The organism is Aeromonas sp. 95A, assembly GCF_051919235.1.
Classification (GTDB): Bacteria; Pseudomonadota; Gammaproteobacteria; order Enterobacterales; family Aeromonadaceae; genus Aeromonas; species Aeromonas veronii.
The window spans coordinates 1,948,572-2,005,517 of record NZ_JBQBFC010000001.1 but is presented as its reverse complement, the minus strand read 5'-3'; the positions used below and the strand labels follow the sequence as shown (position 1 = coordinate 2,005,517).

The 56,946-nt window shown below is 60.1% G+C and carries 52 protein-coding genes and 7 tRNA genes (2 of these 59 running past the window's edge); 40 read left to right on the top strand and 19 right to left on the bottom strand.

The features are described 5' to 3' along the window. Window positions 1–514, top strand: partial view of a glutamate 5-kinase gene (gene proB, locus ACTG2U_RS08905; protein WP_201973445.1) — the end only. 590 nt of this gene lie to the left of the window's left edge; the window shows 514 of its 1,104 coding nt (coding positions 591–1,104); the start codon falls outside the window, past its left edge; its stop codon occupies window positions 512–514. Then, window positions 514–1,803: a glutamate-5-semialdehyde dehydrogenase gene (locus ACTG2U_RS08900; RefSeq protein WP_439975117.1), complete on the top strand. Its 1,290-nt coding sequence runs from the start codon at window positions 514–516 to the stop codon at window positions 1,801–1,803. The genes proB and ACTG2U_RS08900 overlap by 1 nt, the downstream gene beginning before the upstream one ends. A gap of 85 nt (window positions 1,804–1,888) precedes the next feature. On the opposite strand, the gene ACTG2U_RS08895 is transcribed toward ACTG2U_RS08900, so the two are convergent. Genes ACTG2U_RS08895 through rsgA form a run of 5 tightly spaced genes read right to left on the bottom strand, consistent with a single transcriptional unit; the run spans window position 1,889 to window position 4,723 of the window. Continuing rightward, window positions 1,889–2,278, bottom strand: coding sequence for a hypothetical protein (locus ACTG2U_RS08895; RefSeq protein WP_439974370.1), 390 nt, complete (start codon window positions 2,276–2,278; stop codon window positions 1,889–1,891). A 2-nt stretch (window positions 2,279–2,280) separates the two neighbouring features. Further along, the gene (locus ACTG2U_RS08890; protein ID WP_005338984.1) at window positions 2,281–2,532 is read right to left on the bottom strand and encodes a DUF2960 domain-containing protein; all 252 of its coding nucleotides are present in this window, start codon (window positions 2,530–2,532) and stop codon (window positions 2,281–2,283) included. Continuing rightward, window positions 2,522–2,791: a VF530 family DNA-binding protein gene (locus ACTG2U_RS08885; protein WP_005338981.1), complete on the bottom strand. Its 270-nt coding sequence runs from the start codon at window positions 2,789–2,791 to the stop codon at window positions 2,522–2,524. The genes ACTG2U_RS08890 and ACTG2U_RS08885 overlap by 11 nt, the downstream gene beginning before the upstream one ends. Then, on the bottom strand, window positions 2,788–3,660 hold the full coding sequence (asd, locus tag ACTG2U_RS08880) for an archaetidylserine decarboxylase (protein ID WP_439974369.1): 873 nt from the start codon (window positions 3,658–3,660) through the stop codon (window positions 2,788–2,790). The genes ACTG2U_RS08885 and asd overlap by 4 nt, the downstream gene beginning before the upstream one ends. Before the next feature lie 28 nt (window positions 3,661–3,688). Then, window positions 3,689–4,723 (bottom strand): small ribosomal subunit biogenesis GTPase RsgA, encoded by a 1,035-nt coding sequence (gene rsgA, locus ACTG2U_RS08875; protein ID WP_205125261.1) that lies wholly within the window; start codon window positions 4,721–4,723, stop codon window positions 3,689–3,691. 91 nt (window positions 4,724–4,814) lie between these two features. Between rsgA and orn the strand changes: the two genes are divergently transcribed. The 8 genes from orn (at window position 4,815) to ACTG2U_RS08835 (ending at window position 6,237) form a co-directional block, all read left to right on the top strand. Further along, complete coding sequence (gene orn / locus ACTG2U_RS08870; RefSeq protein ID WP_111900716.1) at window positions 4,815–5,360, top strand: oligoribonuclease; 546 nt, start codon at window positions 4,815–4,817, stop codon at window positions 5,358–5,360. Window positions 5,361–5,538: 178 nt separating this feature from the next. Then, window positions 5,539–5,614 (top strand) — tRNA-Gly (locus ACTG2U_RS08865). Between the two features lie 37 nt (window positions 5,615–5,651). Next, a tRNA-Gly gene (locus tag ACTG2U_RS08860) sits at window positions 5,652–5,727 on the top strand. Between the two features lie 33 nt (window positions 5,728–5,760). Continuing rightward, window positions 5,761–5,836 (top strand) — tRNA-Gly (locus ACTG2U_RS08855). A gap of 25 nt (window positions 5,837–5,861) precedes the next feature. Continuing rightward, window positions 5,862–5,937: transfer RNA gene (locus ACTG2U_RS08850), tRNA-Gly, on the top strand. Between the two features lie 24 nt (window positions 5,938–5,961). Then, window positions 5,962–6,037: transfer RNA gene (locus ACTG2U_RS08845), tRNA-Gly, on the top strand. Window positions 6,038–6,061: 24 nt separating this feature from the next. Next, window positions 6,062–6,137, top strand: a tRNA-Gly gene (locus ACTG2U_RS08840). A gap of 24 nt (window positions 6,138–6,161) precedes the next feature. Continuing rightward, window positions 6,162–6,237, top strand: a tRNA-Gly gene (locus tag ACTG2U_RS08835). 231 nt (window positions 6,238–6,468) lie between these two features. Here ACTG2U_RS08835 and ACTG2U_RS08830 read toward each other — a convergent pair. The 3 genes from ACTG2U_RS08830 to ACTG2U_RS08820 all read right to left on the bottom strand — a co-directional run bounded on the left by ACTG2U_RS08830 (window position 6,469) and on the right by ACTG2U_RS08820 (window position 9,823). Then, a complete protein-coding gene (locus tag ACTG2U_RS08830; RefSeq protein ID WP_005338972.1) occupies window positions 6,469–6,678 on the bottom strand; it encodes a cold-shock protein in 210 nt (69 codons plus the stop codon). 274 nt (window positions 6,679–6,952) lie between these two features. Beyond that, window positions 6,953–7,621 (bottom strand): LysM-like peptidoglycan-binding domain-containing protein, encoded by a 669-nt coding sequence (locus ACTG2U_RS08825; protein ID WP_103250429.1) that lies wholly within the window; start codon window positions 7,619–7,621, stop codon window positions 6,953–6,955. Between the two features lie 99 nt (window positions 7,622–7,720). Further along, entirely contained in the window at window positions 7,721–9,823 is a 2,103-nt protein-coding gene (locus ACTG2U_RS08820) for a methyl-accepting chemotaxis protein (RefSeq protein ID WP_236356733.1), read from the bottom strand. Window positions 9,824–10,097: 274 nt separating this feature from the next. On the opposite strand from ACTG2U_RS08820, the gene gltX reads away from it, so the two are divergent. After that, a complete protein-coding gene (gltX, locus tag ACTG2U_RS08815) occupies window positions 10,098–11,513 on the top strand; it encodes a glutamate--tRNA ligase (RefSeq protein ID WP_439974368.1) in 1,416 nt (471 codons plus the stop codon). 144 nt (window positions 11,514–11,657) lie between these two features. On the opposite strand, the gene ACTG2U_RS08810 is transcribed toward gltX, so the two are convergent. Then, window positions 11,658–12,908 (bottom strand): methyl-accepting chemotaxis protein, encoded by a 1,251-nt coding sequence (locus ACTG2U_RS08810; protein WP_005362726.1) that lies wholly within the window; start codon window positions 12,906–12,908, stop codon window positions 11,658–11,660. A 101-nt stretch (window positions 12,909–13,009) separates the two neighbouring features. On the opposite strand from ACTG2U_RS08810, the gene ACTG2U_RS08805 reads away from it, so the two are divergent. From ACTG2U_RS08805 to ACTG2U_RS08755, 11 genes are all read left to right on the top strand, one after another. After that, on the top strand, window positions 13,010–13,762 hold the full coding sequence (locus ACTG2U_RS08805) for a potassium channel family protein (RefSeq protein ID WP_005354446.1): 753 nt from the start codon (window positions 13,010–13,012) through the stop codon (window positions 13,760–13,762). A gap of 146 nt (window positions 13,763–13,908) precedes the next feature. Continuing rightward, on the top strand, window positions 13,909–14,514 hold the full coding sequence (locus ACTG2U_RS08800; RefSeq protein WP_439974367.1) for a TIGR04211 family SH3 domain-containing protein: 606 nt from the start codon (window positions 13,909–13,911) through the stop codon (window positions 14,512–14,514). Between the two features lie 334 nt (window positions 14,515–14,848). Next, window positions 14,849–18,013, top strand: coding sequence for a bifunctional proline dehydrogenase/L-glutamate gamma-semialdehyde dehydrogenase PutA (putA, locus tag ACTG2U_RS08795; RefSeq protein WP_439974366.1), 3,165 nt, complete (start codon window positions 14,849–14,851; stop codon window positions 18,011–18,013). A gap of 221 nt (window positions 18,014–18,234) precedes the next feature. After that, the gene (nudC, locus tag ACTG2U_RS08790) at window positions 18,235–19,014 is read left to right on the top strand and encodes an NAD(+) diphosphatase (protein WP_252657179.1); all 780 of its coding nucleotides are present in this window, start codon (window positions 18,235–18,237) and stop codon (window positions 19,012–19,014) included. Window positions 19,015–19,196: 182 nt separating this feature from the next. Further along, the gene (gene hemE, locus ACTG2U_RS08785) at window positions 19,197–20,264 is read left to right on the top strand and encodes a uroporphyrinogen decarboxylase (RefSeq protein WP_252657178.1); all 1,068 of its coding nucleotides are present in this window, start codon (window positions 19,197–19,199) and stop codon (window positions 20,262–20,264) included. 111 nt (window positions 20,265–20,375) lie between these two features. Then, entirely contained in the window at window positions 20,376–21,305 is a 930-nt protein-coding gene (locus tag ACTG2U_RS08780; RefSeq protein ID WP_252657177.1) for an ROK family protein, read from the top strand. A gap of 60 nt (window positions 21,306–21,365) precedes the next feature. Continuing rightward, window positions 21,366–22,376, top strand: a complete 1,011-nt coding sequence (gene epd / locus ACTG2U_RS08775; protein WP_005335438.1) for an erythrose-4-phosphate dehydrogenase — start codon at window positions 21,366–21,368, stop codon at window positions 22,374–22,376. Between the two features lie 61 nt (window positions 22,377–22,437). Beyond that, window positions 22,438–23,601 carry a phosphoglycerate kinase gene (locus tag ACTG2U_RS08770; RefSeq protein WP_005335436.1) on the top strand — a complete coding sequence of 388 codons (1,164 nt, stop codon included), beginning with the start codon at window positions 22,438–22,440 and terminating at the stop codon, window positions 23,599–23,601. Window positions 23,602–23,716: 115 nt separating this feature from the next. After that, a complete protein-coding gene (fbaA, locus tag ACTG2U_RS08765) occupies window positions 23,717–24,796 on the top strand; it encodes a class II fructose-bisphosphate aldolase (protein ID WP_005340963.1) in 1,080 nt (359 codons plus the stop codon). 159 nt (window positions 24,797–24,955) lie between these two features. Beyond that, a complete protein-coding gene (locus ACTG2U_RS08760; protein WP_252657176.1) occupies window positions 24,956–26,260 on the top strand; it encodes an NAD(P)/FAD-dependent oxidoreductase in 1,305 nt (434 codons plus the stop codon). A gap of 388 nt (window positions 26,261–26,648) precedes the next feature. Next, window positions 26,649–27,044 (top strand): hypothetical protein, encoded by a 396-nt coding sequence (locus tag ACTG2U_RS08755; protein WP_429013778.1) that lies wholly within the window; start codon window positions 26,649–26,651, stop codon window positions 27,042–27,044. Window positions 27,045–27,093: 49 nt separating this feature from the next. Here ACTG2U_RS08755 and ACTG2U_RS08750 read toward each other — a convergent pair whose 3' ends face one another. From ACTG2U_RS08750 to cutA, 4 genes are all read right to left on the bottom strand, one after another. After that, window positions 27,094–27,507 (bottom strand): hypothetical protein, encoded by a 414-nt coding sequence (locus ACTG2U_RS08750; protein ID WP_201972835.1) that lies wholly within the window; start codon window positions 27,505–27,507, stop codon window positions 27,094–27,096. A gap of 70 nt (window positions 27,508–27,577) precedes the next feature. Beyond that, window positions 27,578–28,069 (bottom strand): GNAT family N-acetyltransferase, encoded by a 492-nt coding sequence (locus ACTG2U_RS08745; RefSeq protein WP_201972836.1) that lies wholly within the window; start codon window positions 28,067–28,069, stop codon window positions 27,578–27,580. Then, on the bottom strand, window positions 28,059–29,858 hold the full coding sequence (locus ACTG2U_RS08740) for a protein-disulfide reductase DsbD (protein WP_439974365.1): 1,800 nt from the start codon (window positions 29,856–29,858) through the stop codon (window positions 28,059–28,061). Before ACTG2U_RS08740 ends, ACTG2U_RS08745 begins: the two co-directional genes overlap by 11 nt. After that, a complete protein-coding gene (gene cutA / locus ACTG2U_RS08735) occupies window positions 29,855–30,172 on the bottom strand; it encodes a divalent-cation tolerance protein CutA (protein WP_439974364.1) in 318 nt (105 codons plus the stop codon). Before cutA ends, ACTG2U_RS08740 begins: the two co-directional genes overlap by 4 nt. A gap of 244 nt (window positions 30,173–30,416) precedes the next feature. Here cutA and ACTG2U_RS08730 point away from each other — a divergent pair, with 244 nt between their 5' ends. Beyond that, complete coding sequence (locus ACTG2U_RS08730; RefSeq protein WP_005362699.1) at window positions 30,417–30,773, top strand: hypothetical protein; 357 nt, start codon at window positions 30,417–30,419, stop codon at window positions 30,771–30,773. A 162-nt stretch (window positions 30,774–30,935) separates the two neighbouring features. Here ACTG2U_RS08730 and ACTG2U_RS08725 read toward each other — a convergent pair whose 3' ends face one another. Then, window positions 30,936–31,382 carry a PACE efflux transporter gene (locus tag ACTG2U_RS08725; protein ID WP_047436069.1) on the bottom strand — a complete coding sequence of 149 codons (447 nt, stop codon included), beginning with the start codon at window positions 31,380–31,382 and terminating at the stop codon, window positions 30,936–30,938. Window positions 31,383–31,507: 125 nt separating this feature from the next. On the opposite strand from ACTG2U_RS08725, the gene ACTG2U_RS08720 reads away from it, so the two are divergent. Beyond that, window positions 31,508–32,389: a LysR family transcriptional regulator gene (locus ACTG2U_RS08720; protein ID WP_139493879.1), complete on the top strand. Its 882-nt coding sequence runs from the start codon at window positions 31,508–31,510 to the stop codon at window positions 32,387–32,389. A gap of 6 nt (window positions 32,390–32,395) precedes the next feature. On the opposite strand, the gene ygfZ is transcribed toward ACTG2U_RS08720, so the two are convergent. Beyond that, window positions 32,396–33,304, bottom strand: a complete 909-nt coding sequence (gene ygfZ, locus ACTG2U_RS08715) for a tRNA-modifying protein YgfZ (protein ID WP_439974363.1) — start codon at window positions 33,302–33,304, stop codon at window positions 32,396–32,398. A 111-nt stretch (window positions 33,305–33,415) separates the two neighbouring features. On the opposite strand from ygfZ, the gene ACTG2U_RS08710 reads away from it, so the two are divergent. Continuing rightward, window positions 33,416–33,685: an FAD assembly factor SdhE gene (locus tag ACTG2U_RS08710; RefSeq protein WP_005335417.1), complete on the top strand. Its 270-nt coding sequence runs from the start codon at window positions 33,416–33,418 to the stop codon at window positions 33,683–33,685. A gap of 19 nt (window positions 33,686–33,704) precedes the next feature. Then, the gene (locus tag ACTG2U_RS08705) at window positions 33,705–34,097 is read left to right on the top strand and encodes a protein YgfX (RefSeq protein ID WP_439974362.1); all 393 of its coding nucleotides are present in this window, start codon (window positions 33,705–33,707) and stop codon (window positions 34,095–34,097) included. A gap of 164 nt (window positions 34,098–34,261) precedes the next feature. Here the strand turns inward: ACTG2U_RS08705 and nadB are convergent, their stop codons facing one another. Next, window positions 34,262–35,869, bottom strand: a complete 1,608-nt coding sequence (gene nadB / locus ACTG2U_RS08700; RefSeq protein WP_439974361.1) for an L-aspartate oxidase — start codon at window positions 35,867–35,869, stop codon at window positions 34,262–34,264. Between the two features lie 182 nt (window positions 35,870–36,051). Here nadB and rpoE point away from each other — a divergent pair, with 182 nt between their 5' ends. The 11 genes from rpoE to cysQ all read left to right on the top strand — a co-directional run bounded on the left by rpoE (window position 36,052) and on the right by cysQ (window position 45,712). Further along, window positions 36,052–36,633 carry an RNA polymerase sigma factor RpoE gene (rpoE, locus tag ACTG2U_RS08695; protein WP_439974360.1) on the top strand — a complete coding sequence of 194 codons (582 nt, stop codon included), beginning with the start codon at window positions 36,052–36,054 and terminating at the stop codon, window positions 36,631–36,633. Window positions 36,634–36,655: 22 nt separating this feature from the next. Further along, complete coding sequence (locus tag ACTG2U_RS08690) at window positions 36,656–37,258, top strand: sigma-E factor negative regulatory protein (RefSeq protein ID WP_421271381.1); 603 nt, start codon at window positions 36,656–36,658, stop codon at window positions 37,256–37,258. Between the two features lie 21 nt (window positions 37,259–37,279). Further along, the gene (locus tag ACTG2U_RS08685) at window positions 37,280–38,260 is read left to right on the top strand and encodes a MucB/RseB C-terminal domain-containing protein (RefSeq protein ID WP_005335407.1); all 981 of its coding nucleotides are present in this window, start codon (window positions 37,280–37,282) and stop codon (window positions 38,258–38,260) included. 93 nt (window positions 38,261–38,353) lie between these two features. Further along, the gene (locus ACTG2U_RS08680) at window positions 38,354–38,815 is read left to right on the top strand and encodes a SoxR reducing system RseC family protein (protein ID WP_439975116.1); all 462 of its coding nucleotides are present in this window, start codon (window positions 38,354–38,356) and stop codon (window positions 38,813–38,815) included. Window positions 38,816–38,931: 116 nt separating this feature from the next. Further along, window positions 38,932–40,725 (top strand): translation elongation factor 4, encoded by a 1,794-nt coding sequence (lepA, locus tag ACTG2U_RS08675; RefSeq protein ID WP_005335396.1) that lies wholly within the window; start codon window positions 38,932–38,934, stop codon window positions 40,723–40,725. Window positions 40,726–40,728: 3 nt separating this feature from the next. Further along, window positions 40,729–41,652 carry a signal peptidase I gene (gene lepB, locus ACTG2U_RS08670; protein WP_005335395.1) on the top strand — a complete coding sequence of 308 codons (924 nt, stop codon included), beginning with the start codon at window positions 40,729–40,731 and terminating at the stop codon, window positions 41,650–41,652. Then, a complete protein-coding gene (gene rnc, locus ACTG2U_RS08665) occupies window positions 41,653–42,324 on the top strand; it encodes a ribonuclease III (protein WP_005335394.1) in 672 nt (223 codons plus the stop codon). Further along, complete coding sequence (era, locus tag ACTG2U_RS08660; RefSeq protein ID WP_042053921.1) at window positions 42,321–43,220, top strand: GTPase Era; 900 nt, start codon at window positions 42,321–42,323, stop codon at window positions 43,218–43,220. Before rnc ends, era begins: the two co-directional genes overlap by 4 nt. After that, window positions 43,221–43,931, top strand: a complete 711-nt coding sequence (gene recO / locus ACTG2U_RS08655) for a DNA repair protein RecO (protein ID WP_005335391.1) — start codon at window positions 43,221–43,223, stop codon at window positions 43,929–43,931. 84 nt (window positions 43,932–44,015) lie between these two features. Continuing rightward, complete coding sequence (gene pdxJ, locus ACTG2U_RS08650) at window positions 44,016–44,753, top strand: pyridoxine 5'-phosphate synthase (protein WP_005335389.1); 738 nt, start codon at window positions 44,016–44,018, stop codon at window positions 44,751–44,753. 191 nt (window positions 44,754–44,944) lie between these two features. Next, the gene (gene cysQ, locus ACTG2U_RS08645) at window positions 44,945–45,712 is read left to right on the top strand and encodes a 3'(2'),5'-bisphosphate nucleotidase CysQ (RefSeq protein ID WP_439974359.1); all 768 of its coding nucleotides are present in this window, start codon (window positions 44,945–44,947) and stop codon (window positions 45,710–45,712) included. A gap of 80 nt (window positions 45,713–45,792) precedes the next feature. Here cysQ and ACTG2U_RS08640 read toward each other — a convergent pair whose 3' ends face one another. The 3 genes from ACTG2U_RS08640 to ACTG2U_RS08630 all read right to left on the bottom strand — a co-directional run bounded on the left by ACTG2U_RS08640 (window position 45,793) and on the right by ACTG2U_RS08630 (window position 48,291). Continuing rightward, window positions 45,793–46,089 carry a YciI family protein gene (locus tag ACTG2U_RS08640; RefSeq protein WP_368152575.1) on the bottom strand — a complete coding sequence of 99 codons (297 nt, stop codon included), beginning with the start codon at window positions 46,087–46,089 and terminating at the stop codon, window positions 45,793–45,795. Between the two features lie 24 nt (window positions 46,090–46,113). Continuing rightward, on the bottom strand, window positions 46,114–46,677 hold the full coding sequence (locus tag ACTG2U_RS08635; RefSeq protein WP_439974358.1) for a septation protein A: 564 nt from the start codon (window positions 46,675–46,677) through the stop codon (window positions 46,114–46,116). Window positions 46,678–46,767: 90 nt separating this feature from the next. Further along, window positions 46,768–48,291, bottom strand: a complete 1,524-nt coding sequence (locus ACTG2U_RS08630; RefSeq protein WP_439974357.1) for an aminotransferase class V-fold PLP-dependent enzyme — start codon at window positions 48,289–48,291, stop codon at window positions 46,768–46,770. Between the two features lie 175 nt (window positions 48,292–48,466). On the opposite strand from ACTG2U_RS08630, the gene trhA reads away from it, so the two are divergent. From trhA to ACTG2U_RS08615, 3 genes are all read left to right on the top strand, one after another. Continuing rightward, window positions 48,467–49,102, top strand: a complete 636-nt coding sequence (gene trhA / locus ACTG2U_RS08625) for a PAQR family membrane homeostasis protein TrhA (protein ID WP_042080056.1) — start codon at window positions 48,467–48,469, stop codon at window positions 49,100–49,102. A 127-nt stretch (window positions 49,103–49,229) separates the two neighbouring features. Then, a complete protein-coding gene (locus ACTG2U_RS08620) occupies window positions 49,230–50,891 on the top strand; it encodes a putative transporter (protein WP_005335335.1) in 1,662 nt (553 codons plus the stop codon). A gap of 231 nt (window positions 50,892–51,122) precedes the next feature. After that, a protein-coding gene (locus tag ACTG2U_RS08615; protein ID WP_439974356.1) for an Ig-like domain-containing protein crosses the window boundary here: on the top strand, window positions 51,123–56,946 show its start. It continues 10,577 nt past the right edge of the window; only the first 5,824 of its 16,401 coding nucleotides appear in the window; the start codon lies at window positions 51,123–51,125; its stop codon lies off the right edge, out of view.

The window sequence follows — 56,946 nt, the reverse complement described above, 5'->3', positions numbered from 1 at the left end:
GCGCTCGTTGGCGGGTGACAGTGTCAGCGGCCTTGGCACCGGCGGCATGGCTACCAAGCTGCAGGCCGCCGATGTGGCCCGTCGAGCTGGCGTCAACGTGGTGATCGCGACCGGCCAGATGCCGGAGGTGATCGGCCGTCTCGCCAAGGGCGAGCGTATTGGTACCCTGTTCCCGGCGCTGGCGTCCCCATTGGAAGGACGCAAGAGCTGGATCCTGGCAGGCCCACCTCCTCACGGCGAAGTGCATGTGGATCAGGGCGCAGTGGCCGCCATGAAGGATAAAGGCTCCAGCCTGCTGCCCAAGGGGATCGTCGCGGTCAGGGGCGATTTTATTCGGGGCGATGTGGTGCGCATTCTTGATCCCAAAGGCGCCGAACTGGCCCGCGGCATCTGCCGTTACGACCATCTGGAGCTGGATAAGCTGCGCGGCGTCCACTCGGATCAGATTGAGCAGGTACTAGGCTATGGATATGGTTCAGTAGCCATCCATCGAGACGATATGGTGCTGCTCTAATCAGGGCGGCACGGCATGAACAAAAGGGAACCGAGATGAGTCTGGAGAAAATGGGGCTGGCGGCCCGTGAAGCCGCCTATCAGCTGGCCACCATCAGCACGGCGCAGAAGAACCGGGCGCTGGCCGCCATCGCCGACGAGCTGGAGGCGCGCAGTGAACAGATCCTCGCTGCCAACGCGAAAGATATCGCCGCCGGCCGTGAGGCGGGCCTGTCAGAAGCCATGCTGGATCGCCTGCTGCTCAATCCGGCCCGGCTGGCCGGGATTGTGGCGGATGTGCGCAAGGTGATCACGCTGGATGATCCGGTCGGTGCCGAAATGGATAGCCGGGTGCTGGAAAATGGCCTGCGGCTCTCTCGTCGTCGGGTGCCCATCGGGGTTATCGGTGTCATCTACGAGGCGCGCCCGAACGTCACCATCGACATCGCCAGCCTCTGCCTCAAGACCGGCAACGCCAGCATACTCCGCGGCGGGCGCGAGACCTTCCACTCCAATCTGGAGCTGGTGCGGGTGATCCAGCATGCCTTGGCGGCCTCCGGTCTGCCCGAGGCGGCGGTGCAGTACATCGACAACCCGGATCGGGCGCTGGTCGGCGAGTTGCTGCGCCTAGACCGCTATGTGGACATGATCATCCCCCGTGGTGGCGCGGGCCTGCACAAGATGTGCAAGGAGAACAGCTCCATCCCGGTCATCATCGGCGGGTTCGGTATCAGCCATATTTTCGTCGACGAGAGTGCCGATCTGGTGCGCTCTCTGGCGGTCATCGACAACGCCAAGGTGCAACGCCCCTCCGCCTGCAATGCCCTCGATACCCTGCTGGTACACGAGAAAGTCGCTTCGGCTTTCCTGTCGCACCTGGTGACGCTGATGAACGAGCGCAAGGTGACGCTGGTGGCCGCGCCCAACGCCATGACGCAGTTGGCGGGTGCCGACAATCTGTGCGAGGCGGGGCCGGAGGATTTCGATACCGAGTGGCTCGGGCTGACCCTGGGGGTCAAGTTAGTGGCGGATGTGAACGAGGCGCTGGCCCATATGCGCGAGCACAACGCCGGCCACTCCGATGCCATCCTGACCAACGATCTGGCCAACGCCGAGCGTTTCGTCAATGGCGCCGGTTCGGCGGCTGTCTATGTCAACGCCTCGACCCGTTTCACCGATGGTGGCCAGTTTGGTCTGGGCGCTGAAGTGGCGGTCTCGACCCAGATGCTGCATGCCCGTGGCCCCATGGGGTTGACCGAGCTCACCAGCTACAAGTGGGTAGGGCAGGCCGATTACCTCAGCCGCGCCTGATAACCGGTTGTGTCAGATACAAAAATGCCGACTCTTGGGTCGGCATTTTATTTGGTGGATATCGCGAAGATATCAGGTGATCGGGTTATTCCCCGTGATAGAGCGCCTTGTCACCGTGCTTGAGCACATAACCCTTCCAGATAAAGAGGGTGTAGCCGCTGCCCTGCCACGACCAGTTACCCTCCGCACCTTGACGGGTCAGCAGGTGCTGCTCGCCGCTTGGCAGATGCAATTCGGCCTGCGTCTGGTCGGCATTGAACATCACGAAGGCGCTGCTGGTCTGGCTGGCATCGGTCGGATTGAGCCGGATACCCTCTTCAAACAGGCGCACACATTTGCCAGTCAGCGCTGACCACTGATAGCCCGCACTGCCGATACAGCCGTGGCTGTCGTGATCGCCGCCCACCAGATGTTGTTCCGGTGTACTGCATGCCGCCAGCAGCAGAGAGGCGGCCATCAGGGTCAAGGTGCGCATGGTTACTCCTGAAGATCCCGTTCGATGACGATGTTGGAGAATCCCAACTCTTTGAAGTAGTTCTCCTGATAATCCTTCACGCTTTTCTTGTCGCGGCGACAAACCTGAGCCAGCTGGGCCTCCATGGCGTGAAAACTGGTGAGATCCAGCCCTTCGGCAGCTGCGATGGCGTCGTAGATGCTGCGGAACTTGTCGTTCGCGTAGCCGATCTCTTTGGCCTGTTTTTTATAGGTGTAGGTAATCTTAAAGGCCATCTTGCCCTTCCTTCTTCGATTTGGCTTGCTTGCGCTGGACGTAGAGGTAGAGGCTTTCGACCTTCTCCCGAGCCCAGGGGGTCTTGCGCAAGAACTTCAGGCTGGACTTGATGCTGGGATTATCGGTGAAGCAGCGGATATTGATCTGCTGCCCCAGCTCTTCCCAGCCGTAGTATTCGACCAGCGCGGTGACGATGGCTTCCAGCGTCAGCCCGTGCAGCGGGTTGTTCTTCTGCGAGGCGTTCGGTTGCTCGCTCATGCCTGCTCCGCCAGCTTGGCAAAGGGCTGACCCATGCGGGTGGTGACACCGTTGGCCAAGTGAGGTTCGAAACCGGCCAGCATACCCGGGCCAAACAGGCAGACCACGGTGCTGCCCAGCTTGAACAGGCCCATTTCGGCGCCTTTCTGCAGGGTAATGGCCTCGTCGCCGCTGTAGTCCCAGCGCACCACCTTCTTCTCTTTGGTCGGCGCAATACTGCCGGCCCAGATGGTCTCGATGCTGGCCACGATAGTGGCACCGACCAGCACCAGCGCCATGGGGCCGTGCGGGGTGCGGAAGGTTGCCACCACCCGCTCGTTGCGGGCAAACAGGTTGGGCACGTTCTCGGCGGTGAGCGGGTTGACGGAGAAGAGATCCCCCGGCACGAACACCATGCTCTCCAGCACGCCGTCCAGCGGCATGTGGATGCGGTGGTAATCCTTGGGCGCCAGATAGATGGTGGCGAAGTCGCCATCCTTGAACGGCGCCACCAGATCCTCATAGCCGCCCAGCAGCTCGCGAGCGCTGTAGTCGTGGCCCTTGGCCTGAATGATGCGACCTTGCTGGATGGGGCCGAGCTGGCTGACGGTGCCATCGACCGGCAGCGCCAGGGTCATGGCATCTTCTACCAGGGGGCGGATACCGGGCTTGAGCTCGCGGGTGAAGAACTCGTTGAAGCTCTTATAGTGGGCCGGACTCTCGTGCAGCGCCTCGCTCATGTCGACCTGATACTGCTTGATAAAAGCCTCGATCACCCTGGTGGTGATGTTGCCCGCTTCGGCGGCGGCAAACTTGCCGATCAGACGGGAGAGGGCGTGCTTGGGCAGACAGTATTGACCGGCAATTTTCAGGTTGTCAGTAATGCTCATGTTCATCATCAACGTAGGTTTATTAGGGTCACAGGCGCGCTTGCTGGCGACCGTGACGGGCTTCCTGCATGGTTTCCAGGATGCGGTGATAGTTGTGGAAGCGATCGGCGCTGATGGCGCCCGCGTCGACCGCGGCGCGCAGGGCACAGCCGGGATCGTCCTTGTGGGTACAGTCGCGGAACTTGCAGCCACCCAGGTAGTCTCGAAACTCAACGAAGCACCAGGTGATGCGGTCGGCCTCCAGATGCCAGAGGGCGAACTCGCGGATCCCGGGGGAGTCGATGAGATCGCCACCGCTCGGGAAGTGGTAGAGCCGCGCCGTGGTGGTGGTGTGCTGGCCGAGCCCCGAGTTCTCGGAGATCTCACCGGTGAGCACATCCAGCCCCGGCATCAGGGAGTTGGTGAGCGACGACTTGCCCACTCCGGACTGGCCAACGAAGATGCTGATCTTGTCGGTCAGGGCGGCTTTCAGCTCATCGAGCCCTTCGCCGCTCTCACAGCTCACCAGCAACACCTCGTAGCCGAGCTTGCGATAGGTTTCGAGCTGGCTTTCGATGCGCGCTCTGGCGGCATCATCCAGCATATCGACCTTGTTCAGCACGATGAGGGGGCGGATCTCCACATCCTCGGCGGCCACCAGGTAGCGGTCGACGATGTTGGTGGAGAACTCGGGCATCACCGCCGAGACGATGATGATCTGGTCGATGTTGGCGGCGATGGGTTTGACCCCGTCGTAGAAGTCCGGCCGGGTCAGTACCGAGTGGCGCGGATGCACCGCCTCGATGACGCCCGCTGTCGCGGCATTGAGGCCGGGACGCCACACCACCTTGTCGCCACAGACCAGACTGCTGATGCTGCTGCGCCGCAGGTTGCTGCGGTGGATGGTGCCATCGACCGCTTCCACGTCTGCGTGCTGACCAAAACGGCTGATCACCACCCCTTCGATGGCGGGGCCAAACAGGGTGTCATCCACCACTGTGGTGTGATCTTTTTGCAGCCGCCGTTCGCGGTTGGCCTGGACGCGCCTTTGTTGACCCAGATTGAGTTTTGCTTTCTTTGCCACTCGATTCGCCAGTTTATGAACAGATCCAAAGCCAGTATGATACATGCAAATTGGCAAAATTCCGCCATTCCTCCCAATAGAGAGAGCAATCATGACAGTCAGCGCGCAGAACCTGGTATGGATCGACATGGAGATGACGGGTCTCGACCCCGAAGAGAACGTGGTACTGGAGATTGCCACCATAGTCACCGACAAGGATCTGAACGTACTGGCCGAAGGGCCGGTCATCGCCATTCATCAGAGTGATGAAGAGCTGGCCAAGATGGACGACTGGAACGTCAACACCCATACCAAGAGCGGTCTGGTGGCCCGGGTCAAGGCGAGTCAGCACGACGAGGCGAAAGCCATTGCCGAGACCCTCGCGTTTATTCGCCAGTGGGTGCCGGAGCGCACCAGCCCGCTGTGCGGCAACAGCATCGGTCAGGATCGCCGCTTCATGGTCAAGCACATGGCCGAGCTGGAAGCCTTCTTCCACTACCGCAATGTCGACGTCAGCACCATCAAGGAGTTGGTACGCCGCTGGCAGCCGGAACTGCTGGATCAGTTCAAGAAGAGCGGCACCCACCAGGCGCTGGACGATATCCGCGAATCCATCGCCGAGCTGCAGTTCTATCGCAGCCACGTCTTCAAGATCTGATTCCCCGGCAAGGGTTTGTCATGCGCTGGCTGCTAAAATCGACAGTTCGGCCAGCTTTTGAGCGAACGCGCGCAACCAGACAAAAAAGCCCTTGCAATTGGAATGACTGCTCTTATAATTCGGCTCCCGTACAGTAGCGCAAGCAACCAAATGCTGTACGGCCTGTTTTAAGGTAGTTGCGGGAATAGCTCAGTTGGTAGAGCACGACCTTGCCAAGGTCGGGGTCGCGAGTTCGAGTCTCGTTTCCCGCTCCAAAAATCTGATGATGATACTGGTGCAAACCAGCCCGATGCGGGAATAGCTCAGTTGGTAGAGCACGACCTTGCCAAGGTCGGGGTCGCGAGTTCGAGTCTCGTTTCCCGCTCCAATCATCAGCCAGCCTCAAGACAACCAAATTGTTGCGGGAATAGCTCAGTTGGTAGAGCACGACCTTGCCAAGGTCGGGGTCGCGAGTTCGAGTCTCGTTTCCCGCTCCAAAAAATTTGTAAGTGATATTCCGATGCGGGAATAGCTCAGTTGGTAGAGCACGACCTTGCCAAGGTCGGGGTCGCGAGTTCGAGTCTCGTTTCCCGCTCCAATCACTTGCAGATGACATTCTGTTGCGGGAATAGCTCAGTTGGTAGAGCACGACCTTGCCAAGGTCGGGGTCGCGAGTTCGAGTCTCGTTTCCCGCTCCAAACATTTGTAAGTGACATTCCGTTGCGGGAATAGCTCAGTTGGTAGAGCACGACCTTGCCAAGGTCGGGGTCGCGAGTTCGAGTCTCGTTTCCCGCTCCAATCACTTGTAAATGACATTCTGTTGCGGGAATAGCTCAGTTGGTAGAGCACGACCTTGCCAAGGTCGGGGTCGCGAGTTCGAGTCTCGTTTCCCGCTCCAATCTCTCTCCGAATTACACTAATTCATCTTAGAAATTGCCCATTACATCGCGCTGCGATGCTTTGTCGTATCTGGCGTTTACTCAGCGTGTCTCTGCCGCCTTCTGCAAACAGGGGGGGGACTCTGTGGGCTGATCGAGGCAAGCGGTTGTGACAGGTGGTGGGAGGCGAGAATGGCGGACAAAAAAGAGGAGGGGCCTTGGCTCCTCCTGCATGATTCACTGGCGCGGGCTTAGACCAGAGTAACGTTCTCAGCCTGAGGGCCTTTTTTGCCCTGGGTCACAGTGAACTGGACTTTTTGACCTTCAGCCAGGGTTTTGAAACCGGTGCTCTGGATGGAGGAGAAGTGAACGAATACGTCCGGACCCTGGGATTGTTCAATAAAGCCAAAACCCTTGGTTTCGTTGAACCATTTTACCTGGCCGGTGCGAATGTCAGACATGTGCTAAATCCTATCAATAACAAAATTAAACTAAGCCCGTGCTGGGCTGCATTTGCCTTGCAAGCAGGGGTTGGCTCATGACTGACCACGTCTCTTTGTCCCAGTAGCACGCAGAACAATCCCTGTCTAAAGCACAAACGATTGTACGTTAGCGCCGATCCTTGTCAATTTGACCCCTTTCGTTTTTTGAACAAGCTAAAAATATTGTGAAGTCAGTAGCTTATTTGAAGATATTTGACTGAAAAAAACGGGAGGCCAGCGCCTCCCGTTTTTGTTATTCCTTGAGGGCGAACCCTTCACCCTGCCGGTCGTAGCGATAAACCGCCTGACCGTAGGAGCGGATCTCCACCCGCTGGATGCGGCGGGTGTCGTCCACCAGGATGAAGATAGAACGGCCAGATTGCAGGCGGGTCAGGGGGCGATCCGGTCCCTCGATGGCGATCAGGCGGCTCAGCTCGGCACCCGGCAACTCGAATTTACGCCAGATGGAGTAGAGGGTCTCACCCGCCTGCACATCGTGTTGCAGCCAGGTACCGTTGACCTTCTCTTCGACCGGCTTGGCTGCCGCGGGGGCACTGCCTGCCGCGCCATTACCGACAGTTAGAGCTTGAGCAGGTACGGCCAGCGGCACTTCCAGCGAGCCGGAAGGGGCTGCTTTGGGAGCGGATGGTGCCGGCTCCCAGGCCAGTACCAGCAACCAGAGCGGGATCAGGATCAGCAGACCTATGGTGTTTTTGCGGGGCAGCGGGCTGGACAGCTTGAATTTGCCTGCTTTGGCATCCTGGCGGCGTTGGCCGAGGTTGCTCATCCCTTGGCCAAAACGTTGGCGCAGGGACAGGGTCGCGGCATTGATGCGATGGAGCAGGGATCCTTGTGATTCGTCTTGGCGACGCTGCTGGGCTCGTCTGTTATGGCCTCGTGGGCGACGGTCCGGGGTGGGCACGGCATTTACCTCTCACTACATTGCCTGCCATCAGGCAAATTCGTCGCCTATGGTAAACGGACTCGCCCCCGAGGGGGAGAGTCCTGATGCGGAAAATTATCAGCTGAGACGAAATTGACCCAATAATTGCTGCAATTTGTCGGCAGCCTGACGCAAAGCCTGACTGGCTTTGGCCGTTTCGGTCGCATCCTGAGCAATGTCGTTGGCCAGTGCGTTGGTTTTTGACAGGTTGCCGGAGACGGTTTCTGAGACCGAGCTCTGCTCTTCGGCGGCGGAGGCGATCTGATAGGTCATGTCGTTGATGGTGGAGATGGCCTGGTAGATGCTGCCGAGCGCCTCTTCCGCCAGATCCGCCTCGCCCACCGCCTGATGGGTCAGCTGCTGGCTCTGGGTGATGGCGTTGACTGCATTGGTGGAGCTGAGGCGGATCTTCTCTATCAACTCCTGGGTATTCTGCACCGCCTGCTGGGTATTGCCCGCCAGTTTGCGCACCTCGTCGGCCACCACCGCAAAGCCGCGGCCCTGTTCGCCAGCCCGGGCAGCCTCGATGGCGGCGTTGAGGGCCAGCAGGTTGGTCTGGTCGGCAATCCCCTGAATGACGGTGAGGATGCTGGTGATCTGTGCGCTGTCGTGAGCCAGCCCTTCCACCACTTCTGCCCCTTTACCGGCTTCTGCTGCGACCTTGTGCATCGACTGGATCACCTGCTGGAAGCGCTCCTTGCCCTGATCGGCTGCGCCTTGCGCCTGTTTGGCCGAGTCGGCGGTATTGTTGGCGTGGGTCGCGACCTCCTGACTGACGTAGGACATCTCCTGCACCGCGGTCAGCATCTGCTCCATCTCCGCCTGATGGTGCTGCAGGTTGTTGTCGGTCTGACCGGCGATGCGGTCTGTGTCACCGGCATAACGGTTCACCTCGCTGGCAGTCTTGAGCACATCCCCGAGCAGCCCTTGCAGCTTGTCGATAAAGCGGTTGATCCCCTTGGCGAGATCCCCCAGCTCGTCCACCGAGCGGGTTGCGAGGCGCTTGGTGAGATCCCCTTCACCATCGGCGATGTCATCCACCAGGCTGACCATCTGGCGGATGGGACCAGTGATGCTGCGGGCAATCACCAGCATGGTGGCCAGCGCCAGCACCAGTACGATAACGGCGCCCACCAATTGCTGGGTCATGGCTGCCTGGTTCATGTCGCTCAGCTGGCTCTCCAGCTGATCGGCCCCCGCCAGTACCACCTTGTAGGGCAGGGTGACGATGATGGCCCAGTTGCGGCTCATTCCCGGCACCATGATGGGGACGGAAATACGGAATGACTCGTCCAGCTCCTGACGCTGAACTTCCGGTTTCAGGTACTGCTGCCACTGGTTGCCCAGCACCTTACTTGCGCTGCTGCCGAGCAGGCTGGCATCGCCGCTGGTGCCGGTGATGACACCGGCTGCGCTGACGATCAGGGTTTCGCCCTTGCCGTCATAGATATTGCTGTTGAGGCTCTTGGCCTGACGGCTGATGGAATCCACCGCCAGATCGAGGGCTGCGATGCCGCGGAACTGGCCATTCACCATGATGGGGGTGGTGATGGTGCTCACCAGCACCTGCTGACCGTTGATATCCACCTTGAAGGGATCGATCAGACAAGAGCGTCCTTCCCGTTTCGGGCAGGCGTAGTAGTCGTTGGCGGGATTGCCGAATTCGTCCGGGTCGGTTTTTTCGATGGAGAGCAGCAGATCGGTGCCGATTTGATCCTTGTCGCGATAGAAGTAGGGCACGAAGCGCCCCTTGTCATCACTGCCCAGCGCACTCTGGCCAGCAAAGCTGGCATCCTGACCGTCGAAACCGTTGGGCTCGAAGCCGGCAAAGGCGCCATAGAGCTGGGGCTCCAACGCCAATTGTGCCTTGAGCAGGTCGGTGGCCTGCTGGCGATCCAGCGGCAGTTTGCCCTGTTGTTGCAGGGCGAGGGCGCTGGCCATCTGCTGGGTGTAGGAGAGCCCTTTTTGCAGCAGCTGGGTGATGGTTGCCGCCTCGGCGCGGGCATTGGCGCTGACCTTCTGCCATGCCTCCTGCTGCAGCGCTTCACGGCTGGAGCTGATGGTGAGTTGTTGGGTCTGTTGGCCGGAGTATTGGTTGAGCAGGATCAGGATGACCAGGGCTGCGGTCATGGCGATCCCGGCCATCACTAGAATGCGATTCTGGATAGAACGGAACTGCATCGTCTCTTCCTTGTTCGTGAGAAGTGTGGTGAGCGTTATTTGGGTATCGACCGGAGGAGGCAGCTCTCCAGCATTGTGCATAGCAAATCGGAAACGGGGCTTCTGTTTTGCGATCCTCTTCAAATATCGGGCTACAGATGCAAATGGCGACAGATTTAATCCCCTACTTTAGCCCGCCATGGCGTCATGGTTTTCCCATCCGTGATTGTCGGTGCTAAAATGCGACGGTTTTTTCTAACGAATTGGCCCAAGGCCCTCTACACAAGGCTTAAAGATGAAAGTCAAAACCCGTTTTGCTCCCAGCCCGACCGGCTTTTTGCATGTCGGCGGTGCCCGTACCGCACTCTATTCCTGGTTGTTTGCAAAGAACCAGGGCGGTGAGTTCGTGCTGCGTATTGAGGATACCGATCTGGAACGTTCCACTCAGGAGGCGATCGACGCCATCATTGAGGGCATGGAATGGCTGGAGCTGAACTGGGATGAGGGCCCCTACTACCAGACCAAGCGCTTCGATCGCTACAACGGTCTGATCGACGAGATGCTGGCCGATGGCCGCGCCTACAAGTGCTACTGCTCCAAAGAGCGTCTGGAAGCGCTGCGTGAAGGCCAAATGGCCAACGGCGAGAAGCCCCGTTATGACGGCAAGTGCCGCGACCACGCCCACGATCACCCTGCCGATGCGCCGCACGTGATCCGCTTCCGCAACCCGACCGAAGGTTCCGTGGTGTTCGATGACCACGTCCGTGGCCGCATCGAGTTCGCCAACACCGAGCTAGACGATCTGATCATCCGCCGTACCGACGGTGCGCCGACCTACAACTTCTGCGTAGTGGTCGATGACTGGGATATGGAGATCACCCACGTGGTGCGTGGTGAAGACCACATCAACAACACCCCGCGCCAGATCAACATCTACAAGGCGCTGAACGCGCCGGTGCCGGAATTTGCCCACGTCTCCATGATCCTGGGTGACGACGGCGCCAAACTCTCCAAGCGCCACGGTGCTGTCTCCGTGATGCAGTACCGCGACGACGGCTACCTGCCGGAAGCGCTGCTGAACTATCTGGTACGTCTGGGCTGGTCCCACGGCGATCAGGAGATCTTCACCCTGGAAGAGATGATCAAGCTGTTCAGCCTGGATGCCATCTCCAAGTCCGCTTCTGCCTTCAACACCGACAAGCTGCTGTGGCTGAACAACCACTACATGCGCAGCCTGGATCCGGCTTATGTGGCCAAGCATCTGGCATGGCACATGGAAAACCAGAAGATCGACACCAGCAATGGCCCGGCTCTGGCCGAGGTAGTCACCCTGCTGGCCGAGCGCTGCAACACCCTGGTTGAGATGGCTGCCCAGAGCCGCTATCTGTTCGAAGATTTTGAGGCGATTGACGAGGCGGCCGCCAAGAAGCACCTGCGTGGCGTCGCTGCCGAGCCGCTCACCTTGGCCAAAACCAAGCTGGCTGCACTGGATAGCTGGACCACCGAAGCGCTGCACGAACTGATTGAAGCGACCGCCGCCGAACTGGGTCAGGGTATGGGCAAGGTTGGTATGCCGCTGCGTGTGGCCGTCACCGGTCTGGGCCAATCCCCCGCCATCGATGCCGTGATGGCGCTGGTCGGCAAAGAGCGCGTACTTGCTCGTATCGACCGCGCACTGGCTTACATCGAAGCCCGCATGGCTGCCGAGTAAGTGCTGCCGATATGGCAGGCGAGGGGATAACTCCGCTCTGCCACATGCTGAATAGCAAAAATCCGAAACCACAGGTTTCGGATTTTTTTATGGTCAGAGAGGCGGCTAGGCATAATGGCGGTCATGCCCGACCGAGGAAAGCGGTCACGCGAGCTTGAAAGACTGGATCTGGCTGTCGAGCTCCTTGCTGTGCTGCTCGACCAGCTCGGAGGCCTCTTGCAGTTCACGCAGCACCACGACGGAGCCTTCGGCGATCTGCTTGACCTGCTCCAGATTGCCGCGCATCTCTTCGGCGACCGAGCTCTGCTGCTCGGAGGCGGCGGCGATGTGGCGGTTCATGTCGGCGACACCCTGTACCCGCTGCACTATGGTGGCGAGCTGGGTACCGGCCTGGGTCACCTGTTCCACCCCCTTGTCGGCCTGCTGTACGCTTTGGGCCATCAGCTCGCCAGCCTGATGGGCATTGCCCTGCAGCTGTTCGATCATCTTCTGGATCTCGACGGTGGCGGCCTGAGCCCGGTTGGCCAGCTCGCGAACTTCGGAGGCCACCACGGCAAAGCCGCGACCCGCTTCACCGGCGCGGGCCGCCTCGATGGCCGCGTTAAGTGCCAGCAGGTTGGTCTGTTCCGAGATGCCGCGAATGGTGTCGACTACCGAGCCAATGCGCTCGACCCCCTGCTCCACCTCGTTGACCACGGTGGCGGAGCGTTGGATGTTGCCGGAGAGGGTGTCGATGGTGCTGACGGTGTCGGCGACGCAGCGGCTCCCCTCTTCCGCCAGCTGGCTGGTTTCGGCGGTGGCGTGAGAGGCCTGATCCGCATGGGCGGCCACTTCGCGAATGGCGCCGACCATCTGGCTCATGGCGCTGGCCAGCTGTTCGATCTGGGTGAACTCTTCGTTGATCGCTTCGTTGGCCTCTTCCATGCAAAGGGTCACCTGGGAGGCGATGTCGTTGAGCTCCTTGCAGGCAGCGCGCTGATTGCCAAACACCTCTTTGAGATTCTCTTGCGAGTGGGAGACCGCCTTGGCGATGTCACCGAATTCGTCACGAGACTTGAGCAGTACCTTGTGGCTGAGGTCCCGCTTGGCGAAGCGTTCCAGCAGGCCCACCAGATAGTGCACCTGCTTGACCATCAGGCGGGAGCCGGTGAGCAGCAGGATCACGAACAGCAGCCCCATGATGGCGGTCTCCATCAGACCGGTCCAGAGCAGGCGATTGGAGATCGCATCCGCCTTGGCGGGATCGAGCCCTTCGCTGAGCAGGGTCGCTTCCAGATTGTTGGCGTCAAACCAGAGTTTTGTCAGTAGCAGGAGGGTACTGAACACCATCAGCAGCACCACTTTGGGTACCAACCGGATGTTGCTCATTCTTTTCTCCAGCAGGTTCAGCTGCATTGTCATTCTCCTTTTAAAAGCCGTTTTTTCCTTTGCCCTCAGGACTATCGGCATTATCTTCTCTTTTATTAATTTGCACTGTGCTTAAAGTTGGAAAATGTATGCGACATCACTTAACTCATCTGCGGGCGATGGATCTGCTGATGGCATTTCTGTCGATAATCTCGGTTGTGCTGGTGACGGCCCGCTGGTGGGGCCATGAGAGCCTGACACCACAGACCCTGCAGCTCTTCTATGACCTCGACAGCCTGATCTGCTACTTCTTCCTCGCGCACTTTGCTTATGGCTGGATCCGGGCCTCCGATCGCAAGGCCTATTTCAAGGCCAACTGGATCTATCTGCCGGGTAGCCTGCCGATGGCGGAGCAGTTGCGCTGGGCGCGGTTGATCCAGCTGTGGCGGGTCTATCAGCTGTTTAAGGAACACCCGGATCTCTGGGCTATGTTCCGTCGCGAGCGCAACGAGACCACCCTCTCGGGCATCCTGTTTCTGTTCTTCCTGCTGCTGGGGGTGGGCTCCGGCGTCATGTACTGGATTGAGTCAGGCCAGCCCGGCAGCCAGATTGAGACACCCTATGACGCGTTCTGGTGGACGCTGGTGACCCTCTCGACAGTGGGTTACGGCGATCTGGTGCCCAAGACCGAGGAGGGGCGGTTTGTCGCCAGCCTGCTGATCCTGTTCGGGGTCGGTCTGTTCGGTGCCATAAGCGGTTTCATGGCCAGCCTGTTTTTGCAGCCCAACAAAGGGGATGGCGAGACCGACAAGTGGCGTCATCACTACAACAACCAGCAAGAGGAGCTGCTGCGGGAGATCCGCGCCCTGCGCAGCGAGGTGCAGGAGCTGAAAAACAAGTGAGGCCGCAGACGGGCAAGTTGCGAGGTGACTCGCAACTCTGCGCGTATTATCCCGGGGGAGGTGCTTTTTCTTTGCTTGTCCTTTAACCTGCTGGCGGCTTAACATTCAACCTCTTGTCCAAACCTGAAAAAGAGAATCGATCGACCATGCGCGCCCTTCTCGGGATTTTGATCTGCTTGTGTGCCCAACAGACACTGGCCGATACCCGTTATGTTTCAGACAACATCTTTACCTATATCCACAATGGCCCGGGTACCCAGTACCGGATCCTTGGCAGCGTCAAGGCTGGTGAACCGCTGGAGGTAAAGGCGGTGAACAGCGAGGCCGGTTTCACCCAGGTGGTGGACGGTCGTGGCCGCGAGGGGTGGATCAAGAACAGCGAACTGCAGAGCCAGATCAGCCTGCGCGAGCGTCTGCCCCAGGTGGAAAAAGAGCGCGATGAGCTTAAAGATCGCCTGCAGAACCTTAACGGTGACAACGAGAAACGCTTCACCGAGAAGGATGGCCAGATCGCTGCCCAGAGCAAGGAGATCGCCGCTCTCAAGGCTCAGCTGGTCAGTCAGGGTGAGGAGATGAGCAATCTCAAAGAGCAGAATGATGCCCTGACCCAAAGCTACGACAACCAGGAGCACGACATGCAGATGGACTGGTTTATCCGTGGTGGTGCCATGGTGGGTGCCGGTATCCTGCTTGGTATCCTGCTGCCCATGCTGCCTCGTCGTCGCAGCCGTGGCGATCGCTGGATGAACTGACAGCCTCTGGCTGAATGAATTGCTGAGAAGGGTCGCCGTGGCGGCCCTTCTTTTTTTGGGGCGCATTGGGGACATCCGGTATTGGGCGGAATGCGTGGTTGCTTTGCGACAGGGCGGGCGGTGGCAGATCGTATACAAAATGAAGTCAGATGACCCTCACGCTTGCTGGCGTATTGGCTTCAAAATGGAATTCATGGGGGGAATGAGCGATCTTTGTTAAAGAGTGGCAACAAATTAATTTCATATAAGGTGCAACATTGTATACATTATCGGCGTTTCGGCGGCGCGTCCGCCTTTGTCGATATCAGCCCTAGGGCGTACAGGAAGACCCCATATGTTCAAAGCTACTCAAGTGCTTGCCGCTGACTATATCCCCTCTGATCTGGCCGCCCTGCGCGAAGCCATCACCCAGAACTACGTGGTGGATGAAAATGCCTATCTGGCCGAACTGTCGGCCATGCTGCCGGGGGATGGCGCCTCGCTGGAGCAGGTGACCCAGCGTGCCCGTACTCTGGTGACCAAGGTGCGCAAGGAGAGCGGCTCCGGTGACGGTATCGACGCCTTCCTGCAGGAGTACAGCCTCGATACCCAGGAGGGGATCATCCTGATGTGTCTGGCCGAGGCGCTGCTGCGCATTCCCGATGCCGAGACCGCCGATGCCCTGATCAAGGACAAGCTCTCCGGCGCCAACTGGTCATCCCATTTCCGCAAGAGCGACTCCACTCTGGTCAACGCCTCCACCTGGGGGCTGATGCTGACCGGCAAGATTATCAAGCTCGACAAAAAGCTCGACGGCAACCCGGCCAACCTGCTGGGGCGCATGGTCAACAAGCTGGGGGAGCCGGTGGTGCGCTCTGCCATGTACGCCGCCATGAAGATCATGGGCAAGCAGTTCGTGCTGGGGCGCGACATGAAGGAGGCACTCAAGGCGAGCCGCAAATCCCGCGAGCTGGGCTACACCCACACCTACGACATGCTGGGTGAATCAGCACTGACCATGCAGGATGCCGACAAGTATCTGACCGATTACCGCAACGCCATCGAGGCGGTGGGCAACGAGCGGATCAGCGACGGCGGCCCGGCCCCCTCCATCTCCATCAAGCTCTCGGCACTCCATCCACGCTATGACGTGGCCAACCGCGAACGGGTGCTTGGCGAGATGTGCGAGCGGCTGGTGGGACTGGTACGACTGGCCCGCGACAAGGATGTGGCCATCAGTATCGATGCCGAGGAGATGGACCGCCTCGAGCTGTCGCTGGACTTGTTCGAGCAGCTCTATCGCTCCGACGCCAACCGTGGCTGGGGCAAACTCGGCATGGTGGTGCAGGCCTACTCCAAGCGCGCCCTGCCGGTACTCTGCTGGCTCACCGCACTGGCCCGCGAGCAGGGTGACCTCATTCCGGTTCGCTTGGTAAAAGGCGCCTACTGGGACAGCGAACTGAAATATGCCCAGCAGGCGGGCCTGCCCGGCTACCCGCTGTTTACCCGCAAGGCGGGTACCGATATCTCCTACCTCGCCTGCGCCCGCTACCTGCTGAGCGAGCCGACTCGCGGCTTTATCGCTCCCCAGTTCGCCACCCACAACGCCAATACTGTGGTCAGCATTCTGGAGATGGCTGGCGATCGCCAGTTTGAATTCCAGCGCCTGCACGGTATGGGGGAGGAGCTGCACAACGCCGTGCTAAACGACAATCCCGGCCTGCACTGCCGCATCTATGCGCCGGTCGGCGCGCACAAGGATCTACTGCCCTATCTGGTGCGCCGCCTGCTGGAGAACGGGGCCAACACCTCCTTCGTTCACAAGCTGGTGGACCCCAACACCCCGGTGGATTCGCTGGCCGAGCATCCGCTGCGCACCCTCAAGCGCTACTCCGGCTTTGCCAACGACCGCATTCCGCAGCCGGTGAACCTCTTCACCGACCGCAAGAACTCCAGCGGCGTCAACATGAACATCCTCTCCATCCAGCGCCCCTTCTTCGCCCGCTTGAAAGAGCTGGAGAGCAAGCAGTGGCTGGCAGGCCCCATCGTCGATGGCGAGACCCTCAAGCGCAGCGAGGCGCGCACCGTGCTGAGCCCGCAGGATGTGAGCCTCACCGTCGGCAAGATCCACTGGGCCGACGAGCAGGCGGTGGAGCAGGCCTTGGCATCTGCCCACGCTGCCTTCCCGCGCTGGCGTGAAACCCCGGTGAGCGAGCGTGCTGCCGCGCTGGAGAAGCTGGCGGATCTGCTGGAAGCGAACCGCGAGCAGTTTGTCTCCCTCTGTACCCGCGAGGCGGGCAAGCTGCTGCAAGATGGCATCGACGAGGTGCGTGAAGCGGTGGATTTCTGCCGCTACTACGCGGTGCAGGCCCGCAGCCTGATGGGGCTGGCGACCCTGCTGCCTGGTTACACCGGCGAGCAGAACGAGCTGTTCCTGCAGGGGCGTGGGGTGTTTGTCTGCATCAGCCCGTGGAACTTTCCGCTGGCGATTTTCCTCGGCCAAATCGCCGCGGCGCTGGCCACCGGCAATACCGTTATCGCCAAACCGGCGGAGCAGACCGGCCTTATCGCCCATCTGGCGGTGACACTGGCCCATCAGGCCGGTATTCCGGGCGACGTGCTGCAACTGCTGCCCGGTGATGGTGCTACCGTCGGCGCCAAGCTGACTGCGGACTCGCGCATCGGCGGCGTCTGCTTCACCGGCTCCACCGAGACCGCCAAGCTGATCAACATGACCCTGGCCCAGCGCGATGGCGCCATCTTGCCGCTCATCGCCGAGACCGGCGGCCAGAACGCCATGATCGTCGACTCCACCGCCCTGCCGGAGCAGGTGGTACGCGATGTGGTGAGCGCCGCCTTCCAGAGCGCCGGTCAACGCTGCTCGGCCCTGCGGGTGCTCTACCTGCAGGAGGAGATCGCCGATCGGGTGCTGGAGATCCTCACCGGCGCCATGCAGGAGCTGAAAGTGGGCAACCCGGCCGAGCACAACACCGACGTCGGCCCGGTTATCGATGCTGATGCCAAGGCCGGTCTCGATGCTCACCTCGCCTACATGATCCCGCGTGCTCGCCTGATTGCGCAGGCGCCGATGCCCGCCGCGACCATGGAGGGACACTTCGTCCAGCCGACCGCGCTGGAGATCGGCTCCATCCGCGAGCTGGTGAAGGAGCAGTTCGGCCCCATCCTGCACGTGGTGCGCTACGCCACCCGGGATCTGGACAAGGTGATCAGCGACATCAACGGCACCGGCTACGGCCTGACGCTCGGGATCCACAGCCGCAACGAATCCCACGCCGAAGAGCTGGCGAGCCGCATCAACGTCGGTAACATCTACATCAACCGCAACCAGATCGGCGCCATGGTCGGGGTGCAGCCGTTCGGCGGGCAGGGGCTCTCCGGCACCGGCCCCAAGGCGGGTGGTCCCCACTACCTGAGCCGCTTCGTTACCGAGAAGACCCGCACCATCAACACCACGGCGGTGGGGGGCAACGCCTCCCTGCTGGCGATGGGCGATGCCTGATCCGCGTCGATAGAGGCCGGATACGGGATACCGGATAACAGCGGGCCGCCTTCGGGCGGCCTCTTTATTTACATCATCCGTTTTTTACGAATGGGACAATCGGCCACGGTGGGGTCGTCAGCGACCCGTGCTGGTCGTAAGATGGGAGCCATTCGCGTGGCGTTTGCCCCTTGCTCGGCCAGCCGTAGCCAAGGTTTTGTTTTAACGAGAGTGTTTATCTGATGTCATTAACCGAACAAGCCCGCTGGTTCGTGCTGGGGGGCGATCATCTGGTACTGCTCGATCAGCAGGGAGAGGTGCCACAAGGAAGTAAAGCGTGCCTGCCCGCAGCGCTGGCTGACGCCCCTTTCGAGCGTTTTGATGAGCGGCAGGGGCTGCCCTGCTATCTGCTCGATCTGGGTGATGAGGCCGACACGAGCGCTATGAGCCCGCTGCGCCAGCTGATGGTGGCGGGGGATGAAGAGGGGTTTCGTCTCGCTGGCCGCGCCTGGCAGCTCGTCACCTTTCGGCGTACCCACTGCTTCTGCGGCGAGTGCGGCGCCCCCATGACCCCGAAGGCGGGGGAGTGGGCGCAGGTGTGCCACCACGGCCACACGGCCTATCCGCGCATTTCACCCTGCATTATCGTGGCGGTGCGCAAGGGGCCGGAGATCCTCTTGGCGGCCCATCGCCGTCACTATCAGGCGGACGATCCTATGTATACCGTGCTGGCCGGGTTTGTGGAGGCGGGGGAGAATCTCGAGCAGTGCGTGGCGCGGGAGGTGTTCGAGGAGAGCGGCATCCGGGTGCGCAATGTGCGCTATGTGGCGAGCCAGCCCTGGCCCTTCCCCCACAGCCTGATGATGGGCTTTACCGCCGACTACGAGAGCGGCGAAATCCGGGTGCAAGATGACGAACTGGTGGCCGCCGATTTCTTTGCCGCCGACCGGCTGCCGCGTTTGCCGCCCCACGGCACCATTGCCCGGCGGCTGATCGAGTTGTCACTGGCTGGCGAGGGGTAACGAGGCGCTTATCTTTTCGCCAATCTTTTTGCACTTCTTGTTACAAGCGGGGCGGTCAGGTTTGCGCCCCTTCACATCTTTGCAACCGCGCGTCCATTTGCCACGTTTTGGGCAGTCCGATCCGGTGGGCAAAGTGGTATTATGGCCGCCATTTTATGCGTGATACGAACTCAGGAACTGGGATGAAAGAGCTGAAGAACGATCGATACCTGCGCGCTTTGCTGCGTCAGGACGTGGATATGACCCCGGTATGGATGATGCGCCAGGCTGGCCGTTATCTGCCGGAATACAAGGCGACTCGCGCCAAGGCGGGGGATTTCATGTCTCTGTGCCGCAACGCCGAACTGGCCTGTGAAGTCACCCTGCAGCCGCTGCGCCGCTACCCGCTCGATGCCGCCATCCTCTTCTCCGACATCCTCACCGTGCCTGATGCCATGGGGCTGGGTCTCTACTTCGAGCAGGGCGAAGGCCCGCGCTTCGAGCGCCCGATCACCTCCATGGCCGACGTGCAGGCGCTGCCCATTCCGGATCCGGAAGATGAGCTGGGCTACGTGATGAACGCGGTGCGCACCATCCGCCGCGAGCTGAAGGGTGAAGTGCCGCTCATCGGCTTCTCCGGCAGCCCATGGACCCTGGCCACCTACATGGTGGAGGGGGGCAGCTCCAAGGCGTTCACCAAGATCAAGCAGATGATGTACGCGGAGCCGCAAACCCTGCACCTGCTGCTCGACAAGCTGGCCGACAGCGTGATTGCTTACCTCAACGCCCAGATCAAGGCGGGTGCGCAGGCTGTCATGGTGTTCGACACCTGGGGCGGCGTGCTCACCCCGCGCGATTACCGCGACTTCTCCCTGCAGTACATGCACAAGATTGTCGATGGCCTGATCCGCGAGCACGACGGTCGCCGCGTGCCGGTCACCCTGTTCACCAAGAACGGCGGTCAGTGGCTGGAGCAGATCGCCGCTACCGGTTGCGATGCGCTGGGTCTGGACTGGACCACCGACATCGCCGATGCCAAGCGCCGGGTCGGTGACAAGGTTGCGCTGCAGGGCAACATGGATCCCTCCATGCTCTACGCCACTCCGGCTCGCATCCGTGAAGAGGTCGCCTCCATTCTGGCCGGTTTCGGTCACGGCAATGGTCACGTATTCAACCTCGGCCACGGCATCCATCAGGATGTGAACCCGGAGCATGCAGGTGTGTTCGTCGACGCGGTGCACGAGCTCTCTGCCCAGTATCACAGTCGCTAAGGCTGGGGCGAGAGAAGAAGAGTGTGTTTGAAATCCGGGGCCGTCAGGCCCCGTTTTACATTGAAAAAGGCGCCGCGATGACGAGAGCGTTGCGGCCGTGCAGGAGGCAAGATGAGCAGCAAGTCACTGGATTGGGGTATCGATCTTGGCGGTACCAAGTGTGAATGCGTGGTGCTGGATGGCGACGAGGTGCTGCTGCGCCACCGCATCCCCACCGAGCGGGCCGGCGGTTATGACCATATGATCGGCCAGATCGCCAAGCTGGTAGCTGAGTGTGCCGAGAAGATTGGCCAGCGCCCGACCGTCATCGGCATGGGCACGCCGGGGGCGCGGGATCCGCAGACCGGCCTGATGAAGAACTGCAATACCACCGAGCTCAACGGCAAGCCGTTCAAGGAGGATCTGGAGCGCAAGCTGGGCGTGCCGGTGCTGATCGCCAACGACGCCAACTGCTTTGCGCTGGCAGAAACCCATCTCGGTGCAGTGCGCCAGCACCATCCCGATGCGAAAGTGGTGTTCGGCATCATCATGGGCACCGGGGTCGGCTCCGGCATCGTCATCAACGGCCAGATCCTCAACGGTCACCACGGCATCGCCGGTGAGTGGGGCCACAACGTGCTTTCCCCTGATGGCCCTGAGTGCTACTGCGGCAAGTGTGGCTGCGTCGAGACCCTGATCAGCGGTCCGGCGCTGGAGGCTTGGTACGAGGCCAAGGCCAAGCGCCGCCTCTCGCTCGCCCAAATCGCGGCCGCCACGGCTCACGATCATGTGGCCAAGCTCACCATCGATCGGCTGCATCTGCTGTTTGGTCAGGCGCTGGCCAATGTGGTCAATATTCTCGACCCGGATGTGATCGTCATCGGTGGCGGGGTGGGCAATGTGCAGAGCCTTTACAGCGCCGGACGGCAGACAATTTTGCCCTTCCTCTTTAATCCCCGCTTCAGAGCCCCCATTATTGCTCCTGCCCTTGGCGACAGTGCCGGGGTATTCGGGGCCGCACTGCTGGCCCGCGGTGAATTCAAGGAGGCCCTGCTGTCGTAGCCGGGGCTCCCGGGCGGCCGGTGCGCCGCCCTGTTGCTGGTTCAAGGAAACGGATTCTCGATGATCAAGATTGCCATCAATGGTTACGGGCGGATCGGTCGCAACGTGTTGCGAGCCCTCTATGAAAGCGGGCGCGACAAGACCATCAAGATCGTCGCCATCAACGAGCTGGCGGCCCCCGAGGCCATGGTGCACCTGACCCGTTACGATACCAGTCACGGTCGCTTCCACCATCCGGTGCAACTGGCGGGCAACAGCATGCTGGTGGGGGAGGATCTCATCTCCCTGTTTGCCGAGCGGGATCCGTCAAAGCTGCCGTGGCGGGCGCTGGGGGTCGATGTGGTGCTCGATTGCACCGGGGTATTCGGCTCGCGGGCCGATGCCGAGCTGCATCTGGCGGCGGGGGCGGGCAAGGTGCTCTTCTCCCACCCGGCGGATGCGGATGTGGATGCCACCGTGGTCTACGGGGTCAACCATCATACCCTCACCGGAGCGGAGCGGATTGTCTCCAACGCCTCCTGTACCACCAACTGCGTGGTGCCGGTGATTGAAACATTGCATCGAGAATTCGAGATAAATTGTGGTACTATTACGACAATTCATTCGGCCATGCATGATCAGCAAGTCATCGATGCCTACCACAGTGACTTGCGCCGAACCCGCGCTGCCAGTCAGTCCATCATTCCGGTGGACACCAAGCTGGCAAAGGGGCTGGAGCGTATCCTGCCCCACTTCGCCGGCAAGTTTGAGGCGATCGCGGTGCGGGTGCCGACCATCAATGTAACAGCGATGGATCTCAGTATTACTGTTCGTAAAAAAGTGACAGTTACTGACGTAAATCAAGCCCTGCAACGGGCATCCAGAGGTACATTACACGGTATTCTGGATTACACGGAAGAACCTCTGGTCTCCGTAGACTTCAATCATGATGCACACTCCTGCATCATTGATGGTACCCAGACCCGGGTGAGCGATGCCAACCTCGTCAAGATGTTGATGTGGTGCGATAACGAATGGGGCTTCGCAAACCGGATGCTGGATACCACCCGGGCCATGATGGCCGCAGGCTGAGCCTGCCCCGGGCGAAAGGTTACTGTTTTTAACATTACCTGGAAAATATAGAGGACTGAATATGTCTGTTATCAAGATGACTGACCTGGATCTGGCGGGTAAACGCGTTCTGATCCGTGCTGACCTGAACGTACCGGTAAAAGACGGCAAGGTCACCTCCGATGCACGTATCGTTGCGACTCTGCCGACCATCAAGCTGGCTCTGGAAAAGGGCGCCAAGCTGATGATCACCTCCCACCTGGGTCGTCCGACCGAGGGTGAATACAACGAAGAATTCTCCCTGGCTCCGGTTGTCAACTATCTGAAAGACGCTCTGTCCTGCCCGGTTCGCCTGGCCAAGGATTACTTGGATGGCGTAGAAGTCGCTGCCGGTGAGCTGGTTGTGCTGGAAAACTGCCGCTTCAACAAAGGCGAGAAGAAGAACACCGAAGAGCTGGCCAAAAAATACGCCGCCCTGTGTGACGTCTTTGTAATGGATGCGTTCGGTACTGCTCACCGCGCCGAAGGTTCCACCTACGGTGTGGCTCAGTTCGCTCCGGTCGCCTGTGCTGGTCCGCTGCTGGCGGGTGAACTGGAAGCCCTGGGCAAAGCCATGCTGAAGCCCGAGCGCCCGATGGTTGCCATCGTTGGCGGCTCCAAGGTCTCCACCAAGCTGACCGTTCTGGAATCCCTCTCCAAGATCGCTGACCAGCTGGTTGTCGGTGGTGGCATCGCCAACACCTTCATCGCTGCTGCCGGTCACAACGTCGGCAAGTCCCTGTGCGAGCACGACCTGATCGACACCGCCAAGAAACTGGCTGCCGAGACCAACATTCCTGTGACCACCGACGTGGTTGTAGGTGCCGAGTTCTCTGAGTCCACTCCGGCGACCATCAAGTCCGTCTCTGACGTGACCGACGGCGACATGATCTTCGACATCGGCCCGGATTCTGCCAAGGCCCTGGCTGACATCATCATGAACGCCAAGACCATCCTGTGGAACGGTCCGGTTGGTGTATTCGAGTTCGACCAGTTCGCTGAAGGCACCAAGGTTATCGCTGAAGCCATCGCTGCTTCTCCGGCCTTCTCCATCGCTGGCGGTGGCGACACCCTGGCTGCCATCGACAAGTTCGGCATCGCTGACAAAGTCTCCTACATCTCCACTGGCGGCGGCGCCTTCCTGGAGTTCGTAGAAGGCAAGGTACTGCCGGCTGTTGCGATTCTGGAACAGCGCGCCAAAGCCTAATTGACCCGGAACGGGGGGCAAAAGCCTCCCGTTTCGTTTATCATGTGCCCGCTGTGCCGGTTCATGATGAACCCCCCATTTTTTATTAACGGCATACGAGACAGGACGATTAAACATGTCTAAGAAAATTTTCGACTTCGTAAAACCCGGCGTGATCACTGGTGATGACGTTCAGAAAGTGTTCGCCATCGCTAAAGAGAACGGCTTTGCTCTGCCGGCCGTAAACTGCGTTGGTACCGACTCCGTTAACGCCGTACTGGAAGCTGCCGCCAAGGTTAAAGCGCCGGTTATCGTTCAGTTCTCCAACGGTGGTGCCGTGTTCACCGCCGGTAAGGGTCTGAAGCTGGAAGGTCAGAAAGCTGCCATCCTGGGTGCCATCTCTGGTGCCAAGCACGTTCACGCTGTTGCCGAAGCTTACGGCGTGCCGGTAATCCTGCACACCGACCACGCTGCCAAGAAGCTGCTGCCGTGGATCGACGGTCTGCTGGAAGCGGGCGAGAAGCACTTTGCTGAAACCGGCAAGCCGCTGTTCTCCTCCCACATGCTGGATCTGTCCGAAGAGTCTCTGGAAGAGAACATCGACATCTGCTGCGAGTACCTGACCCGCATGGCCAAGATGAACATGACTCTGGAGCTGGAACTGGGTTGCACCGGTGGCGAAGAAGACGGCGTCGACAACAGCCACATGGATCAGTCCGCTCTGTACACCCAGCCGGAAGATGTTGCTTACGCTTACGAGCGTCTGTCCAAGATCAGCCCGCGTTTCACCATCGCTGCCTCCTTCGGTAACGTACACGGTGTATACAAGCCGGGTAACGTCAAGCTGACCCCGTCCATCCTGGACGCTTCCCAGAAGTACGTTTCCGAGAAGTTTGGCGTTCCAGCCAAGTCTCTGGACTTCGTATTCCACGGTGGTTCAGGTTCCACTCTGGAAGAGATCCGCGAGTCCATCTCCTACGGCGTAGTGAAGATGAACATCGACACCGACACCCAGTGGGCAACCTGGGAAGGCCTGCTGAACTTCTACAAGAAGAACGAAGCTTACCTGCAAGGTCAGCTGGGCAACCCGGAAGGCGCCGACAAGCCGAACAAGAAGTACTACGATCCGCGCGTATGGCTGCGTGAAGGTCAGACTTCCATGATCGCTCGTCTGGAGAAAGCATTCTCCGACCTGAACGCCATCGACGTACTGTAATTCGTTACAGCACCTTGATTGCATGAAAAGGCGCCCTTCGGGGCGCCTTTTGCATTTCTGTGATCCGCACCGGTTGGTGAGTGGAGGAGGAACTGGGTATTATCGAAACAACTTTGCTTATTTTATTAAACAATTTGCAACCAAGGCAGGATGCTGAGTATGCAGGCAGGAAAGCACAACGGATATCAGGAGCACGTCGCCTCCTACTACGCGGCCACCCGCAACGACTCGCAACAGTGGCCCGAGCTGGAGGGGGAGCACAAGGCTGACGTCTGCATCATCGGCGGCGGTTTTACCGGTCTGAATACCGCCATCAATCTGGCTGATGCCGGTTACAAGGTCGCCTTGCTGGAGGCCAACCGCATCGGCTGGGGTGCCTCCGGGCGCAACGGCGGTCAGCTTATTCGCGGTATCGGCCACGATACCAGTCAGTTTGTCCGCTGGATTGGTGAGGAGGGGGTTCGCGAGCTCGACCTGATGGGGCTGGAGGCGGTGCAGTTGGTGCGCGAGCGGGTTGAACGCTTCAACATCGAGTGCGATCTCACCTGGGGCTACTGCGACCTCGCCACCCGTCAGCGTCATCTGGCTGGCTTCGAGGAGGATCTCGACCATCTGGCGAGCCTCGGCTATGAGCACGAACTCAAGCTGGTACCGCGGGAAGATATCCATAGCGTGGTGGGGTCTGATCGCTATATCGGCGGCCTTATCGACATGGGCTCCGGCCACCTGCATCCTCTCAATCTTGCGCTCGGCGAGGCGCGCGCCGCCGCCAGCCTCGGGGTCTCCCTATTTGAACACTCCAGAGTGACCCATATCGATTACGGCAAGCAGGTGGAGGTGACCACGGCTCATGGCCGGGTCACCGCCGATTATCTGGTGATCGGCTGCAACGCCTATCTCAACGACCTCAATCCAGAGCTGGGAGGGCGGGTGCTGCCGGCCGGTTCCTACATCCTCGCCACCGAGGTGCTGGATCGCCGCTTGCGCCTGCGCTTGCTACCGCAAAACATGGCGGTGTGCGATCAGAACGTGGCCCTCGACTACTACCGCCTCTCTGCCGATGGCCGCCTGCTGTTTGGCGGCGCTTGCAACTACTCCGGCCGGGATCCACGCGATATCAAGGCCTTCATGCTACCCAAGTTGTTGCGGGTATTCCCCGAGCTGGCTGGCACTGCCATCGAGTTTCAGTGGGGCGGCATGATCGGGATTGGCGCCAACCGGCTGCCGCAGATTGGCCGTCTCAAGGAACACCCCAACGTGTTCTACGCCCAGGCCTACTCGGGTCACGGCCTCAACGCTACCCATATGGCGGGCAAGCTGGTGGCCGAGGCGATCCGCGGCGAAAGCCGGGGTTTCGATCTCTTTGCCAGCGTGCCCCATATCACCTTCCCCGGCGGCCCGGCGTTGCGCTCCCCGCTGTTGGCACTGGGAATGCTGTGGCACCGTTTCAAGGATATCTTCTGAGTCACTGGCGGGGCACTGTACCCCGCCAGCCCTTGTTTATAGCGGCACTGCACTAGCGCACAGCCTGATAGACCAAAAAATGCGTTAGCGCCAATCCCTTCCGGTTGGCGCTATCTTTTAGGTGTGAGAGTGATGCCGGGTCAGGTGAACAAGAGCGGGTTAGCTGGCCGAAAAAGATGTGTAGGAGGGCCGAGATGGAGATGAATGTGGTCGCGCCAGGCGGGCCCACCCCGCTGGTGCAACGGCAGGGATCTCTATCCCGCAGCCATTGGCAAGGACGACGCTGTCGTCATCAACTGGCAGTGACAGCCGGATGGTGCGCGACCTTGGCTCTGTGCTGGATAATCTAGGGCTGTCGTCGAAAGGAGAAGGTGGTGGCGGCAGCCATATGTCAATCAAGGACTCGCTGGAGGCGTTCATCAATACCATGATGGGAGCCCTGCAACAGCAGCAGGAGCAACAGCTGGCGTTGCAGCAACAACAGCGGCAAGAACAGGAACAACGAAAGATTGCGCTCGCCGACAACAGCGAGAGCCCGCTGAAACGCGATCTGGCGCGTCTGCTGGGGACGCTGGATCAACCGGGCGGGCAGGGAAAAGAGAGCAGCCAAGGGGGGCAGAACGACGCGATTGACCCCTTGCAGAGCCAGCTGACCAAGCTGCTGGAGAGCAGTGGTGCGGCAGATAGCGGGATCACCCTCAAGGATGTGTTGTCGGGGTTGGCCAGCAAGCTGCCGGGTGAACCCGCAGAGCGAAAAGGGTATCGGGTCGATACCCAGGTCTGAGCTGGTCAATCACGGCAGAGCTTGCAGAGAGTAAGGGGCGGGGAGCCCTTTATTGCGCCGGTTCAGCCAGTCGCCACCCCTGTTCGCCCTTCATCATCCACACCTCCGCCTCTTGCGGCAGTACCTGACCCGCTTCGAACTCGCCATATTTGCGCTCGAGCTCCATCAGTCCCATCTCCTGCTGGAAGGGGCCGACACGGTCATAAATCAGATCTTCGTCGTGCAGCACCTGCAGCTGATCCAGTCCCTGCTTGAAGTGGAGCTGGTAACTCACCTTGACCAGATAGACCCCCTCCATCCGCTCCTCCTTGCCGAGGATGGTGAAGTCGCTGATTTCGAACAGGTTGGCGTCTGTCTCGGCCAGCAACCTAGCGGTAACTTGGCTCCGGATATCCTCTTCACCGGGCCCTGCACTGCAGCCATAAAGCCAGAGGGCTAGCAGGGGGATGAACCACTTTTTCATCAAAACTCCGGACAAGTGCAAAACGAGAGGGGCGATTGTGCCACGCGAATGCGCGGCGGCAAACCTCGGCTCACGGTTCCAGTGAACGCTCCAGTACGATGGTCTCTGCCCGATAACCAGCTAGCTCGCGGCGATAGCACTCGGTGAAGCCTCTGCGCAGCCAGAAGGATAGAGCTCTCTCATTGCTGGCAATCACTGACAGGCGAAGCCGGGTAGCCCCCCATGAGCTTGCCAGCGTACAGGCGTGAAGATAGAGCGACTGACCACGGCCACTCCCTTGCCAGGGTTCCCCCACCAGTAACAGACCCAGATAGGCGGTGTCTGGATTGGGGTAGCCGCGCAGCAGATCAATGACAGCGGTGAGTTCTCCCTGCTCCCAGCGGCCGATGAGATGTTTGTCGGAGAGAGGCAGGCCGGATGGGCAGGCGACAAGTTCCTCTTCTCCTGCCTGTGCAGAGAGAGGGTCATTGCTCACCGCCGCCTGATAGGCTGGGGCCAGTTCCAGCAGCCGCTGCAAGGCCGGCGCATCGCTTGGCTGCAATCGGCGCAGCTCACTTGGCATGGCTGACCCTGTCGAGGTGAGCGAGGAACTCCGCCGGTCCCATAAAGCCGGTGACCCGCTGGCCTGTCAGCTCCTTGCCCTCATGGTCGAAGAAGATGAGGGTCGGCAGCCCCAGCACATTGAGGGTGTTGAGCAGCTCGACATCGGCATCGTCGTTGGCGGTGACATCCGCCTGCAGCAGCACCATCTGGCCGAAACGCTCGCGCACAGCCGGGTCGCTGAAGGTCTTGTGTTCGAACTCCTTGCAGGCGACGCACCAGTCGGCGTAGAGGTCAAGCAGCACTGGCTTGCCGCGAGCGGCGGCCAGCTGCACCTTGAGATCATCCAGCGTCTTGATGCGGATAAACCGCGGCGCCGTTTGACTGGCATCCGCCGTGACGGCAGCAGGGGTGGCTGGTTGCAGCAGATCCTTGCCCACTACCACGGCGCTGATCATCGCCAGCAACAGCACGAAGCCCCGCACGCTTTTGGCCACCGAGTGGGGCTGGTGCTGGTTGTGGTGATAGAGATAGCCGCACAGCAGCAGCCCCCAGCCGAGCCAGGCGAGAGTAGCAATCTGATCGCTCCAGAGCCGTGACAGCAGCAGGATCGGCACTGCCAGCAGGGCAAAACCAAACAGCTGCTTGATCACATCCATCCAGGCGCCTGCTTTGGGCAGTAGCTTGCCACCCGAGGTGCCGAGCAGCAGCAGCGGTAGCCCCATCCCCAGTGACAGCGCATAGAGCGCCGCCCCGCCGAGCCAGAGATCGCCGCTCTGAGCCACGTAGATCAGCGCCCCCGAGAGCGGCGCCGTGGTGCAGGGGGAGCAGACCAGCCCAGAGATCATCCCCATGATGGCAACCCCGACTACCGAGCCCCCCTGCTGGCGGTTGGATAGGCCGGAGAGACGGGTTTGCAAACTGCTCGGCAGTTGCAGGGTATAGAGTCCGAACATGGAGAGGGCCAGTAGCACGAACATCACCGAGAGGGCGATCAGCACATAGGGGTGTTGCAGCGCCGCCTGGAATTTCAGACCCGCCGAGGCCACTACCAGTCCGAGCAGGGTGTAGGTGACAGCCATCCCCTGCACATAGACAAAGGAGAGCAGGAAGGCGCGACCGGTGGAGAGGCGATGGCCGGCACCGGCGATGATGCCGGTCAGGATTGGGTACATGGGGAAGACGCAGGGGGTGAAGGCGAGCCCCAGCCCCAGTGCGAAGAAGGCGACGATGCTGAGCCAGAACCCCTGATTGCCGAGGGCTGCGGCCAGCTGATCTTGCTGGCTAACCGGTGCGATGCTTTGTGCCGTATCAGCAGTGGACGCTGTGGTTGCCGTGACCAGCGGGGCCACATCGATCAGCTTGTCTGTCGGCGGGTAGCAGAGGCCGTCGGTACAGCCCTGATAGCGCACCCGCAGGGTGGCATTTTCCCCCACCTCCTTTAGCGGCACCGCGATGCTCACCTGCTGATAGTAGACCCGGGTCTTGCCGAAGAAGTCATCCTCGTGCTCGGTGCCTTCCGGTAGGGTCGGCTCGCTGAAGGTGAGGTTGTTCCCCTTGAAGCGCAGGCTGTGGCGATAGAGGTAGTAGTCGTCGGCGATGTGGAGGGTCAGCAGCAGCTGATCGCCACGCTGTTCGCTCTCGATCTGAAAGGCCTCATCGACCTGCAAAAATTTGGGCTTGGCGTTGGCCTCAATACCCAGCGAGCTGAGCAGGTCGGCGCCGCTGGCGTGGGCTGGGGCGCTGCCCACCGCTGTCATCAACAGGGCACAGAGCAGCAACAGGGGAGAGAGCAAGCGGGTGAATGTCATGAGGTCTCCCCATTGAGCCAGTCGAGATAGGCGGGTAGTCCGGCACTTACCGGCAGGGCCAGCAGCTCGGGCACTTCATAGGGGTGATGGGCCTGAATGCATGCCTGCAGCTTGGCAAAGAGTGGCTGGCGGGATTTGATGATGAGCTGGATCTCGGTGGCGCGCTCTACCTTGCCTTGCCAACGATAGACGGAGGTAATGCCCGGCAGTTGATTGATGCAGGCGGCCAGCCGCTGGTTCAGCAGCTGTTCGCAGAGAAGGTCGGCACTGGTTTGATCTGGGCAGGTGCAGAGCACCACAATGGCGTCGGTCATAAAGCGGATCTTCACCTCGTTGGGGTAAACCGGGCAGGCGCCCTTGCCGTCTCATCCCTGTCTGCGGATGAAGGTGAAAAAAGCGCCCGAAAATCAGCGGCTACTATACCCCAGAGGCGCTTCAAATAGCATCTGTAGCCATTTGTGAGCCAGCGCCAAAAATTTGTGGGGGGCATGAGATAGACGCTGTCATGGGGACAGGGCAGAATGAGCGGGCTTGTTCCCAATTGACGTAAGGAAATGTATGACCCAACAGAATGAGCAGCAGAGAAACCGCATGTTGAGCCTGCTGCGCGAAGGTGAGCGCCGCATGTTGGTTCAATTGGCCGGGCTGCTGCGCACGACCGCCGATGAAATCAATGCCGAGCTGGAGAAAGAGGAGCTGATGGCCACCCTGGAGCAGCCCATCACGGTGGAGTATCTCAACGGCGTGGTGCAGCACCATCTGTTCGAGCGCAAACACAAGGGAGATATGGCGGTTGCCCAGCAGATCCTGAGTGATTATCAGAGCGAGCTGGAAGCGCTGCAGGCCGCCCAGGCCCAGCCTGAAGAGGCTGCTGCGGCCGACGAGAGCGGCGAAGAGCTCAAGGCCCAGGCTTGAGCGACGGGCAGGCCTGAATCCTTACCTCTGAATCAGCCGGCCTGCCAGCGCTGATCCCTCTTTCGGCCCCATCATGTCTGCCATGATGGGGCCGTGTCGTTTCTTCTGTAGTCTTTCCTTGTTGACCTTCACTTCTCGGTTTCAATCCAACTGATTCGTGCCTTAGCGCGCCTCTTGGGGCATGCCGTGCGGCACTTCGCGGGGTATGGGGAACACCTTGTCATAGCCCCAGTTGTAGACGAAGGCATAGATCAGATAGAAGACGACGAAGCCCAGATCCAGCACCAGCGCCTCCAGCAGGCTGACGCTCAGCCACCAGGACATGACCGGCAGCGCGACGATCAGCAGACCGCCCTCAAAGCCGAAGGTATGCAGCACACGTTGCCACAGGGTTTTGTGGGTATGGCCCTGATATTTGAGCAGCAGCTTGTCGACCCCGATGTTGTAGATGTAGTTCCAGACGGTGGCCAGCACCGAGAAGAACAGTGCCAGCGGGCCCATATGGTTGAGCCCTACCCCGGTAACCCAGCTGGCCAGCGGGGCGGCAATCAGCAGGCCAATAAATTCAAAGCCAATGGCATGGCGCAGGCGATCGTTACGGGTACGCATAAGTCACTCTCTCAATCAGGTTCATTCACGAATTGCAGGTTAATCTATAGAACTTTAGCGATAGATTCATGTTGGTATCCATCGCTAAAATAGATGGATGAGAGGGCTTGCCGGAGGGCCACAAGATGACGCCATCACTGGAACAACTGAGGATCTTGCTGGCGGCCGCCGAAACCGGCTCGTTTTCCGCTGCCGCCCGCAAGCTGGGCAAGGCGCAGTCGGTGGTGAGCAGCGCCATCGCCAATCTGGAGATCGATCTGGCGCTCACCCTGTTTGATCGCAGCGGCCGCTATCCGCAGCTGACGGAGGCGGGGGCCCGCATGGTACAGGAGGCGGGGATCCTGCTGGCGCAGAGTGAACGGTTGCAATCCATTGCCGGGGAGCTGGCGGCCGGGGTGGAGACGCGCCTCACCCTGGCCATCGATGATGACTCCCACCTCCCCTGGCTCGGCACCCTGCTGGAGGCGTTCGCCACTCGTTACCCGACAGTGGAGCTGGAGCTGCTCTTCCCGCTGATGGAGGATGTGACCGAGATGCTGGTGACCGGCCGGGCCCAGCTCGGCATCAGCTATCAGAAGGTGCATCCCCAGCGGGAGATTGTCGCCCGTTCGCTGGGGGAGGTGACCATGCCGCTGGTGGTGTCGCCGGATCATCCGCTGGCCCGCAAGCAGCCGCTGCGGGAGGTCGATCTGCAGGGGGCACGTCAGCTGATGGTGACCGGCCGACGGGAAGGGAGCGAGCGTCAGCGTTTTCGCATCTCGGCTCAGGTGTGGTGGGTCGAGGGGGATCTCGGGGTGCTGGAGCTGGTCAAGCGGGGCCTTGGCTGGTCCGCTATCCCGGAATTTCTGCTGCATCAGCCGCTGAAGCGGGGCGAAGTCGTGGTGCTGGAGCCGGACTTTATCGCCAGCCATGCGTTGGCGCTGGAGCTGCAGTGGCATCGCGCCCGCCCGCTGGGGCAGGCGGGGCGCTGGCTGAAGGAGGCCCTGCTGGCGCGGGTGCCTCGCTAGCCGACCTTACTCGGTCAGGGCGTAAGGCAGGGGTTGCAGGGTGAGGCGGGAGCCTTCGTCCTGCTTGAGGCGGAATTGGGCGTCAGCCTCGGTATCTTTCGGCAGTACGGCGGTGAGCCACACCTGCCCGGCCTGTTGCCAGGCGTTGAGCACCATGCCGCTGCGGCGCCAGTTGTCACCCAGTTGCAGCTCCAGGGTATCGCCGCTGGCGACCGGCTCGCCGGCAGTGCCAGCCAGCAGGAACAGGGCGCGGTTGTTGGCGCCGCGATACTTGGCGCGGGCCACCGTCTCTTGCCCCATGTAGCAGCCCTTGTTGAAGCTGATGCCGTCCAGTGCCTGCAGGTTGAGCATCTGCGGGATGAACTCCCCCTGATGCACCGCTTCCATATGTGGCAGGCCCGCCTTGATCTCGAGCCCCCACCAGAGTGACTCGTCACCTTGCGGAAGGGCGTCGGCTTGCTGAGTGCTGACCAGTAGCCAGCGATCCTGTTCAATCTTCACCGCCATGCCGCCGTCGATAAGACCGCTCTGCAGAAGGCCAAACTGGGTGGCGATCCATCCATCGCTGCCCGTACCGGCGATCCCGGTGGCGTGGCGTTCGTCGGCAGCGATTTCGACCTTGGAGAAGACGGCAAATTTCTTCAGCTCCGGCAGTTGGCGCTCCAGCACCGAAGGGCTGGTCAGCAGCAGCAGGCTGTCGTCGAGGCAGAGCAGGCGGAAATTGCTCCACAGCTTGCCCTTGGGATCACAGTGACCACCCAAGGTGCTTTGGCCTGGTTGCAGGGCGTTGACATCACAGGTGACCTGACCTTGCAGATATTTGGCGCGATCCTGGCCGCTGATACGGGTGATGGCCAGCTTGGTCAGGGAGAAGCGGGTCGGCTCGGCAGGAAAAACAGGTGGTTGCAGGCTCACGATGGTATTCCAGAGAGAAAGTATGTGAGCTGCATGGTAAAGACGTAACTAATGTTTGTCAGCCGGAAAATCCAGCTGGTACCATCCCCCGGTCTTTGTAAGGAGAGTGCCATGTTGAGCCCAGTTGAAAAATCCCGCCTGAAGTGGGCCTGCCGTCGCGGTATGCTCGAGCTGGATGTGATCTTTATGCCCTTTTTCGAACACGAGTTCGACTCCCTGAGCGAAGCCGATCAGCAGACCTTTATCCGCCTGCTGGCGAGCGACGATCCTGATCTGTTCAAATGGTGCATGGGTCATGGTGTCCCTGCCGATCCCGCATTTGCCGCCATGATCCCGATGATCCTGGAGCGCAATCAGGCGCGCCACGACCGCCAGGGGTAATACCGTGGAGCGGGTGATCATGACGGTTTACTCCTCCCGCCATCAGCAATGTTTGCTGGTGGCCCTCTTTCTGTTGCTGCTCTGGCCGATGGCTGGCCTGATTGCCGGTTGGCAGTGGGCGCTGTTGTTGCCCGTCTGGCTGGTGGCGCTCTGGCTGAGCTGGCGCTTCCTCGCCGAGCCCCCGTTCGAGTTTGTCTGGGATGGCCAGTGGCTGCAGTGGCAAGGTCGCCGCTATCAGCTCGGTAACAAGAGCCGCATTCTGCCCGGTGTGCTCAGGCTGGCGCTTTGTCCTGATCCGCAAGAGAGTGGGGCTGTGTCGCCACGGCAACTGTGGCTCTTCTCCGACGCCCTTCCCCCCGAACACTACCGCCTGCTGGCGCGAGCCATCCACTTTCTGCCGTCCCGGCGCTGACACCTGTTCCCGTGATGACTAGGCGCTGATTTATCGCGATAAGCGGCTGCCATGTGGCTGGCGGCACAATTTGCTGAAAAAAAGTTGCTGTAAAAAACCGCTGAAAAAAGTGATCCCGCTAGGGCGGGATCACTGATTGTTGCAACGCTTTGCGGGAAGGGGGATTAATCCCGCTCCGGGGTCAGCACGGTCGGTTTGGAGTCCGGCAGCATATCCGGATGATCCAGGTTGTAGTGCAAGCCGCGAGACTCCTTGCGCTGCAGGGCGCAGTTGACGATAAGCTCGGCCACCTGCAGCAGGTTGCGCAGTTCCAGCAGGTTGTTGGATACGCGGAAGTTGGCGTAGTACTCCTGTACCTCCTGCTTGAGCAGGTCGATGCGGCGCTTGGCGCGTGCCAGGCGTTTGTTGGTACGCACGATGCCCACATAGTCCCACATCATCAGCCGCAGTTCGTGCCAGTTGTGCTGGAGCACCACCAGTTCGTCGGAATCTTCCACCTTGCTCTCGTCCCACACTGGCAGGTGCGGCGGCTCCACGCTCATCGGTAGCTTGGCCAGAATGTCGGCCCCCGCCTGATGGGCATAGACCACGCATTCCAGCAGGGAGTTGGAGGCCATGCGGTTGGCGCCGTGTAGCCCGGTGTAGGTTACTTCGCCGATGGCGTAGAGGCCGGGGATATCGGTCTGGCCGTTGTTGTCGATCATCACGCCGCCACAGGTGTAGTGTGCGGCCGGCACGATGGGCATCGGCTCCTTGGTGATATCGATGCCGACCGCGAGGCAACGCTCGTAGATGGTCGGGAAGTGCTTGATGATGAAATCGGCCGGTTTGTGGCTGATGTCCAGATACATGCAATCCGCCCCGAGCCGCTTCATCTCGTGGTCGATGGCGCGGGCGACGATATCGCGCGGTGCCAGCTCGGCCCGCTCGTCAAATTCCGGCATAAAGCGGCTGCCGTCCGGGCGGCGCAGATAGGCTCCCTCGCCACGCAGCGCTTCGGTCAGCAGGAAGTTGGGATCATCCGGGTGGAACAGGCTGGTGGGGTGGAACTGGTTGAACTCCAGATTCGCCACCCGGCAACCGGCCCGCCATGCCATGGCGATACCATCGCCAGAGCTCACATCCGGGTTGGAGGTGTACTGGTAGACCTTGGAAGCGCCACCGGTGGCCAGTGCCACGAAACGGGCGCGGATCACCTCGACCTGCTCGGCGTTGCGGTTCCAGACGTAGGCTCCCAGCACCTTGTTGCCCGGCAGATTGAGCTTGCGGGTGGTGATGAGGTCGACCGCGTTGAAGCGCTCCATCAGCTGGATATTGGGGTGGGCACGGACCTGATCGATCAGGGTGAGCTGCACCGCCTTGCCGGTGGCGTCGGCCGCGTGGAAGATGCGGCGATGGCTGTGGCCCCCTTCCCGGGTGAGGTGGTACTGGGATTCGCCGTCGGCGTTCTCCTCCTGATCGAAGGGGACCCCTTGCTGAATGAGCCACTGGATGGACTCGCGGGCGTGGCGGGCGGTGAACTCCACAACGGCCGGGTCACACAACCCGGCGCCCGCGTTGAGCGTGTCGCTCACGTGGGATTCGATGCTATCGGTTTCGTCGAAAACGGCAGCGATGCCTCCTTGCGCATAGAAAGTGGCCCCTTCACTGATGGGCCCCTTGCTCAGAACCAGGACTTTGGCGTGGTCTGCCAATCGCAACGCGAGGGACAAACCAGCGGCACCGCTGCCAATGATCAGTACATCGCAAAGGTATTCAACACTTGCTTTCATAAGTATCATTGGCCTGGATTAAGAACTGGCACCATGGTAGCCCAAGCGAGGGCGAGGATGCAGCCTGCATCACATTTTTTTCAATTGAAGCGAACTTTCTCTGATTCTCCCTGTCTGAACTTGTGCGCTTAGGAAGGGCCGGAAAAGAAAAACGATAACCTGATGGGGGTTTTACGGCTCTGATGAGCGACCAGAATCTACTGGACGAACAGCTGGTTGAACGGGTCCAGCGCGGCGATAAAGCAGCTTTCAACCTGTTGGTAAAAAAATACCAGCATAAGGTGGTCAACCTGGTTGCCAGGTATGTCAACAATCCCGGTGATGTGCCCGATGTGGCGCAAGAGGCCTTTATAAAAGCCTACCGTGCATTGCCGACATTCCGTGGCGAAAGTGCTTTTTACACCTGGTTGTACCGAATTGCCGTGAACACGGCGAAGAATTATCTCACCTCCCAGGGGCGCAGGCCGCCCAGCAGTGATGTGGAGGCTGACGAAGCGGAGTCTTATGGTGGTAGTGAAGCCTTGCAAGAGGTTTCAACCCCGGAAAACCTGGCGCTGACTGACGAGATCAAACGCACCGTGTTTTCCGCCATAGAGGCATTGCCGGAAGACCTGAGGACAGCGATCACCCTTCGCGAACTGGAAGGGCTGAGCTACGAAGAGATTGCCGAAATCATGGATTGCCCTGTGGGTACGGTCAGATCCCGTATCTTCCGGGCGAGGGACGCAATCGATAAAAAGCTGCAACCTCTGATCGAGAATTAACTGGGGAAAGACGGGTTAACTTATGGCAAATAAAGAGCAAATCTCTGCCCTGATGGATGGTGAGCTGAGTGACGCAGAGGTACTGAACGAGCTGGAGATGGACTCTGACTTGCAAGATACCTGGGGTCGTTACCACCTGATCGGCGATGCCATGCGGGGTGACCTGCCGGTCAATCTGCAACTGGATCTCAGTGACAGCATCATGGCTGCGCTGGAGGATGAGCCCACCATACTGGCACCCAAGCCGGTCGAGACGGCTCCCGTGCTGCAACCTGCCGTTGCACCGGTCAAGACAGATTCTAATGTGGTTCCGTTGTTCCGCCGTGTCGGTCAGCAGCTGGGTCAATATGCCATTGCGGCATCCGTGGCCGCTGCCGTTATCTTCGGGGTGCAGCAGTATCAGGGGCAGGATGGCGTTCCGGCCAATCCGGTGCTCAATACCATTCCAATCGGTGGCAGTGCGGCGCCTGTGAGTGTTCACTATCCGCAACAGGATGGTGCCCGTGCCCGTCAGCAGGGGCTGACCGAACAGCAGATGCAGGAGCAGCGGGAGCGGATCAACGCCTTCCTGCGTGACCACCAGTTGCAGCAGCGCCTGTTGCAAGACAGACAGATCCAACAATAACGAATTGTCAGGGATACAAACGTGCGCCAGTCCAGCCGTATTTTGCTGGCCTCTCTCCTGCTGATTAGTGCCAAGGCCTCGGCCGACGATAAGTCGGCCGAGGCCTTGTTGCAGCAGATGCAGAGTGCCGTGCAGCAACAGAATTTCGAGTTGTCCATGGTCAAGGCCCGCCAGGGGCGTCTTGAACCGATCCGGATCAGCCATGCCGTCATCAACGGCAAGGAAGTGGCCCACCTCAGTTACCTTGACGGCAAGGCGATCGAGTATCTCCAGCGCCAGAACGAATACACCTTCTTTGAAAACAGCCACGACCCCTATACCCTGAAGGATGCCCGCTTCCCCGGCATCTGGTCGACCCTGGTGAAGATGCCGTTGGCACAGGTGCTGGAGAGCTATGATCCTGTGCTGGCCGGTCGCAGCCGGGTTGCCGGTGTGGTGGCGCAGGTGGTGAGGCTGGTGCCTAAAGAGGCCGACAAATATGGTTTCGTGCTCTGGATTGACGAGCAGAGCCACTTGCTGCTGCGGATCGACATGGTTGAGCGGGAAGGCAATCTGGTGGAGCAGGTACTTGGTGTCGAACTGGATCTGCAGAGCAAACCGGCCCCCTGGCTGGTGAAGCTGGCCAACAGCAAGCAGCCTCCGGCGCTGGCGCTGGAGGATGCCTATCCGGCGCCACAACAGCAGTTGAACTGGCAGATCACCTGGTTGCCCGATGGCTTCAAGGTGCTGTCGCAAGACCGGCACCAGCTGGTGACCACCAGTATGCCGGTGGATTACATGATGCTCTCCGACGGGCTGGTGGATCTCTCAGTCTATGTCTCCCGGGTGGATCCCAAGCAGGCGGTGCGCCAGCAGCTGATCCGCCAGGGGGCGACCTCGCTGGTGAGCTATGTCAACGAGGTGGGGGTCGAGATCACCGTGGTCGGCGAGGTGCCTGCCGAAACCGCCAAGCGCATCGCCGAGTCGGTCCAGCCGCTGGCCCGCAACGAAGCGGTGCAGTAACGGGGGCTGCGGGGTTCTTCCCCGCTTGCCGAGCGTGGCGAGTCGTGGTCAGATCCCCTGATTGTGTGAACCCGAGGTGTTGCCGTGAATGAGATGAGTGAAGAGCTGGCGACCGTGGTGGCCATTGAGGGTGACCATGCCTGGGTGGAGTGCGAGCGTCGCTCCGCCTGCAGTGGTTGTCAGCAGCAATCCAACTGCGGTACCGGCACCGTGGCCAAGGCATTTCCCCTGAAAGCTCCCCGCTTGCGAGTCAGGCTGACCGCCGAGGTGCGGGTTGGCCAGCAAGTGAGGCTCGGTATCCCGCAAGAGAGTCTGCTGAGCGGGGCTGCGCTGGTCTATGTGTTGCCGCTTTTCTGTCTGTTGGCCGGCGCCTTGCTGGGGCAGCTCTGGCTGGCGCCGCTGCTCTCGGGCGGGGAGGGGATTACCATTCTCTGCTGCCTGCTGGGGGGCGTGCTGGGCTTTTTACTGGTTCGTTACTTTTCCAACCGCCTGGATCAGGGGCGCTACGGCCCGCAGATGCTCGGCGTCGTGGTCCCTGTCCGCATCCTCCCCTGACCGAACAGGCGCTATTTCACTGGCGCTGGCGACTAAAGAATGGCCGTCAGCCGGGTTATCCAGTAAAATCGCGCCTCCATAACTGACCTTAACTAATTTTGAGTGACTCTTGCTCGATGAAACACATTCGTAACTTTTCGATTATTGCGCACATCGACCACGGTAAATCGACCCTGTCGGACCGTCTGATCCAGACTTGCGGTGGCTTGTCCGACCGCGAGATGCAGGCTCAGGTGCTTGACTCCATGGATCTGGAGCGCGAGCGCGGCATTACCATCAAAGCACAGAGTGTGACCCTGAACTACCAGGCACAAGACGGTAACACCTACCAGCTGAACTTTATCGACACCCCGGGCCACGTGGATTTCTCCTACGAGGTCTCCCGCTCTTTGGCGGCCTGTGAAGGGGCGCTGCTGGTGGTGGATGCCGGCCAGGGGGTTGAGGCACAGACTCTGGCCAACTGCTATACCGCCATGGAAATGGATCTGGAAGTGGTGCCGGTGCTGAACAAGATTGACCTGCCGGCCGCAGAACCCGAGCGGGTTGCCGAGGAGATCGAAGACATCGTCGGTATCGACGCGGTCGATGCGGTGCGCTGCTCCGCCAAGACCGGTCTGGGTGTTGATCTGGTGCTGGAAGAGATCGTTGCCAAGATCCCGGCGCCGGAAGGTGACCCGGATGCCCCGCTGCAGGCGCTGATCATCGACTCCTGGTTCGACTCCTATCTGGGCGTTGTCTCTTTGGTGCGGATCAAGAACGGTTCCCTGAAGAAGAACGACAAGATCAAGGTGATGAGCACCGGTCAGGTGTGGGGTGTCGATCGTATCGGTATCTTCACGCCCAAGCAGGTGGATACCCAGGGTCTGGGTTGCGGCGAGGTAGGTTGGGTTGTCTGCGGCATCAAGGACATCCACGGCGCGCCGGTGGGCGATACCCTGACTCAGGCCAAGAACGGTGCCGACAAGGCGCTGGCTGGCTTCAAGAAGGTGAAGCCGCAGGTTTATGCGGGTCTGTTCCCTATCTCCAGCGATGACTACGAGTCGTTCCGTGACGCCCTCGACAAGCTCTCCCTGAACGATGCCTCCCTGTTCTTCGAACCGGAGAGCTCCACTGCGCTGGGCTTCGGCTTCCGTTGCGGCTTCCTCGGCATGCTGCACATGGAGATCATTCAGGAGCGTCTGGAGCGTGAATACGATCTGGATCTGATCACCACGGCGCCGACCGTAGTGTACGAGATCGAGCTGACCGACGGTTCCACCATCCACATCGACAGCCCGGCCCAGATGCCCGCCATCACCAGCATCAAGGAGATGCGCGAGCCGATCGCCGAGTGTCATATCTTGCTGCCGCAGGAGTACATGGGCAACGTCATCACCCTCTGTATCGAGAAGCGTGGCGTGCAGACCAACATGGTCTATCACGGCAAGCAGGTGGCACTGACCTATGAAATCCCGATGGCGGAAGTGGTGCTCGACTTCTTCGACCGTCTGAAGTCCACCAGTCGCGGTTACGCCTCGCTGGACTACGGCTTCAAGCGTTTCGAAACCTCCGACATGGTCCGTCTGGACATCATGATCAACGGTGAGCGCGTCGATGCCCTGGCCATCATCACCCACAAGGACAACGCCCAGTATCGCGGTCGTCAGGTGGTGGAGAAGATGCGCGAGCTGATCCCGCGCCAGATGTTCGATATCGCCATTCAGGCGGCCATCGGCAACCAGATCATCGCTCGCAGCACAGTCAAGGCTCTGCGTAAAGACGTAACCGCCAAGTGCTACGGTGGTGACGTGAGTCGTAAGAAGAAACTGCTGAACAAGCAGAAAGAAGGTAAGAAGCGGATGAAGTCCCTCGGCCGTGTCGACGTGCCGCAGGAAGCCTTCCTCGCGATTCTCCACGTCGGAAAGGATTAATAGATGGCAAGCACGTTTTCCCTGATCCTGGTGGTGGTCTGCGCGATCACCGGTGTTATCTGGTGTCTGGACAAGATGATTTGGTCCAAGCAGCGCGCCGCCAAGATTGCCGTGGCTCGTGCCCATGGCGGTGCCCACCTGGATGAGAAGACCCTGGCCAAGGTCGCCCCCGTGCCGGTCTGGATTGAGCAGACCGCCGGGGTCTTCCCGGTCATCACCTTTGTGCTGATCCTGCGTTCGTTCATTTTTGAACCGTTCCAGATCCCGTCAGGTTCCATGATGCCCACCCTGCTGGTGGGCGATTTCATCCTGGTGGAAAAATTTGCCTATGGTCTGCGGGACCCGGTGACCAACACCAAGTTCCTCGAGACTGGCGAACCCAAGCGTGGCGACGTGGTGGTGTTCAAGTATCCCCTTGAACCGCGCGTTGACTACATCAAGCGGGTGGTCGGCATGCCGGGTGATCGGGTCATCTATCGCAACAAGGAGCTGATGATCCGGCCCAAGTGCGAAGAGCAGGAAGGGAAAACGTGCCCGGGCTTCAAGAAGCTCGACGTCAAGTTTGAACAAAGAGGCGAATTTACCCAGATGGGGATCCCCCTTGACCGCTATACCGAGCAGTTGGGTGATGTCTCCCACGAGACCCTGCGCAATCCGCTGATGCCCGACATGGTTGGCCGTTACTATCGCCAGCCCGGCACCTACCCCGACGAGTGGGTGGTACCGGAAGGCCAGTATTTCGTGATGGGCGACAACCGCGACAACAGCACCGATAGCCGCTTCTGGGGCTTTGTGCCCGAGCAGAATCTGGTCGGCAAGGCGGTCGCTATCTGGATAAGTTTTGAATTCGAGCGCGAAGAAGGCTCCCTGCTGCCAAGTTGGGTACCGACAGGTGTGCGCTTCAACCGCATTGGCGGAATCAAGTAAATGAATATCAAGATGAACAGACTGCAGTCCCGTCTCGGGCATGTCTTTGCGGATCTGGAACTACTGACCCGGGCGCTGACTCACCGCAGCGCCGGCTCCCGTCACAATGAACGACTGGAATTTCTGGGTGACTCGATTTTGAGTCTGGTGATTGCCGACGATCTCTTCCACCGTTTCCCGCAAGCGGCGGAAGGGGATCTCAGCCGGATGCGCGCCACCCTGGTGCGCGAGAAGACCCTGGCCGAACTGGGCCGGGAGTTTGACCTTGGTGATCACCTGATCCTGGGCCCCGGCGAACTCAAGAGCGGCGGTTTTCGCCGTGAATCTATCCTGGCTGACACGGTCGAGGCGGTGATCGGTGCCGTCTATCTGGATACCAATCTTGAGACGGTGCGGACACTGCTGCTGAGCTGGTATGCCAGCCGCCTGGAAGAGATCAAGCCGGGCATCGAGCAGAAGGATCCCAAGACCCGTCTGCAAGAAATTTTGCAGGGAAGCCGCAAATCCCTGCCGACCTACACCGTGACCAACGTCAAGGGCGAGGCACACAACCAGGAGTTCACCGTCCAGTGTGACGTGGAAGGTCTGGATGGTCCCCTCGTCGGGGTCGGCACCAGCCGTCGCAAGGCCGAACAGGCCGCGGCGCAGCAAGCATTGGAAAAACTGTCATGACAGATACTACCTATTGCGGCTTTGTCGCCATCGTGGGCCGCCCGAACGTGGGCAAGTCCACCCTGCTCAACAAGCTGCTTGGCCAGAAGGTCAGCATCACCTCGAAGAAGCCCCAGACCACCCGTCACCGGATTTTGGGGATCGATACCGAGGAGAACTACCAGACCATCTATGTGGATACCCCGGGTCTGCACATTGAAGAGAAACGGGCCATCAACCGCCTGATGAACCGTGCCGCCACCAGTTCGCTGGGTGATGTGGCCATGGTGGTGTTCATGGTCGACGGTACCCACTGGACCAAAGACGACGAGATGGTGCTGGGCAAGCTGCGCAATCTCAAGTGCCCTGTGGTGCTGGCGGTCAACAAGATCGACAACGTCAAAGAGAAAGAAGATCTGCTGCCCCACCTCGAGTGGCTGGGCCAACAGATGAACTTCGCCCATATTCTGCCCATCAGTGCCGAAAAGGGCACCAATGTGGAGAAGATCCGCGAGTGGGCCAAGGATCTGCTGCCGGAAAACGTCCACTTCTTCCCGGAAGATTACGTGACTGACCGCTCCTCCCGCTTTATGGCCTCCGAAATCATCCGCGAGAAGCTGATGCGCTTCACCGGTGAGGAGCTGCCCTACTCGGTGACGGTGGAGATCGAGCGCTTCAAGGTGGAAGAGAACGGCCTCTACCACATCCACGGCCTGATCCTGGTCGAGCGCGATGGCCAGAAGAAGATGGTCATCGGCAACAAGGGCGAGAAGATCAAGACCATCGGCACCGAAGCGCGCCTCGATATGGAACGTCTGTTCCAGAACAAGGTGCACCTCGAGCTGTGGGTCAAGGTCAAATCCGGTTGGGCTGACGATGAGCGCGCCCTGCGCAGCCTCGGGTATGGCGACGACTGATTGCTGACCCCGGCTTTCGTCATCCACAGTCGGCCCTATCGGGAGACCAGCCAGCTGGTCGAGGTCTTCACCCAGGATAGTGGCCGATTTACTCTGGTGGCTCGCGGTTCTCGCGGGCCACGCTCCCCTCTCAAGGGGCTGCTGCAACCCTTTACCCTGCTCACCATCGCCTGGCGCGGCAAGGGGGATCTCAAGAACCTCACCCAGGTCGAATGCCCGGATCACTCCCTGCGTCTCGGCGGCGATCGTCTCTTCTACGGCCTCTATCTCAACGAGCTTGTTTACTACCTGCTGGAAGCGCACACCCCGTTCCCAGAAGTATTCGATGCCTATGCCCGTGCCATCATGGCGCTGGCCGATGGCGAGACGCCGGAGCTGCCGCTGCGTCGCTTCGAGTTCCTGCTGTTGCAGGCGCTCGGTTATGCGGTGGATTTCGAATACACGGCGGACGACGAGTCGCCCATCGAGCCGACCCTGCTCTATGGCTTCGAGCGTGAATTGGGCTTTGTTGCTTGCGAGCGGGCGCCGGATCCCCGTACCCTGTTTCTCGGTGCCCACCTGCTCGCCTTTGCCGAGGGACGTTTCGATACCCCTCCCTTGCTGCAGGCGGCCAAACGTTTCAGCCGACTGGCGCTGCAACCCTATCTGGGCAAGCGTCAGCTAAAGAGCCGGGAGCTGTTTTTAAAACGCAAAGCCAGTATGCAAGGCTGACACAGATTACAGACATACGGATATTGGCGCGGTGTGATTCGCTGACCGCGCAGTCAACAGATGAAGCCTTTCAAGGAGTTCTCAATGAGTGAAATCTATCTGGGTGTGAACATCGACCATATCGCCACCCTGCGCAACGCCCGTGGCACCCAGTATCCTGATCCGGTACAGGCCGCCTTCGTGGCCGAGCAGGCCGGGGCCGATGGCATTACCGTGCATCTGCGTGAAGATCGCCGCCACATCACCGACCGCGATGTGGAGATCCTGCGCCAGACTATCCAGACCAGAATGAACCTGGAGATGGCGGTGACCGAAGAGATGATCGGCATCGCCTGCCGCATCAAGCCCCACTTCGTCTGTCTGGTGCCGGAGAAGCGCACCGAAGTGACCACCGAGGGCGGTCTGGACGTGGCCGGTCAGCTGGACAAGGTGACTGACGCCGTTGCCCGCCTCTCTGCTGTGGGTGCCCAGGTATCCCTCTTTATCGACGCCGATCCCATCCAGATCGATGCGGCTGCCGAGAGTGGCGCCCCCTTTATCGAGATCCATACCGGCCGTTACGCCGATGCCACCACAGATGCCGAGCGCAACGCCGAGTTCAAGCGTATCGCCGCCGGCGCCTCCTATGCTGCTGGCAAGGGGCTCAAGGTCAATGCCGGCCATGGTCTGCACTACCACAACGTCAAGGCCATCGCCGCTATCCCCGAGCTCTATGAGCTCAACATCGGCCACGCCATCATCGGTCGTGCTGCCTTTGATGGTCTGGCTAAAGCCGTGAGCGATATGCGCCTGCTGATGCAGGAAGCTCGTCAGGGGATCTGAGTTGCAAAATAGGCCCGCGGCCTGAGACTGGTCGCCAGAAATAACAAAGGACGCCACGGCGTCCTTTATTATTTCTGGCCCTGTTCAAGCGAGGGCGGCACCCGCGCAGTAATAACCCAGCACAATCGGCTATAAGCAGTTGATGTCAAAAGGGTTACACTGGTTGACCCTGTCAGTTGGACGAGATTGTTATGGATCATCCCTTGTACCACCCCGATATCACCGAACTTGAACCTGTCGCCCGTGCGGCGGGAGCGGCCATCATGGCCATCTACAGCCAGCTCTTCGCGGTGGAGTACAAGAGCGACGAGAGCCCGCTTACCGCGGCCGACAAGGGGGCTCATGATGTGATCGTTCAGGGGTTGGCACGGCTGACTCCGGATATTCCCGTATTGTCGGAGGAGTCTGGGTTCGAGGTGATGGCGGCGCGCCACGGCTGGTCCCGCTACTGGCTGGTGGATCCCCTCGATGGCACCAAGGAGTTTGTCTCCCGCAACGGCGAGTTCACCGTCAATATTGCGTTGATTGAAGAGGGGGCGCCGCGCTGGGGGCTGGTCTATGCCCCTGTGCTGGACAAGCTCTGGTATGGCGGAAAGGGGCTCGGTGCCTGGCGCATCGCCGATGGCAAGCGCGAGCCTATCCAGACCTCGCCTCATCGTGAAGGCGAGGCGTGGCGAGTGGTGGGCAGTCGCAACCACCTGTCGCAGGAGACCTTCGATTTCTTGGCACCTTTTGGCGAGATCGAGCTGGTTTCGATGGGAAGCTCCCTCAAGTTCTGTATCATCGCCGAGGGGGGCGCCGAGCTCTATCCGCGCCTTGCTCCTACCTGCGAGTGGGATACCGGCGCTGCACAGGCGGTGCTGGAGGGGGCGGGTGGCAGCGTCACCCAACTCGATGGCTCATCCCTTGCTTACAACAAGCCCGATATCCTCAATCCCTGGTTTGTCGCCAAGGCATAAACGAGATATCGGGATGCAAAAAGGCCGGACTGGAATGAACTTCCAGTCCGGCCTTTTTTATTTCGCTATGCGCTTTGCGGTCAGAAGACCTTTTTGAACGGCTTGATGGTCACTTTGGCATAGACACCGGCGGCCACATAAGGGTCGGCATCGGCCCAGGCTTTGGCGTCCGCCTGCGAGGCAAACTCGGCGATGACGGTGCTGCCGGTAAAACCTGCATCTGCCGGATCCTCTGCATCGATTGTAGGATTCGGACCGGCGGTCAGCAGGCGACCTTCATCCTGCAGGGCTTGCAGCCGAGCCAGATGGGCAGGGCGAACTTGCTTGCGCAGTGGCAGGCTATCGGGGACATCTTCGGAGTAGATGAGATACCACATGAGACAATCCTTTTCTGATGAGGGTTACTTTTTGGGTTCGTCTTTTTGCTGGGACAACTGCTCGGCAGGGATGTGGCGGTAGAGATAGACGCCGCTCAGCAGGGTAAAGACCAGCGTCATCCCCAGTAGGCCGAACACCTTGAAGTTGACCCACATCTCCTGCGGCAGGTTGAACGCCACATAGAGGTTGAGCAGGCCACAGACGGTAAAGAAGCCGACCCAGCCGAGATTGACTGTGTCCCAGACCTTATCGGGTGCTTGCAGCTCCTTGGCCAGCATCTGTTTGATCAGATTCTTGCCAAAGCCGTAGCGGCTGATGAGCAGACCCAGTGCGAACAGCACGTTGATGACAGTCACTTTCCACTTGATAAAGGTGTCATCGTGGAAGAAGACGGTGAGGCCGCCGAAGAAGCCGACCAGCAGGAAGGTAAAGAGCTGCATCTTCTCGACCTTGCGATAGCGGATCCAGCTATAGGCGAGCTGCAGACCGGTGACCACCACCAGTGCGCCGGTAGCCATGTAGATGTCGTAAAACTTGTAGACCGCAAAGAAAACGACAAGTGGAATAAATTCAATAAATTGCTTCATTGTTGGCGCCTAGTCCTCAAAGATGGCCTGCAAATTTCGCCCAGTCTACCTGTACAGCAGACAACGGCAAATGAATAAGACCGCTCATTTTTACGCCGGTTCCGCGCTGTCGCCAAACAGTTGGCGTGCAATGGAGATCCCCAGTCGCTGCTGATCGGCCAGCAGGTCGCGGATATGGCGCTCTTCAATCAGGGGGTTGAGCAGCACGGCGCGCAGCAGGGTGAGAGGTTGGGTACCGTAGCGCACCACAGCGCGCTGGGTGCGGGAGACAAAGCTGTGCCCCTCGGCCCGCTGGGCTTTTTGTAGCGCCACGTTGAAGGCGTTGATCTGCTCGTTGGCCGCTTCGTCCAGCACCTTGCCCTGCAGATGGGGCGGGATGCAGCGGTAGGAGAGCAGGTTCATCACCGGAGCAGACATCAACTCGAAGGCAGGATCGCTTTCGATGAGCTCTGCCATCATTCGGGCCCGGTCGTAGTTGGCTTCGATAAGCTCAGCATAGCCTTGCTGGCCGAACAGCTGGAAAGCGGCATCCAGATAGAGGGCATTGGCCGGGCGGGTGCCCTCCAGGGTAAAGCGACCCTGATCGAACGAGGTGGCGCGAATGGCATAGGGCGCCTCTCGCTTGACTGCCATCATCAGGTCGGGCTGGCGGCAGAGCAGCATGCCGGTACCGAGTGGCACCAGCAGCTGTTTGTGGCCATCCAGAGTGACGGTATCTGCGCGCTCGATCCCGGCCAGCAGGTTTTGATAGCGGGGGGAGAAGAGGGTCGGGCCACCCCAGGCGGCATCCACGTGGAAGTGGATCTGCTCGCGCTCGGCGATGGCCGCCAGTTCTGGTAGCGGATCGATGGAGCCAAAGTCAGTACTGCCCGCCACGCCGACCAGCGCCAGCACCTTGAGTTTCAGTTCCTTGCACTGGATCAGTGCCTGCTCCAGCGCAGCCAGACTGAGCCGGTTCTGCTCGTCAGTCTCAAGGCGCCAGACGCTGCGAGCGCCCAGCCCCAGCAGATCCATCCCTTTGTCGAAGGAGTAGTGCATCAGCCGGGAACCCAGAATGACGGCGCCCCGATAGCCCTGCTCATAGAGGGCGAACAGGTTGTCGCCGCAGGCGCGGTTGCGGGCCAGCCACAGTGCCGTGACGTTGGCGATGGTGCCGCCGCTGGTCATGACACCGAGGGCGGCATCCTTGGCATGCATCTGTTCTCCGTAGAAGGCATCGTCCCGGCCATAGATGAGGCGGTGCAGCTTGGCCAGCACCTCTCGCTCCAGAAAGCTGAGCAGGCGGGAGGACTCCATCTTCATCGGATTCTGGTTCAGCATCACCAGCAGGCGCGACAGCTCGGCGGTATAGGTTGGCAGGGGCGCCGTCATATGGCCCATGTAGCGTGGCGAGGTGAGGTGCGAGGCGCCGGGCACCAGAGTAGCCAGCCGTGCCAGATACTCCTCGATAGAGTGGCCGACTGCAGGCATGCGGGATTGATCGAGCTGGTGGGTGAACAGGTCGCGCTGATAGGGGGCCTGACTGTCGTCGGAGTGGTGGAAGCTCTCCAGCAAGGTGTTCATCGCCTCGCCAAAGGCGGGATCCGCTTGTGCAAACAGCTCAGTCAACTTCATCAGGTTCTCCAGACCAGGTCACCGGGGTAGGCGTCTATGCCCCTTGTCTCGGGCATCGGCGGCAGAGCATACACCAAAGGGGGGCGGGTGACAGCCACCCCATTTTTTAAGCGAACACTTGTACTCCGAAATGGTGCTGGGTAGAGTGAGCCACAGTTATTGTGGAGTCGATGTTATGAGTGGTGTGATGGATTACTCCCCCCGGGAGGAGCTGGCAAACCGGCTGAGTCACGGTGCGGGATTGTTGCTGGGGATTGTCGGGCTGGTGCTGTTGCTCATCAAGGGATGGGGGCAGGGTACGCAGGCGCTGGTGAGCTACAGCCTTTATGGCGGCAGTCTGGTGCTGCTCTATCTCGCCTCGACCCTCTATCACAGCATGGGGTCAGGGCGGGCCAGACGCTGGTGCAAGGTGTTTGATCACTGCGCCATCTATCTGCTGATTGCCGGCACCTATACCCCCTTCCTGCTGGTGGCGCTCGACACGCCGCTGGCGAAGGGGTTGATGGTGGTGATCTGGGCCCTGGCGCTGGCTGGCGTGGTGTTCAAGCTGGTGTTTATCAACCGCTTCAAGAAGTTGTCGCTCTTTACCTACCTGATGTTGGGCTGGCTGTCGCTGGTGGTCATCTACCAGCTCTATATCCATCTGGCCGGTGAGGGGCTGCTGCTGCTCGGGCTTGGCGGCCTTATCTACAGCCTCGGGGTCATCTTCTATGTGGCCAAGCAGATCCCCTATAACCACGCCATCTGGCATCTCTTTGTGCTGGGTGGCAGCGTTTGTCACTTTATGGCCATTTACGGCTACGTCGCCTAACGTCTTGCAACTAGCCCTTAATTGGTATTTTTAGCGCGTAAAAGGATAAATTCGTGCGGTATCACACAGTTGGCATCAGCGTTTGCTGACAAGCTAGGGCCAGTTCAATTCGCAAAGGATGCACGAAATGAGTGAAATCGCGCTTTCCATCAGCATGTTGTCGCTGGTGGCAGTGCTAGGACTCTGGCTGGGAAACTGGCGAGTCTATGGCGTTGGATTGGGAATAGGGGGGGTGCTGTTCGGCGGCATCATAGTGGGTCACTTTGCAGGCGCCTCCGATCTCGCGCTGGATGCACAAACGCTTCACTTTATTCAAGAATTTGGCCTGATCCTGTTTGTCTATACCATCGGCATCCAGGTCGGGCCGGGTTTCTTCTCGTCATTGCGCAGTTCGGGTCTCAAACTCAACGCCTTTGCCGCCTTGCTGGTCATCCTTGGCTGCGTGGTGGCCGCTGGCTTGCATCAATTTTTCGATGTGCCGTTGCCGGTCATTCTGGGGGTCTTCTCCGGTGCCGTCACCAATACGCCATCCCTCGGTGCGGGCCAGCAGATCCTGGCCGAGCTGGGCGCCGCGCCCGGTTCTACCGGCCTGATGGGTATGGGATATGCGGTTGCCTATCCGTTTGGCATCTGTGGCATTTTGCTCACCATGTGGCTGGTCAGGGTCTTCTTTCGCATCAAGATCGACGATGAAGCCGCCCAGTTCGAGCTACAAACTGGTAAAACCAAAGAGAGCTTGCAGACCATCAACATCGCGGTGCGCAACCCCAACATGCACGGCCTGATGCTGAGCGAGATCCCGAGTCTCGACGAGTCTGATGTCATCTGTTCACGGCTCAAACGGGGCGACGAGCTGATGGTGCCACGGCCGGAATCCCGTATCGAACTGGGTGACTTGCTGCACCTGGTGGGTGAGCGTCACGCGCTGCACAAGGTGTTGCTGGTGTTGGGGGAGGAGGTGGAGACCTCGCTCTCGACCCGGGGCACCGATCTGCGCGTCGAGCGAGTAGTGGTGACCAACGAGCAGGTTCTTGGCAAGAAGATCCGCGATTTGGACATCAAACAGCGCTATGACGTGGTGATCTCCCGTCTCAACCGTGCCGGTATCGAACTGGTGCCGACCAGCCAGACAAGCCTGCAGTTTGGTGACATCCTCAACCTGGTTGGCCGTCTCGACGCCATCGAAGCTGTCACCAATGTGGTCGGCAACGTGCAGCAAAAGCTGCAACAGGTGCAGATGTTGCCGGTATTTATCGGGATTGGCCTTGGCGTATTGCTCGGCTCCATCCCCTTCTACCTGCCCGGTTTCCCGGCCGCTCTCAAATTGGGTCTGGCGGGTGGGCCGCTGGTGGTGGCGCTGATCCTGTCTCGGATCGGCAGCATCGGCAAGCTTTACTGGTTCATGCCCCCCAGTGCCAACCTGGCGCTGCGGGAGATCGGGATCGTGCTGTTTCTGGCGGTGGTCGGCTTCAAGTCCGGTGCCGGCTTCGTCGATACCCTGATCAACGGTGATGGCCCAGCCTGGATGCTCTACGGTATGGCGATTACCCTGATCCCGCTGCTGGTAGTCGGTGTGCTGGCGCGCCTCTACGGCAAGATGAACTATCTTACCCTGTGCGGCTTGCTGGCTGGCTCCATGACAGATCCTCCCGCGCTGGCCTTTGCCAACGCCATGCACCCGACCAGTGGCGCCAGTGCGCTCTCATACGCCACTGTCTACCCGCTGGTTATGTTCCTGCGGATCATCTCGCCACAGCTGCTGGCTATCATCCTCTGGGCGGGGGCCTAGGGTTAATCCTGACAGGAGCATGCGTTGTCATGCTCCCGTCATCATTCTGTAATTTATTGATAATTTTGGTTTTTGCCATTCTCGCAACCTCGTTTTACACACTTCTGTCTGGCTGAACAGTTCAGCTTCAAATCGGTCTATCCTTTCGAATTTTCGAGCTGGTTATTTTTTCCCTCAGTCTGCAAAGTAGGCTGTGGCTTATTGCATTCAAATCAGGATTCAGGAGAGAACATGATCACCAATGCCGTTACCTTGGAACAGGGCGTAACCGTAACCCAACTTAAAGGACAAATTTATCTGGTTGCCGCTGATGGCAGCCGGAAGCTGTTGGCTGAAGGTGATGTGCTGCCTAAAGGGGCGGTGATCGTGTCGCCGGATGGCGCCAGTTTCATGGGCGGCGGACAGTCATTCAATGTGCAACCAGCCAGCGAGCAGAGTGAGCCTGCCGAAGAGGGAGATGCTCCCCAGCTGGCACAAAATGGTGCCGCTGGCACTCCTGATGATATCAATGCCTTGCAACAGGCGATCTTGGGTGGGGCTGACCCGACCCAGGCCTTTGAAGCCTCCGCAGCAGGTGGTGCACCTGCCGCTGGTGGTGGCGGTATTGGGGGCGTCGCCGGTGCCAGTGGCAACGGCGGTTTTGTCACCATCGACCGTACCGGTTCCGCAACCATCGCGGAAGCCACCTTCGATACCACCTACAACACCAATGGTGAACTACCGCTTGGTGCTGCTGGCGAAGATGAGGTATTTGACCTGACTCCGCCCACCATTTCCGTCGTTGCGCCAGACAATACCAATGACACCACTCCGACCCTGACCGGAACCACAGATGCTCCTGCCGGCAGCACCGTAACCTTGCTGGTCACCGATGCCAACGGCAATCAACAGACTCTGACCGCTATCGTTACACCCGGCGGTACCTTCACAGTGGATGTGGTCACCCCCTTGGCTGAGGGCTCTTATACCGTCACTGCCAGTGTCACCGATCCTGCGGGGAATACAGGAACGGCAACCGACAATGGCAGCGTGGATGTGACCGCCCCGACCATCACTGTCGATGCGCCGGACAACACCAACGACACCACACCGACCATCACTGGTACTACCAATGCAGTTCCAGGCAGCACAGTCACCCTGGTGGTGACCGATGCCAATGGCACTCAGCAGACCTTGATCGCCATCGTGCAACCGAGTGGTAGCTACAGCGTGGATGTCACCACCCCGCTGGCGGAAGGGAGCTACAAGGTGGATGCCAGCGTCACCGATCCGGCTGGCAACACAGGTACCGCTACCGACGATGGCAGCGTGGACATTGATGAGTCGGTCGATGCGGTGAACGACCAGTACGAGGTCAACGAAGATGGTTCGGTGAGCCTGAATCTGCTGGCCAACGACAATGCTCCGGATGGCGGGCTGAAGATTGTTTCCATCAACGGCGTCATGCTGACGGGCGGTGCGCAGAGCATCGCGGTCAAGGACGGTGTTGTGGAGATTGCGGCCGATGGCAGCATGACCTTCAAGCCGAACGAGAACTTCAACGGCGATATCAGTTTTGACTATGTGGCCGAAGACGTTGACGGCGATACCGACAGTGCCAAGGTGAACATTAGCGTCAAGCCGGTGAACGACGCGCCGACCATTACGGTAGAGGCCAAGGACTTTATCGAGAACAGCGCCAAGGCCGGCGATGTGGCGGCGACCTACACCACCCGGGATGAAGACGGTGACACCCTCACGGTCGACTTCACGGCGGGTACCAATGACAAGGGCTATTACGCCATCGTCAATGGCGTCGTGGTGCTGACCCAGGCTGGCGCGGACTTCGTCAATAACGGCGGCACCTTGCCGGCGGTCGAACTGACGGTGACCGATCCGGATGGCCTGACTGGCAATGGCAGCGATACGCCGGCCATCACCGCGACCAATGACGCGCCCACCATCGACGTGGTGGCCAACGACTTCGTTGAAAATGAGGCTGCGGCTGGTGATGTGGCGGCGACCTACACCACCCGGGATGAAGACGGTGACACCCTCACGGTCGACTTCACGGCGGGTACCAATGACAAGGGCTATTACGCCATCGTCAATGGCGTCGTGGTGCTGACCCAGGCTGGCGCGGACTTCGTCAATAACGGCGGCACCTTGCCGGCGGTCGAACTGACGGTGACCGATCCGGATGGCCTGACTGGCAATGGCAGCGATACGCCGGCCATCACCGCGACCAATGACGCGCCCACCATCGACGTGGTGGCCAACGACTTCGTTGAAAATGAGGCTGCGGCTGGTGATGTGGCGGCGACCTACACCACCCGGGATGAAGACGGTGACACCCTCACGGTCGACTTCACGGCGGGTACCAATGACAAGGGCTATTACGCCATCGTCAATGGCGTCGTGGTGCTGACCCAGGCTGGCGCGGACTTCGTCAATAACGGCGGCACCTTGCCGGCGGTCGAACTGACGGTGACCGATCCGGATGGCCTGACTGGCAATGGCAGCGATACGCCGGCCATCACCGCGACCAATGACGCACCCACCATCGACGTGGTGGCCAACGACTTCGTTGAAAATGAGGCTGCGGCTGGTGATGTGGCGGCGACCTACACCACCCGGGATGAAGACGGTGACACCCTCACGGTCGACTTCACGGCGGGTACCAATGACAAGGGCTATTACGCCATCGTCAATGGTGTCGTGGTGCTGACCCAGGCTGGCGCGGACTTCGTCAATAACGGCGGCACCTTGCCGGCGGTTGATTTGACCGTCTCCGATGGCACGCTCACTGGCCGGGACAGCGATACCCCGGCCATCACCGCGACCAATGACGCACCCACCATCGACGTGGTGGCCAACGACTTCGTTGAAAATGAGGCTGCGGCTGGTGATGTGGCGGCGACCTACACCACCCGGGATGAAGACGGTGACACCCTCACGGTCGACTTCACGGCGGGTACCAATGACAAGGGCTATTACGCCATCGTCAATGGCGTCGTGGTGCTGACCCAAGCTGGCGCGGACTTCGTCAATAACGGCGGCACCTTGCCGGCGGTTGATTTGACCGTCTCCGATGGCACGCTCACTGGCCGGGACAGCGATACCCCGGCCATCACCGCGACCAATGACGCACCCACCATCGACGTGGTGGCCAACGACTTCGTTGAAAATGAGGCTGCGGCTGGTGATGTGGCGGCGACCTACACCACCCGGGATGAAGACGGTGACACCCTCACGGTCGACTTCACGGCGGGTACCAATGACAAGGGCTATTACGCCATCGTCAATGGCGTCGTGGTGCTGACCCAGGCTGGCGCGGACTTCGTCAATAACGGCGGCACCTTGCCGGCGGTCGAACTGACGGTGACCGATCCGGATGGCCTGACTGGCAATGGCAGCGATACGCCGGCCATCACCGCGACCAATGACGCGCCCACCATCGACGTGGTGGCCAACGACTTCGTTGAAAATGAGGCTGCGGCTGGTGATGTGGCGGCGACCTACACCACCCGGGATGAAGACGGTGACACCCTCACGGTCGACTTCACGGCGGGTACCAATGACAAGGGCTATTACGCCATCGTCAATGGCGTCGTGGTGCTGACCCAGGCTGGCGCGGACTTCGTCAATAACGGCGGCACCTTGCCGGCGGTCGAACTGACGGTGACCGATCCGGATGGCCTGACTGGCAATGGCAGCGATACCCCGGCCATCACCGCGACCAATGACGCGCCCACCATCGACGTGGTGGCCAACGACTTCGTTGAAAATGAGGCTGCGGCTGGTGATGTGGCGGCGACCTACACCACCCGGGATGAAGACGGTGACACCCTCACGGTCGACTTCACGGCGGGTACCAATGACAAGGGCTATTACGCCATCGTCAATGGCGTCGTGGTGCTGACCCAGGCTGGCGCGGACTTCGTCAATAACGGCGGCACCTTGCCGGCGGTCGAACTGACGGTGACCGATCCGGATGGCCTGACTGGCAATGGCAGCGATACGCCGGCCATCACCGCGACCAATGACGCGCCCACCATCGACGTGGTGGCCAACGACTTCGTTGAAAATGAGGCTGCGGCTGGTGATGTGGCGGCGACCTACACCACCCGGGATGAAGACGGTGACACCCTCACGGTCGACTTCACGGCGGGTACCAATGACAAGGGCTATTACGCCATCGTCAATGGCGTCGTGGTGCTGACCCAGGCTGGCGCGGACTTCGTCAATAACGGCGGCACCTTGCCGGCGGTCGAACTGACGGTGACCGATCCGGATGGCCTGACTGGCAATGGCAGCGATACGCCGGCCATCACCGCGACCAATGACGCGCCCACCATCGACGTGGTGGCCAACGACTTCGTTGAAAATGAGGCTGCGGCTGGTGATGTGGCGGCGACCTACACCACCCGGGATGAAGACGGTGACACCCTCACGGTCGACTTCACGGCGGGTACCAATGACAAGGGCTATTACGCCATCGTCAATGGCGTCGTGGTGCTGACCCAGGCTGGCGCGGACTTCGTCAATAACGGCGGCACCTTGCCGGCGGTCGAACTGACGGTGACCGATCCGGATGGCCTGACTGGCAATGGCAGCGATACGCCGGCCATCACCGCGACCAATGACGCGCCCACCATCGACGTGGTGGCCAACGACTTCGTTGAAAATGAGGCTGCGGCTGGTGATGTGGCGGCGACCTACACCACCCGGGATGAAGACGGTGACACCCTCACGGTCGACTTCACGGCGGGTACCAATGACAAGGGCTATTACGCCATCGTCAATGGCGTCGTGGTGCTGACCCAGGCTGGCGCGGACTTCGTCAATAACGGCGGCACCTTGCCGGCGGTCGAACTGACGGTGACCGATCCGGATGGCCTGACTGGCAATGGCAGCGATACGCCGGCCATCACCGCGACCAATGACGCGCCCACCATCGACGTGGTGGCCAACGACTTCGTTGAAAATGAGGCTGCGGCTGGTGATGTGGCGGCGACCTACACCACCCGGGATGAAGACGGTGACACCCTCACGGTCGACTTCACGGCGGGTACCAATGACAAGGGCTATTACGCCATCGTCAATGGCGTCGTGGTGCTGACCCAGGCTGGCGCGGACTTCGTCAATAACGGCGGCACCTTGCCGGCGGTCGAACTGACGGTGACCGATCCGGATGGCCTGACTGGCAATGGCAGCGATACGCCGGCCATCACCGCGACCAATGACGCGCCCACCATCGACGTGGTGGCCAACGACTTCGTTGAAAATGAGGCTGCGGCTGGTGATGTGGCGGCGACCTACACCACCCGGGATGAAGACGGTGACACCCTCACGGTCGACTTCACGGCGGGTACCAATGACAAGGGCTATTACGCCATCGTCAATGGCGTCGTGGTGCTGACCCAGGCTGGCGCGGACTTCGTCAATAACGGCGGCACCTTGCCGGCGGTCGAACTGACGGTGACCGATCCGGATGGCCTGACTGGCAATGGCAGCGATACGCCGGCCATCACCGCGACCAATGACGCGCCCACCATCGACGTGGTGGCCAACGACTTCGTTGAAAATGAGGCTGCGGCTGGTGATGTGGCGGCGACCTACACCACCCGGGATGAAGACGGTGACACCCTCACGGTCGACTTCACGGCGGGTACCAATGACAAGGGCTATTACGCCATCGTCAATGGCGTCGTGGTGCTGACCCAGGCTGGCGCGGACTTCGTCAATAACGGCGGCACCTTGCCGGCGGTCGAACTGACGGTGACCGATCCGGATGGCCTGACTGGCAATGGCAGCGATACCCCGGCCATCACCGCGACCAATGACGCGCCCACCATCGACGTGGTGGCCAACGACTTCGTTGAAAATGAGGCTGCGGCTGGTGATGTGGCGGCGACCTACACCACCCGGGATGAAGACGGTGACACCCTCACGGTCGACTTCACGGCGGGTACCAATGACAAGGGCTATTACGCCATCGTCAATGGCGTCGTGGTGCTGACCCAGGCTGGCGCGGACTTCGTCAATAACGGCGGCACCTTGCCGGCGGTCGAAC

Coding starts and splice junctions, on each gene's coding strand:
- ACTG2U_RS08895 (WP_439974370.1), bottom strand. CDS start 2,278: ATGCGCACCTTGACCCTGATGGCCGCCTCTCTGCTGCTGGCGGCATGC.
- ACTG2U_RS08890 (WP_005338984.1), bottom strand. CDS start 2,532: ATGGCCTTTAAGATTACCTACACCTATAAAAAACAGGCCAAAGAGATC.
- ACTG2U_RS08885 (WP_005338981.1), bottom strand. CDS start 2,791: ATGAGCGAGCAACCGAACGCCTCGCAGAAGAACAACCCGCTGCACGGG.
- asd (WP_439974369.1), bottom strand. CDS start 3,660: ATGAGCATTACTGACAACCTGAAAATTGCCGGTCAATACTGTCTGCCC.
- orn (WP_111900716.1), top strand. CDS start 4,815: ATGACAGTCAGCGCGCAGAACCTGGTATGGATCGACATGGAGATGACG.
- ACTG2U_RS08830 (WP_005338972.1), bottom strand. CDS start 6,678: ATGTCTGACATTCGCACCGGCCAGGTAAAATGGTTCAACGAAACCAAG.
- ACTG2U_RS08820 (WP_236356733.1), bottom strand. CDS start 9,823: ATGCAGTTCCGTTCTATCCAGAATCGCATTCTAGTGATGGCCGGGATC.
- gltX (WP_439974368.1), top strand. CDS start 10,098: ATGAAAGTCAAAACCCGTTTTGCTCCCAGCCCGACCGGCTTTTTGCAT.
- ACTG2U_RS08810 (WP_005362726.1), bottom strand. CDS start 12,908: ATGCAGCTGAACCTGCTGGAGAAAAGAATGAGCAACATCCGGTTGGTA.
- ACTG2U_RS08805 (WP_005354446.1), top strand. CDS start 13,010: ATGCGACATCACTTAACTCATCTGCGGGCGATGGATCTGCTGATGGCA.
- ACTG2U_RS08800 (WP_439974367.1), top strand. CDS start 13,909: ATGCGCGCCCTTCTCGGGATTTTGATCTGCTTGTGTGCCCAACAGACA.
- putA (WP_439974366.1), top strand. CDS start 14,849: ATGTTCAAAGCTACTCAAGTGCTTGCCGCTGACTATATCCCCTCTGAT.
- nudC (WP_252657179.1), top strand. CDS start 18,235: ATGTCATTAACCGAACAAGCCCGCTGGTTCGTGCTGGGGGGCGATCAT.
- hemE (WP_252657178.1), top strand. CDS start 19,197: ATGAAAGAGCTGAAGAACGATCGATACCTGCGCGCTTTGCTGCGTCAG.
- ACTG2U_RS08780 (WP_252657177.1), top strand. CDS start 20,376: ATGAGCAGCAAGTCACTGGATTGGGGTATCGATCTTGGCGGTACCAAG.
- epd (WP_005335438.1), top strand. CDS start 21,366: ATGATCAAGATTGCCATCAATGGTTACGGGCGGATCGGTCGCAACGTG.
- ACTG2U_RS08770 (WP_005335436.1), top strand. CDS start 22,438: ATGTCTGTTATCAAGATGACTGACCTGGATCTGGCGGGTAAACGCGTT.
- fbaA (WP_005340963.1), top strand. CDS start 23,717: ATGTCTAAGAAAATTTTCGACTTCGTAAAACCCGGCGTGATCACTGGT.
- ACTG2U_RS08760 (WP_252657176.1), top strand. CDS start 24,956: ATGCAGGCAGGAAAGCACAACGGATATCAGGAGCACGTCGCCTCCTAC.
- ACTG2U_RS08755 (WP_429013778.1), top strand. CDS start 26,649: ATGTCAATCAAGGACTCGCTGGAGGCGTTCATCAATACCATGATGGGA.
- ACTG2U_RS08750 (WP_201972835.1), bottom strand. CDS start 27,507: ATGAAAAAGTGGTTCATCCCCCTGCTAGCCCTCTGGCTTTATGGCTGC.
- ACTG2U_RS08745 (WP_201972836.1), bottom strand. CDS start 28,069: ATGCCAAGTGAGCTGCGCCGATTGCAGCCAAGCGATGCGCCGGCCTTG.
- ACTG2U_RS08740 (WP_439974365.1), bottom strand. CDS start 29,858: ATGACATTCACCCGCTTGCTCTCTCCCCTGTTGCTGCTCTGTGCCCTG.
- cutA (WP_439974364.1), bottom strand. CDS start 30,172: ATGACCGACGCCATTGTGGTGCTCTGCACCTGCCCAGATCAAACCAGT.
- ACTG2U_RS08730 (WP_005362699.1), top strand. CDS start 30,417: ATGACCCAACAGAATGAGCAGCAGAGAAACCGCATGTTGAGCCTGCTG.
- ACTG2U_RS08725 (WP_047436069.1), bottom strand. CDS start 31,382: ATGCGTACCCGTAACGATCGCCTGCGCCATGCCATTGGCTTTGAATTT.
- ACTG2U_RS08720 (WP_139493879.1), top strand. CDS start 31,508: ATGACGCCATCACTGGAACAACTGAGGATCTTGCTGGCGGCCGCCGAA.
- ACTG2U_RS08710 (WP_005335417.1), top strand. CDS start 33,416: ATGTTGAGCCCAGTTGAAAAATCCCGCCTGAAGTGGGCCTGCCGTCGC.
- ACTG2U_RS08705 (WP_439974362.1), top strand. CDS start 33,705: ATGACGGTTTACTCCTCCCGCCATCAGCAATGTTTGCTGGTGGCCCTC.
- nadB (WP_439974361.1), bottom strand. CDS start 35,869: ATGAAAGCAAGTGTTGAATACCTTTGCGATGTACTGATCATTGGCAGC.
- rpoE (WP_439974360.1), top strand. CDS start 36,052: ATGAGCGACCAGAATCTACTGGACGAACAGCTGGTTGAACGGGTCCAG.
- ACTG2U_RS08690 (WP_421271381.1), top strand. CDS start 36,656: ATGGCAAATAAAGAGCAAATCTCTGCCCTGATGGATGGTGAGCTGAGT.
- ACTG2U_RS08680 (WP_439975116.1), top strand. CDS start 38,354: ATGAGTGAAGAGCTGGCGACCGTGGTGGCCATTGAGGGTGACCATGCC.
- lepA (WP_005335396.1), top strand. CDS start 38,932: ATGAAACACATTCGTAACTTTTCGATTATTGCGCACATCGACCACGGT.
- lepB (WP_005335395.1), top strand. CDS start 40,729: ATGGCAAGCACGTTTTCCCTGATCCTGGTGGTGGTCTGCGCGATCACC.
- rnc (WP_005335394.1), top strand. CDS start 41,653: ATGAATATCAAGATGAACAGACTGCAGTCCCGTCTCGGGCATGTCTTT.
- era (WP_042053921.1), top strand. CDS start 42,321: ATGACAGATACTACCTATTGCGGCTTTGTCGCCATCGTGGGCCGCCCG.
- pdxJ (WP_005335389.1), top strand. CDS start 44,016: ATGAGTGAAATCTATCTGGGTGTGAACATCGACCATATCGCCACCCTG.
- cysQ (WP_439974359.1), top strand. CDS start 44,945: ATGGATCATCCCTTGTACCACCCCGATATCACCGAACTTGAACCTGTC.
- ACTG2U_RS08640 (WP_368152575.1), bottom strand. CDS start 46,089: ATGTGGTATCTCATCTACTCCGAAGATGTCCCCGATAGCCTGCCACTG.
- ACTG2U_RS08635 (WP_439974358.1), bottom strand. CDS start 46,677: ATGAAGCAATTTATTGAATTTATTCCACTTGTCGTTTTCTTTGCGGTC.
- ACTG2U_RS08630 (WP_439974357.1), bottom strand. CDS start 48,291: ATGAAGTTGACTGAGCTGTTTGCACAAGCGGATCCCGCCTTTGGCGAG.
- trhA (WP_042080056.1), top strand. CDS start 48,467: ATGAGTGGTGTGATGGATTACTCCCCCCGGGAGGAGCTGGCAAACCGG.
- ACTG2U_RS08620 (WP_005335335.1), top strand. CDS start 49,230: ATGAGTGAAATCGCGCTTTCCATCAGCATGTTGTCGCTGGTGGCAGTG.